Source organism: Pontitalea aquivivens (assembly GCF_046507575.1).
GTDB lineage: Bacteria > Pseudomonadota > Alphaproteobacteria > Rhodobacterales > Rhodobacteraceae > Pontitalea > Pontitalea aquivivens.
In genome coordinates this window covers 114,859-169,689 of record NZ_JBKFEY010000005.1, presented here as the reverse complement: position 1 = coordinate 169,689, position 54,831 = coordinate 114,859, and the positions used below count along the sequence as shown (strand labels likewise).

The following is a 54,831-nucleotide window of genomic DNA, read 5'->3' as shown; positions in this document are numbered from 1 at the left end:
ACAGAATCGTGCCGGCGGACGCTAATGGGCATATCGGTCGGATTTGCGTTGGCTTCCCTGCGGCAATCCCGTCGAACAAGAGACCATAAGGTCCATATCCGGGGGCATCCCCAAAGGGCAGTGAGATGTTGGGCAGAAAAGCGGTCGGCCGCAATGCGGCTGTGCAGAAATACGATCTTCTGACAATTCTGGGGGTGCATGCCCTGTCCCAGGGAAAGACAGCGCAACGCCAGACGCTGCGGCTGATCTGTCTGATCACCGCGCGCTACAACTGGCAGAGCGATGAACTTTCCGTAGGCCAGGCCGAAATCGCCCGGCTGTGGTCGGTCGATACGCGAACCGTCAAGCGCGAGATGGCAAGCCTGCGCGCCAGCGGCTGGCTGGTGGAAAAGCGCGCGGCGGCGCGCGGGCGGGTCACGCTTTACGGGCTGGGGATGGCGCGGATTCTGGAAGATACCCGCCCGGCCTGGGAAAAGGTCGGCCCCGATCTTGTGGCACGGATGCAGCCCACGCCGGACCCGGCCCCCAATGGCAAGGTCATCCCGTTTCCGCAGCCGACCCTGCCGCCCGCCGATACGACCTGGGGGCAGGTGGCGGCGGTGCTTGCCGCGCAGCACCCGGCCCTTTACCGGGCCTGGTTCGAGGCCCTGCGCCCGCAGGAGGCCGCCCCCGGCCATCTGTCGCTGAAGGCGCCTTCGGGTTTTCACGCGGCCTATGTCGCCACGCATCTGCAGGCGCTGCTGGAAGATGCCGCGCGCCGGGTCTTGCCGGATCTGGAGAAGGTCGAAATCCGCTGACCACGCAAGGGCAGGCGCGCCCTTCGGGGGGACGTGGAACCGATCATTCCAGCGCCGGGTGGCCCGTGCCGGGGCACAGCGACAGATCCGATCCGGTCCTGCCCGGCACCTGGCGGGCCAGATCGCGCAGGGCGCTGCGCAGCCCCTCTTCCAGAACGGGGTGGTAGAAGGGCATCGCCAGCATTCCGGCCACGGTCAGCTGACGTTCGATCGCCAGCGCCAGCAGATGCGCCAGATGTTCGGCGGCGGGCACGCACATTTCCGCGCCCAGGATGCGGCCGCTGTTGCGGTCGGCATAGATGCGCATCAGGCCCGCGGCGGTTTCGGCGGTGCGGGCGCGGGGCTGCTTGGAAAAATCAGCCTCGGCGATGGCGCGGCGGTCTTCGCGGATTTCGGCAAAGGCCTGGCCGACGCGGGCGACCTGGGGGCTGGCAAAGACGATGCCCAGGGGCGTGCGGCGGCAATGGGCCTGCGGGGTTTCGGCCAGCGCGTTGCGCCCGGCGATATGGCCTTCGTCCGCCGCCTCGTGCATCAGCGCGCGGTAGCCATTGGCATCGCCCGCCAGATAGACCGGCAGATCGCCGATCTGCAGGGTGTCGGGATCAAAGGGCGGCATGCCGCGCCGGTCCAGCGGCAGGCCCAGCGTTTCCAGCCCCAGATCGTCGATATTGGGCCGCCGCCCGATCGCGGCCAGCACGGCATCGGCGGTAAAGCCGGTGTCGCCCGATGTGACGCGGATCGCGCCGTCATCGGTGGTGGCCAGTTCGGCGCCCGCGCCCAGATGGACGGGAAATTCCTGCCCGATCAGGGCCAGGAAGGTATCGCGCACCGCCGGGTCGGAAATGCCCGCGACCGTGTCGGCGGCGTCAAAGCCCGCGACGCTTGGCCCCAGCCGCGCCAGGGCCTGTGCCATTTCCACCCCGATCGCGCCCATGCCCACCACGGCGATGCGGCGGGGCAGGTCCCGGCATTCGAACAGGGTGTCGGTGGTCAGGATACGGTCGCCAAAGGCACGCCAGGGGGCGGGCAGGATCGGCCGGCTGCCCGGCGCCAGGATGATCGCGCGGGCCGAAATCTGTCGTCCGTTCACGGCCACCCGGTTCGGGCCCAGCAGGCGCGCGCGCCCGGAAATCGCGCGTGCGCCCAGCCGGTCTGGCGTGGCGGCGGGGCCGGCGGTGAAGCCGTCGCGCAGGCGGCGCACGCGGGCCAGCACCGCGGGAATGTCGATGGCCAGCGACCCGGCCCCGGAAATGCCGAAGGCCGCGAAATCATGGCGGCGGTGAAAGGCGTTCGCGGCCTCGATCAGCGCCTTGGACGGCATGCAGCCCACCGCCGCGCAGGTGGTGCCCCAGTGGCCATCGTTGATCAGCAGCACGTTGCGGGTCTTGCGCTGCACCTCGGCCAGGGCGGTCAGGCCGGCGGTGCCCGATCCGATGATGACGATGTCGGCCTGTTCGGTCATGGCGGGTGCTCTGGTCTGTTGATGGGGCAGGCGTATCAGAGCCGATCCGGGCGGGCTTGTCGAGGCGGCGGGTGGCGGGGTCTTTCGCTGGCGGCGGAATCGCGCGACAAGACGGGAAGGCGACGGGGGCGATGATGCAGCGTGAACAGATCCTGATCCTGACCGTTCTGGGGGTGACGCTGGCGTTGTTCCTGTGGGGGCGGCTGCGTCATGATGCGGTGGCGCTGGGGGCGCTTCTGGCCTGCGTGATCCTTGGGCTGGTGCCGGGGCAGGGGGCCTTTGCGGGATTTGGCCATCCGGCGGTGATCACGGTGGCGGGCGTTCTGGTGCTGAGCCAGGCGCTGCAATCCTCGGGTGCGGTCGACCTGCTGGCGCGCGCGGTGCTGCCCGAAAGGGGCGGGCGGACGATCGGGTTTGCGGTGCTGCTGGGGCTGGGGGCGGCGTTGTCGGGGTTCATGAACAATGTGGGTGCGATGGCGTTGCTGATGCCGGTGGCGGTGCGCTTTGCGGCCAGCCACGATCTGGCGCCGGGGCAGGTGCTGATGCCGCTGGCCTTTGGCACGATCCTGGGGGGGATGACCACGCTGGTGGGCACGCCGCCGAACCTGATCGTGGCGGGGTTCCGCGCCGAGGCGGGGCCGGGCGCATTCGGGATGTTCGATTTCACCCCGGTGGGGCTTGCCGTGGCGCTGGCGGGGCTGGTGTTCGTGGTCACGCTGGGCTGGCGGCTGGTGCCGGTGCGTGAAACGACCGATACCGAAGGCTTTGAGACCGGCGCCTACATGACCGAGGCGCGGGTGCCCGAGGCCAGCCGTGCCGCCGGCATGACGCTGCGCGCGGTCGAGGATGTGCTGGGTGCGGATGCGCAGGTGATCGGGTTGATCCGCAATGAGGTGCGCATCACCGCCCCGCATGGTGCGCGCAAGCTGAAGGCGGGCGACATTCTGGTGCTGGAGGCCGAGGCCGCCAGGCTGGGCAAGGCGCTGGCGGAATTGGGGCTGGAGCTGGAGGAGCGGGGGTCGAGTTCCGATGACGGCGAGGGGCCGCAGACCGCCGAGGCGGGGCCGATTGCGTTGCGCGAACTGGTGGTGCGACCGACCTCGGCGCTGATCGGGCGGTCGGCCAGCGATCTGCGGTTGCGCACGCGCCACGGGCTGAATCTGCTGGCGGTGGCGCGCGACGGCCAGCGCACGCGCGGGCGGCTGCGCAGCCTGCGGCTGCGGTCGGGGGATCTGTTGCTGATGCAGGGCCCGGAAGAGGCGATCGCGGGCTTTGCCGAGGAACATGGCTGTGTGCCGCTGGCGCTGCGGGAATTGCGGCTGCCGGAACGGGGCAAGGCGGTGCGGGCGGCGCTGGTGATGCTGGCCGCGGTGGCGGCTGTGGCGTTCGGGCTGATCCCGGCGGCGCCGGCCTTTGCGCTGGGGGGGCTGGCGGCGGTGGCGCTGAAGGTGCTGCCCGGGCGCGAGGTCTATGGCGCGATCGACTGGCCGGTGGTGGTGTTGCTGGCCGCGCTGATCCCGGTGGCCGATGCGATGCAGACGACGGGTGTGGCCGCGCTGATCGCCGAAGGCCTGGTGCGGGGCGTGGCGCAGGGGCATGCGGTTCCGGCGCTGGCGCTGGTTCTGGTGGTGACGATGTTCCTGTCGGATGTGATGAACAATGCCGCCACCGCCGCAGTCATGAGCCCGATCGCGCTTGGCATCGCCGCGGCGCTTGGCGTCAGCGCCGACAGTTTCCTGATGGCGGTGGCGATCGGGGCGTCCTGCGCGTTTCTGACGCCGATCGGGCATCAGAACAACACGCTGATCCTGGGGCCGGGGGGCTTTCGCTTTGGCGATTACTGGCGGCTGGGGCTGGTGCTGGAGGTGTTGGTGGTGGCGGTCAGCCTGCCGCTGCTGCTGATCGTCTGGCCGCTTTAGCCCGTGGGCAGAAGTGCTGCCAGCACCAGCCAGCCGCCCAGTTCCGCGACCTGTTGCGCCGCGCCCAGCACATCGCCGGTCTGCCCGCCAAGGCGCGCCAGCGCCAGCCGCCCAAGGCCCGCGGCCAGCAGCGCCATCACCGGCAGGGCGAACAGGGCCTGCGGCACGGCGGGCAGCGCGATCAGCGCCAGCAGGGCCCCGGCCAGGACCTGACCGCCGCCGCCGCCCCGCGCGGCATGACCCAGCCCGTCGGTGCGGGCGGCGGGAAGGGCGGCCAGCAGCGCGGCGGGGGCCACCCGGCTGGCCATCGCCAGCACGATCAGCGCCGCCGCCGCCAGCCGCGGGTCATCGCCCGCCAGTGCCGCCAGCGCCTGCCAGCGCAGCCCGACCGACACGATCAGCGCCAGCACGCCATAGCTGCCGATGCGCGAATCGCGCATGATTTCCAGCCGGCGCGCGCGGTCGCGCCCGCCCCAAAGGCCATCGGCCAGATCGGCCAGCCCGTCTTCGTGCAGCGCGCCGGTGGCCAGAACCTGCCCAAGGATCGCAAGCCCCGCGGCCAGCGTGGGCGGCAGGCCAAGCGACAGGGCCGCGCCCAGCAGGCCCGCCCCGATCAGGCCGATCGCCGCGCCCGCCAGCGGAAAGGCCCACAGGCTGGCCCCGATCGGCGGGGCGGGGTCCGCCAGCCGCCCGGCGGGCAGGCGCGTCAGCAGCATCAGCGCCAGCCTTGCCTGCGCCAGCCGGGTCCGGGCCGCCCCCGCGCCGGTCATGTGTCGCTGATCCCGGCTTCGCCAAAGGTGGCCATGCCGTTGTGACATTCCAGCGCCGCGCGCAGGATGCCAAGCGCCAGCGCCGCGCCGGATCCTTCACCCAGGCGCATGTCGAATTCCAGCACCGGGGTCTTGCCAAGCGCGGCGATCAGCCGCCGGTGACCCGGTTCGGCCGAGGCATGGCCGACAAGGCAATGATCCAGCAGCCGGGGATCGGCGGCATGCAGCGTGGCGGCGGCGGCGGTGCAGATGAAGCCATCCAGGATCACCGGAATGCGCGCGGCGCGCGCGGCCAGCACCGCGCCGCAGATCGCGGCCTGTTCGCGCCCGCCAAGGGCGGCCAGCGTCCCCATCGCGGACAGGCCGGTGTGGCGCGCCAGGCCCTTGTCGATCGCGGCGATCTTGCGGGCGATGCCTTCGGCGTCGGACCCGGTGCCGGGGCCGACCCAGCCGGCGGGCGCACCGCCGAACAGCGCACAGGCCAGGGCCGCGGCGATGGTGGAATTGCCGATGCCCATTTCCCCCAGGATCAGGACGTCGGCGGCGGGGTCCACGGCGGCGGCGCCGCGGTTCATGGCCGCCAGCGTCTCGGCCGCGGTCATGGCGGGGGCGGTGGTGAAATCGGCGGTGGGGCGGTCAAGATCCAGCGCGATCACGCCCAGATCGGCGCCGTTCGCGCGGCACAGCTGGTTGATCGCGGCGCCGCCGGCCTGGAAATTGGCGACCATCTGCGCGGTCACCTCTTGCGGGTAGGGGTTGACGCCCTGGGCGCAGATGCCGTGGTTGCCGGCAAAGACCAGCGCCTGCGCGCGCGCGATGACGGGCTGCGCGGTGGCGCGCCAGGCGGCCATGAACAGGGCCAGATCCTCAAGCCGGCCCAGCGATCCGGGTGGCTTGGTCAGGTTGTTCTGGCGCGCAAGGGCGGCGGCGCGGGCGGGTTCATCCGCCGTGGGCAGGGTTTCGGCAAGGCCGGCGATCGCGGCAAGCGAGGAGATATGCATCATTTCACCTTCAGTGGCAGGCCCGCGACGGCAAGGGTGACCTCATCCGCCGCCGCGGCGACCCATTGGTTCAGATAGCCCGCCGCATCGCGGAAGTCGCGGGCCAGGCGGTTGTCGGGGACGATGCCCAGGCCGACCTCATTGGTGACAAAGACCACGGGCGATTTCTGCCGGGGCAGGGCGGCCAGCAGCGCCTGCGCCGCCGCGCGCCAGTCATGCCCGCCCAGCATCAGGTTGGTCAGCCACAGCGTCAGGCAATCGACCAGCCGTGGCCGGCCATCGGTGGCCGCCAGCGCGCCGACCAGATCCAGCGGTTCGGCATGGGTCGTCCAGTCGGCCCCGCGCCGGGCCTGATGGGTGGCGATGCGATCGGCCATTTCGCTGTCAAAGGCCTGCGCGGTCGCGATATAGGCCGCGGGGCGGCCCAGCGACAGGGTGCGCGCCTCGGCCAGGGTGCTTTTGCCGGATCGGGCGCCGCCGGTGATCAGGATGATGCGTGTCATCGTGCCTCTTGTTCCTTGCGCGCTGACAAAGCAGAAATGGCGCCGACACGGAAGGAGAAATGCGACGATGCGGGCAGGGGGGGCGAGCGAACTGATGCTGATCCGCCATGCGCCGGCGCTTGATGGCAGGCGGCTGGCGGGGCGGCGCGACGTGGCGGCCGATCTGTCGGGCGCGGCGGCGCTGGCGGGGGTGCGCGCGGCGGTGGGGGATGTGGCGGTGGTGGCCAGCCCCGCGCTGCGCTGTCGCCAGACCGCGGGCGCGCTGTGGCCCGGTATGGCGCCGCAACTGGACCCGCGCCTGTGGGAACAGGATTTCGGCAGCTGGGAGGGGATGGCCTATGCCGATCTGCCCGATCTGGGCGATCTGACGGCGCAGGCCCTGGCCGCGCATCGCCCGCCGGGGGGCGAAAGTTTTGCCGATCTGTGCGCCCGCGTGGCGCCGGCGCTGGACGCCGCGGTGGCCCTGGGTGGCCGGGTCGCGGTGGTGGCCCATGCGGGCGTGGTGCGCGCGGCGCTGGCGCGGGCCACGGGTGCGGTGCCCGGGGCGCTGGCGTTCCAGGTGGCGCCGCTGTCGCTGACGCGCATTCTGGCGCTGCCCGGTGGTGCCTGGGCGGTGGCCGAGGTCAACCGGGTCTTTGCATGACGGGGGGGCAACGGGTTGCGGGGCATTTCGGGGAATGGATGCAGGGGCGGCTGGGGCCGGCGGGTCCGGTCGTCCTGATCACGATGCCGGCGCCGGATCTGGGCGTTCTGGCGTGGCACCGGCCGGGCGTGGGGCTGGCGCTGCATGGCGCGGGGATCAGCCCGGCGCGGGCGCGGGTCTTTCTGGCGCGGCTGGGCCTGTCGCTGCGCGGGCGCGTGGTGATGCGGGCGCGGGTGGCGCCGGGTCTGGGCACGGGGGTGTCCACCGCCAGCCTTGTGGCGCTGGCGCGGCTGGCGGGCTGGAACGGGCCGGCGGGGGTTCTGGCGCGGGCCTGCGTCGGGGCCGAGGGCGCGTCGGACCCGCTGATGTTTGCCGCGCCCGAGCGGCAGCTTTGGGCGTCGCGCGACGGGCGGATCGTGGCGGCGCTGCCCGCGCTGCCGCGCCATGAGGTGCTGGGCGGGTTCTGGGGCGGGCCGGTGCGGACCCGGGCCGCGGATCAGGCCTTTCCCGACATCAGTGACCTTGTGGCGCGCTGGCAGGGCACGCGCGATCTGGCCGGGTTTGCGGCGCTGGCCAGCGAAAGTGCCGCGCGCAGCCTTGCCATGCGCGGGCCTTTGGGCGATCCGGTGGCGGGGCTTGCGGTGCGGCTGGGGGCGCTTGGCTGGATGCGGGCGCATACCGGGGCGGCGCGGGGCCTGATCTTTGCGCCCGGCACCGTGCCGCCGGGGGCGGGGGCGGCGCTGCGGGCGGCGGGGTTGCGCGGGCTGATCCGGTTTCGGGGGGGGATGGGATGAGTTTTGCCGCGATGATGCTGGTGGCCATGGGCCTGGATCTGCTGCTGGGCTGGCCTGCCGCGCTTTATGCGCGCATCGGGCATCCGGTGACCTGGATCGGCGCGCTGATCGGTGTGCTGGACCGGCGCTGGAATGTTGCGGGCAGGTGGCGGCGGGGGCGCGGGGTGGCGGCGGCCGGGGTGGCCATCGGCCTTGCCGCGCTGGCGGGGCTGGTGGCGCAGGCCGCGCTGCCCGCGGGCTGGCCGGGGATTGTCATCGGCGGGGTTCTGGCCTGGCCGCTGGTGGCGCTGCGTTCGATGCACGATCATGTGGCGGCGGTGGCGCGGCCCCTGGCGGCGGGCGATCTGCAAGCCGCGCGGGGGGCGGTCGCGATGATCGTGGGGCGTGATCCGGCGCAGCTGGATCACGCGGGGGTCGCGCGCGCCGCCCTGGAAAGCCTGGCCGAGAACAGTTCCGACGGGATCGTGGCGCCGCTGTTCTGGGGCGTGGTGGCGGGCCTGCCGGGGATTGCGGCCTACAAGGCGATCAACACGCTGGATTCGATGATTGGTCACCGCACCCCCCGGCATGAGGCGTTTGGCTGGGCCTCGGCCCGGATCGACGATGGCGCGAACCTGATCCCGGCGCGGCTGACCGGGGTGATCTTTGCCGCGGTCTCGGGCCGGTCGCGGGGGGCGCTGGCGGTGATGGGCCGCGATGCGCGGGCGCACCGGTCGCCCAATGCCGGCTGGCCCGAGGCGGCGATGGCGGGCGCGCTGGGGGTGCGGCTGTCGGGGCCGCGGATCTATGGCGACCGGGTGGCGGATGAACCCTGGCTGAACGGGGCCTGCCCGGACCCCACGCCCGCCGATCTGTGCCGGGGGCTTGCGCTTTACGTCCGCGCGATGTTGGCTTTGGCGGCGCTGATCGGGGCGCTGGCCTGGATGGGGATGTGATGCGCGATCACGGCGGCAATATTGACTGGGCAAAGGCGCGCTATGGCGGGGCGGATTGGGTCGATCTGTCCACCGGGATCAACCGCTGTCCCTGGCCGGTGCCGGACCTGCCGCGCGCGGCCTGGACCGACCTGCCCACCGCTTCGGCCAAGGCCGCGCTGATGGCCGCCGCCCGCGCGGCCTTTGGCACGGATGCGCCGGGGCTGGCGCTGGCGGGTGCGCAGGCGGCCATTCAGATGCTGCCGCGGCTGGGCCCGGTGGGGCGCGCCCGGGTGCTGGCGCCAACCTATAACGAACATGCCGCCAATCTGCGCGCCGCCGGATGGCAGGTGCAGGAGGTGGCGCGCCTGGCCGATCTGGCAGGCGCGGATCTGGCGGTGGTGGTCAACCCCAACAATCCCGATGGCCGCCGCCATGCGCCCGACGCGCTGCGCGCGCTGGCCGGGCAGGTGGGGCGGCTGGTGGTCGATGAAAGCTTTGCCGATGCCGACCCCGACCTTTCGCTGATCGCGGCGGCGGGTGGGGTGCCGGGGCTGGTCGTGCTGCGGTCCTTCGGCAAGTTCTGGGGGCTGGCGGGCCTGCGGCTGGGCTTTGCCTTTGCCGAGGCGGACACCGTGGCCCGGCTGGAGGAGATGGCCGGGCCTTGGCCGGTCTGTGGCGCCGCGCTGGAAATCGGCCGCCTGGCGCTGGCCGATGATGCCTGGCGTAGGGCCACCATCGCCCGGCTGGCGCAAGAGGCGGTGCAGATCGATGCGCTGGCCGCAACCGCAGGCTGGGCGCTGGTCGGGGGGACGGCGCTGTTTCGCACCTATGACACGCCCGATGCCGCCGCGGCGCAGGACCGGCTGGCGCGCCACCGGATCTGGAGCCGGATCTTTCCCTATTCGCCCCGCTGGATCAGGCTTGGCCTGCCCGGAAGCACGGCGGAATGGGACCGGCTGGCCCGCGCGCTGGCCACGCCATGATCTTCGGTCCCGAAGACCGCGAGACGCTGCGCGCCATCCTGCGCTGGCGGCGCGATGTGCGCCATTTCCGCCCCGATCCGGTGCCCGCGCCGGTTCTGCACGGGCTTGTCGCGGCGATGGATGCCGCGCCTTCGGTGGGCAATGCGCGGCCCTGGCGGGTGATCCGGGTGCGCGATTGCGCGCTGCGCGCGGCCGTGCGGGCCGAATTCGCGCGCTGCAACGCCGCGGCGGCGCAGGGCTATGCCGGCGCACGGCGCGACAGCTATGCCGCGCTGAAGCTGGCGGGGCTGGACGCCGCGCCCGAACAGCTGGCGGTCTTTACCGTCACCGATCCGGCGGCGGGCCATGGCCTTGGCCGCGCCACCATGCCCGAAACGCTGCGCCAGTCCACTGCGATGGCGATCCACAGCCTGTGGCTGGCCGCGCGGGTGGAAAACCTTGGGCTGGGGATGGTGTCGATCCTGGACCCGCGCCGGATCGAGGCTATCTTTGCCGTGCCGCCGGATTGGGAATTCGCGGCCTATCTGTGCCTGGGCTATCCGGAATTCACCGATGACACGCCGCTGCTGCATCGCGCGGGCTGGCAGGAAAACCTGCCCAGCTGGTGGCAGGACCGCTAACGCGCCAAGGCCAGAAGGCCCGGCACATCCAGATGCGCCTCAAGATGATCGGCCAGCGCCTCCAGCGTCTGGTCGACCACCGCGGCATGCGATTGCCCCGATGCCTGCGCCCCCCACTGCGCAAGACAGGCCGCGCGAAAGGCATCGGCGGCGAAAAGCCCGTGCAGATAGCTGCCCGTGACGCGGCCACAGGCCGAGATTGCGCCTTCGGGCTGGCCATCGATCCAGGCGAAGGGGCGCGCGCGATCCGGGCCAGCGGTCGCGCCGATATGGATCTCATAGCCCTCGACCGCCAGCCCGGTCGCGGCATGGCGCGCATGGGTGCGGGTCAGCCGCTTGTCGGGCGTCATCACGGTTGTCACGTCCAGAAGCCCCAGGCCCGGGGTCTCACCGGGCGGGCCCTCGATCCCGTCGGGGTCGGCGACGGACTGGCCCAGCATCTGATAGCCGCCGCAGATGCCCAGCACATGCCCGCCGCGCCGGTAATGCGCGATCAGGTCGATGTCCCAGCCCTGGGCACGCAGGAAATCCAGATCGGCGCGGGTCGATTTGGTGCCGGGCAGGATCACCAGCCGCGCATCCGCCGGGATCGGCTGGCCGGGGCGGACCATCACCAGCGACACCCCGGGTTCGGCGGCCAGCGGGTCGAGATCGTCGAAATTGGCGATGCGCGACAGGGTCAGGCAGGCGATCTTGACGCCCCCCGTCGCGGGGCCCGGGGACAGATCCAGCGCATCCTCGGCCGGCAGGCGGTGGGCGGCGGGAAACCAGGGCAGCACGCCAAAGCCGCGCCAGCCGGTGCGCGCCTGGATCAGGTGGTAGCCATCGTCGAACAGTCGCGGATCGCCGCGAAACTTGTTGATCAGGAACCCCGCGACCATCGCCGCATCGGCCGGGTCCAACACCGCCTGGGTGCCGATCATCTGCGCGATCACGCCGCCGCGGTCGATGTCGCCGGCCAGCACCACCGGCAGATCGGCGGCGCGGGCAAAGCCCATGTTGGCAATATCGCCCGCCCGCAAGTTCACCTCGGCCGGCGAGCCCGCACCCTCGACCAGCACCAGATCATAGGCCGCCGAAAGCCTGCGGAAACTGTCCAGCACCGCGCACATCAGTTGCGGTTTCAGCCGGGCATAGTCGCGCGCGCGCACGGTGGTCAGCCGCTTGCCCTGCACCACGACCTGCGAACCGACCTCGCTTTCGGGCTTCAGCAGGATCGGGTTCATGTCGGTCACCGGATCAAGCCCGCAGGCCAGCGCCTGCAACGCCTGCGCGCGCCCGATTTCGCCCCCATCGGCGGTGACGGCGGCATTGTTGGACATGTTCTGCGGCTTGAACGGCGCCACGGCGATCCCGCGCCGCCGCGCCGCCCGGCACAGTCCGGCGACCAGCATGGACTTGCCCACGTTCGACCCGGTGCCCTGGATCATCAGTGCGGTCATCGCATCCCCCCGACGTGGCAAGCTCGTTGCCTGCGGAAGCCTCCGGCGGAGGTATTTGGGGGCAAGATGAAAGCGGCAAGCGCGCATGGGCGCCGCGCCTCGGGCCGGTGATCCGGGGGAGACGCGGCGCTTTCACCTTGCGCGGTCATCGGGACCTCTCCCTGTACCGCAGCGGCAGGTTGGCCGAACATCATTAAGAAATTCCTGCTTTCATCTTGCCGGAAATACCTCGGGGGTCCGGGGGCGGCGCCCCCGGCGCGGGGATCAGAATTCCACCCCCGGCTGGCCCTTGATGCCGGACCGGAACGGGTGCTTGATCAGGGTCATCTCGGTGACCAGATCGGCGGCCTCGATCAGGCCCTCGGCGGCGTTGCGCCCGGTCAGGACGACATGGGTCAGCGGGGGCTTTTCGTGTTGCAGGAAATCCAGCACCTCGGCCAGGTCGAGATAATCGTAGCGCAGGGCGATGTTGATTTCATCCAGCAGCACCATGCGGATGTCGGGATTGCGGATCAGTTCCCTGGCCTTTTCCCAGCCGGCGCGGGCGGCGGCGATGTCGCGGTCGCGGTCCTGGGTTTCCCAGGTAAAGCCTTCGCCCATCGCGTGGAACTGGCACAGATCGCCGAAATGTTCGGTCAGCAGGCGGCGTTCGCCGGTATCCCAGGCGCCTTTGATGAATTGCACCACCGCGCAGGGCATGCCATGGGCGATGCAGCGCAGAATCATCCCGAACCCGGATGAGGATTTGCCCTTGCCCGCCCCGGTATGGACGATGATCAGCCCTTTTTCGCCCGACTTGGTGGCCATGATCTTGTCGCGCGCGGCCTTTTTTTTGGCCATTTTCGCGGCGTGGCGGCCGGCATCGGGGCTGTCGGGTCCGGGGGGGCTGTCGCTTTCGGCGGTCATTGCGGCGGTCCTCGTTCTTGACAAATGAGAGCGGCTCGCCCACTCAGGGGCCGAGCGCTGGTTCCTGTTTATGACAGGCGAAGAGGGAATGCGACAGGGTTTGCGGGCAAACCCGAAGCGCAGCCGCCCCCGCGACCGTGACCGGAAAGGTCGCCCGATGCCACTGGCCCGATCGGCCGGGAAGGCGGGCGTCCGTTGGGGAAACCCTGGATCCGCAAGCCGGGAGACCTGCCAGCGCGGGATGTTTACGGGCGGACGGGGTGTTCCGCGACCGGAGGGCAAAAGCGCGCCGCGGGCCGCCTTTGTCCCTGGCGCCGCCCTTCTGGCCCAGCAAGGAGGGGCCATGGCCGCCACGCTATACGTCTGCCAGACCTGCCGCGCCGCGGCCGGGGACGCGCCGGCTTCGGGTGCGGACGATGGGCTGCGCCCGGGCGCGCGGCTGGTTGCGGCGCTGCTGTCCGCGCCTGTGCCCGAGAGTGTGGACATCCGCCCGGTCGAATGCCTGTCGGCCTGTTCGCAGGGCTGTTCGGTCGCGCTGAGCGCGCCGGGCAAGTGGTCCTATGTCTATGGGCGGCTGTCCGAGGCCGATGCCGCGGCCATCCTGGAGGGTGCCGCACGTTATGCCGCAAGTGCCGACGGGCTTGTGCCCTGGCGCGAACGGCCCGAGATCTTTCGCAAGCAGAGCCTTGCCCGAATCCCCCCGCAGGAGTGAGCCATGTCCGATCTGACCAAAATCCCCGTCACCGTCATCACCGGCTTTCTGGGCGCGGGCAAGACCACGCTGATCCGGCATCTGATGGCCAATCCGCAGGGGCGCAGGCTGGCCGTTCTGGTCAATGAATTCGGCACCGTCGGGGTGGATGGCGAAATCCTGCGCCAATGCGCAGATGAGAACTGTCCCGACGAAAATATCGTCGAGCTGGCCAATGGCTGCATCTGCTGCACCGTGGCCGATGATTTCATCCCTACGATCGAGGCGCTGATGGCGCGTCCGGTGCGGCCCGACCACATCCTGATCGAAACCTCGGGGCTGGCGCTGCCCAAGCCGCTGCTGAAGGCTTTCGACTGGCCTGCGATCCGGTCGCGGATCACGGTGGACGGGGTGATCGCGCTGGCCGATGCCGAGGCGGTGGCGGCGGGGCGCTTTGCCCCCGATGTCGGTGCGGTTGAGGCGCAGCGCGCCGCCGATGAAAGCCTGGATCATGAAACGCCGCTGTCCGAGGTGTTCGAGGATCAGATCGCCTGTGCCGATATCGTGCTGTTGTCCAAGGCCGATCTGGCGGGTGAGGCGGGGCTTGCCGCCGCGCGCGCGGTGATCGAGGCCGAGGCGCCGCGCGCGCTGCCGATCCTGCCGCTGAGCGAAGGGGTGATCGACCCGCGGCTGATCCTGGGGCTGGGGGCCGCGGCCGAGGATGACCTGGCCGCGCGGCCCAGCCATCATGACGGCGCGGATGACCATGAACATGACGATTTCGACACGGTGGTGATCGACCTGCCCGAGGTGGCCGATCCGGCCGCGCTGGTGGCCGCGATCGAGCGGCTGGCGCGGAACCAGAAGATCCTGCGCGTCAAGGGCCATGTGGCGGTGGCAGGCAAGCCGATGCGGATGCTGGTGCAGGCGGTGGGCGAACGGGTGCGTTATCAGTTCGACCGCCCCTGGGGCGCCGATCCGCGCCGATCCGCGCTGGTGGTGATCGCGGAACATCACGATGTGGATGAGGCCGCGATCCGCGCGGTGCTGATGGAAGGTGTTGCCGGCTGATGCATGTCGTCTTCCGCGAAAGCCACGGGCTGGAGGAAACCGAGGTTCCGACCGATCTGGGGCAGCGGCCCGCGGATCTGGTGGTTCTGTCGTTTTCCGACAGTGACCTGGGCGCTTTCGCGGCCGGATGGCGGCGGGCGGGGGGGGCGCTGCCATCCCTGCGGCTGGCCAATCTGGTGGCGCTGCGGCATCCGGTTTCCGTCGATACCTATGTGGAAAACACGCTGTCGGGGGCCCGGGGCATCCTGATCCGGCTGATCGGCGGCGAGGCCTATTGGCCCTATGGGCTGGCCAGTGTGCAGGATCTGGCGCGGCGCAAGGGAATTGCGCTGGCCGTGCTGCCTGCGGACGGGCGGGCGGATGCGCGGCTGGATCAGATCTCGACGCTGCCGGTCTCGGCGTTGCGGCGGCTGAAGGACCTGTGCGATGCGGGGGGTGCTGTCGCAGCGCAGGCCGCGTTGGCGCAGCTGGCGCTGGCCTCGGGTCTTTATGCGGGGCCGGTGCCGGGGGACAAAAGCATGCCTGCGATGGGGTTTCATGACCCTGATGCGGGCGTCCTGGCTGCGCCGCCGCCATCGGGGGCGCCGCTGGCGCTGGTCAGCTTTTACCGGTCCTATCTGACGGCGGCGGATCTGGCGCCGGTCGATGCGCTGATCGCGGGGCTGCGTGCGCGGGGCTTTGCGGCCTGTGGGGTCTTTGCGCCGTCGCTGAAGGCCGCAGGCTTTGGCGAATGGCTGGAAACCGCGCTGGACGGGCGGGCGCCCGCGCTGGTGATCAATGCCACGGCCTTTTCCGCGCAGGGGGCCGATGGCGCGACGCCCTTTGACCGTTTTGCCTGCCCGGTGTTTCAGGTGGCCCTGTCTTCGGCACGGCGGCGCGATTGGGCGGGGGCGGAACGCGGCCTGTCGCCTGCCGATCTGGCGATGCATGTCGTCCTGCCCGAGGTGGACGGGCGGCTGTTTGCGGGGGTCGTGTCCTTCAAGGCGCCCGAACCGCGCGACCCCGATCTGGAATACGCGCGGTTTTCGCATCGCGCCGATGCGGGGCGGATCGCGGCGGTGCTGGACCGGGCCCTGGCCTGGCACCGGCTGGCGGTGACGCCCGCGGCGGATCGGCGGCTGGCGCTGGTGCTGTCGACCTATCCGGGCCGGCCCTGGCAGATGGCCCATGCGGTGGGGCTGGATGCGCTGGCCTCGGCCCGGGGGCTGCTGGATCAGCTGGCCGATGAGGGCCATGCGGTGGCCCCCGGCCCGGACCCCGGGGCGCTGGATACGGCGCGCATCAGCTGGCCGCTGGCCGATTATCTGGCCGCGCTGGACCGTCTTCCCGCATCGCTGCGGGCGGATCTGGCGGCGGCCTGGGGTGCGCCCGGCGATGACCCGGCCTGCCGCGATGGCGCCTTCCACTTTGCCGCGATCCGGCGCGGGGGGGTCTTGCTGGCGCTGCAGCCCGAACGCGATGCGCCCGGCGAACGCGATGAGGCCTATCACGATCTGGGCCGGGTGCCGCGCCATTCCTATGTGGCCTTTTACCTGTGGCTGCGCGCCCAGGGCATGGACGCGCTGGTCCACATGGGCGCGCATGGCACGCTGGAATGGCTGCCGGGCAAGGCGGTGGCGCTGTCCGATACCTGCTGGCCCGAGGTGTTGACCGGGCCGGTGCCGGTGATCTATCCCTTCATCGTCAATGACCCCGGCGAGGCCGCGCAGGCCAAGCGCCGGATCGGGGCGGTGACGCTGGGCCATCTGCCCCCGCCGATGGTGGCCGCAACGGTGCCCGACGGGATGGTGCGGCTGGAACGGCTGCTGGATGAATATTCCACCGCCGACGGGCTGGACCCGGCCCGGCGCGACCGGCTGATCGCCGATATCCGCGACGAGGCGCGCGCCAGCGGCGTCGAAGACGATCTGGGCATCCCCGCCGCCGCCAGCGCCGCCGAGGCGATCACCCGGATCGACCGCTTTGTCTGCGACATCAAGGAAAGCCAGTTCGGCGACGGTCTGCATGTGCTGGGGCAGGGGGCCTGCGGGGCGGCTGAACGGGCGGGGCTTTCGGCGGCGCTGGCGGGGCGGCGGGTCGCGCCGGGGCCTTCGGGCAGCCCGGCGCGGGGGCGGTCGGATGTGATGCCCACGGGGCGCAACCTGTTTTCGGTCGATCCGCGCGCGGTGCCCAGCCGCGCGGCCCATGCGCAGGGCGTGAAGCTGGCCGAAGAACTGTTGCGCCGGCATCTGCAGGATCATGGCGACTGGCCCCGGGGGATGGTCGTCGATCTGTGGGGCAGTGCCACGATGCGCACCGCGGGCGAGGAATTCGCCATGGCGTTGCATCTGGCCGGGCTGAAGCCGGTCTGGGATGAGGGTGCGGCGCGGGTGTCGGGCGTCGAGGTGGTGCCGCTGGCTTTGCTGGGGCGGCCGCGCATCGATGTGACGCTGCGGGTGTCTGGCCTGTTCCGGGATGTTTTCCCCGGCCTTGCGCAGCTGTTCGAAACCGGGGCGGCGGCGCTGGCCGCGCGGGATGAGGCGGATGAGGACAACCCCTATCTGGCCCGCGCGGCGCGGGTCTTTGGGCCGCAGCCGGGGCAATATGGGCTGGGCCTTGGCGATGTGACCGCCGATTTCACGCCCGCGTCACGCGCGGCGGCGGGTGAGGCGTGGATGGCGGCCTCCAGCTGGGCGATCGCGGCCGATGGCGGGGCGCGGCCCGACCGTGCCGGGCTGGAGGCGCGTTTGCGCCGGGCCGACAGTTTCGTTCACGCGCAGGATCTGCCCGAATCCGATCTGTTGCTGGCGGCGGATTATGCCGCGCATGAGGCGGGCTTTGCCGCGGCGCTGGCGCGGCTGGGGGCATCGGCGCCGGCGCTGTATCATCTGGATGCGACGCAGCCCGACCGCCCGCGCGCCCGCAACCTGACCGAGGAAATCGCGCGTGTGGTGCGCGCGCGCGCCGCGGCCCCCGGCTGGGCCGATGGGATGATGCGTCATGGCTATCGCGGCGCGGCCGAGATTGCGGCGACGCTGGATCATCTGGCGGCCTTTGCGCAGCTGGCCCAGGTGGTGCCCGGCCATCTGTTCGACATGTATCACGACGCGACCCTGGGCCGGGCGGAGATCGTGGATTTCATGGCGCGCGAAAACCCCGCCGCGCTGGCGGCGATGCGCGATCTGTTCCAACGGCTGGCCGCGGCGGGGCTGTGGCAGACGCGGCGCAATTCCATCGCCGCCACGCTGGAGGACGGGGCATGAGCTTTGCCGTGCAGGGTTGGTGCCCCGGCGCGCTGCGGCCGATGGCGTCGGGCGATGGGCTGGTGGTGCGGGTGCGCCCGGTGGGCGGGCGGGTCACGCCTGCGCAGGCGGCGGGGATCGCGGCGGCGGCGCGGGCGCATGGCAACGGGCGGATCGATCTGTCGGGGCGGGCCAATGTGCAGCTGCGCGGGGTCACCCCCGACAGCCACCCGCGGCTGATCGCCGATCTGGCGCGGCTGGGCCTGATCGATGCCGATCCGGCCGCCGAGGCGCGGCGCAACCTGATCGTGACGCCCTTTGCCGACGCCCGTGACGATGCCCTGGCCGCCGCGCTTGGCGCGGCGCTGGCCGGGGCGCCGGTGCTGCCGGGCAAGTTCGGCTTCATGATCGACACCGGCCCTGCGCCGGTGATGGCGGGAACGCCCGCTGATATCCGGCTGGAACGGGATGCGGATGGCGGGCTGATCCTGCGCGCGGCGGGCATGGATCTGGGCGCGCCGGTCAGTGAAAGGTCGGCCCCCGATGCGGCCATCGCGCTGGCGCGCTGGTTCGTGGCGGCGGGCGGGGTGCAGCAGGGGCGGGGCCGGATGGCGGCGTTGATCGCGCGCGGCGCCCGGCCCGAAGCGGCGCTGGCCGGCACCCTGGCGCCCGCGCCCGCAGGCCCGCAGCCGGGGCCGGGGCTGTGCCCGCAAGGCGCGCTTGTGGCTTTTGAATTCGGTCAGATGCAGGCGGAAACCTTTGCCGCCCTTGGCGCGCTGGGGCCCTTGCGGATCACGCCCTGGCGGATGGTGCTGGTCGAGGGGCTGGCCGCCATGCCGCAGCTGGCGGGGCTGATCACCGACCCCGCCGATCCGCTGTTGCGGGTCTATGCCTGCACCGGCGCGCCCGGCTGTCTGCAGGCGGCGGGGCCGGTCCGGCCGCTGGCCCGCACACTGGCGCCCCTTGTGCGCGGGGGCCGGGTGCTGCATGTGGCGGGCTGTGCCAAGGGCTGTGCCTGGCCCGCGCGTGCGGGGCTGACGCTGGTGGCGACGGCGCAAGGATTTGACCTGATCACGAATGGCACCGCCCAGGACAGCCCCGCCCGCCGCGGCCTGACCCCGGCCGACCTGCCCGATTTACCGGAGTTTTCCTGAATGCCCCATGTCTATGAAAAGGACGGCGCGAAGATCTACGAACAGTCCTTCGCCACGATCCGCGCCGAGGCCGATCTGGCCCGGTTCACCCCCGAGGAAGAGGTGGTGGTGGTGCGCATGATCCATGCCGCCGGGATGGTGGGGCTGGAACGCCATGTCCGCTTTACCCCCGGCATGGCCATTGCCGCGCGCGCCGCGCTGGAGGCGGGGGCGCCGGTCCTGTGCGATGCGCGGATGGTGTCCGAGGGGATCACCCGCGCGCGCCTGCCCGCGGGCAATGCGGTGATCTGCACCCTGCACGACCCCGCCGTGCCCGATCTGGCCCGCGCGATGGGTAACACGCGATCCGCCGCGGCGCTGGAACTGTGGCGCCCGCATCTGGCCGGGGCGGTGGTGGCGATCGGCAATGCGCCGACCGCGCTGTTTCACCTGCTGAACATGCTGGAAGACCCCGCCTGCCCGCGCCCTGCCGCGATCATCGGCTGCCCGGTGGGCTTTATCGGGGCGGCGGAATCCAAGGCTGCGCTGATCGCGGCGGCGTCGGTTCCCTGTGTGATCGTTGAGGGGCGTCTGGGCGGATCGGCCATCACGGTGGCCGCCGTCAACGCCCTTGCCAGCCGGAAGGAGTAAGCCATGGGCCGGATCATCTGCGCGGGCCTTGGGCCGGGCGACCCCGATCTGATCGCGGTCCGGGCGGATCGCGCCATTCGCGGGGCGGGCCATGTCGCCTATTTCCGCAAGAAGGGGCGCCAGGGTCAGGCGCGCCGCATCGTGGATGGGATGCTGGCGGCGGATGTGGTGGAATATCCGATGGAATATCCCGTCACCACGGAAATCCCCTTTGACAGCCCCGAATACAACCGCCTGCTGGCTGGGTTCTACGATGACTGGGCGGCGCGGCTGGAAACGCTCGCCCGCGATCACGAGGTGGTGGTGCTGTGCGAGGGGGACCCGTTTTTCTACGGTTCCTTCATGCATCTTTACACGCGGCTTAAGGATCGGGTCGCGATGGATGTGATCCCGGGCATCACCGGCATGACCGGCTGCTGGAATGCCACGGGCACGCCGATCACCTGGGGTGATGATGTGCTGAGTGTGCTTATGGGCACCCTGCCCGAAGCGGATCTGGTGGCGCATATGCGCGGCGCCGATGCGCTGGTGGTGATGAAGACCGGGCGCAACCTGCCCAAGGTGCGCCGCGCGCTGGCGCGGGCCGGGCGGCTGGACGCGGCCTGGCTGGTCGAACGTGGCACGATGCCGGGCCAGCGCATCGCGCGCCTGACCGAGGTCGAGGACCACGACTGCCCCTATTTCGCGATCGTTCTGGTGCATGGCCAGGGCCGGCGCCCCGAACTGGCCGAGGCCGCGGAATGACCGGCTGGATCGCCGTCGCGGGGCTGGGCCCCGGGGATGAGGCGCTGGTTACCCCCGAGGTCAGCGCCGCGCTGGCACAGGCGACCGATGTGGTGGGCTATATCCCCTATGTCGCCCGGATCGCGCCGCGCCCTGGGCTGGTGCTGCACCCGTCCGACAACCGGGTGGAACTGGATCGTGCACGCGCCGCGCTGGCCATGGCGGCGGCGGGGCGGCGGGTGGTGATCGTGTCTTCGGGCGATCCGGGGGTGTTTGCCATGGCCTCGGCCCTGTTCGAGGCGCTGGAGGATTTGCCCGACGCCGCCCATCCCGAGATCCGCATCCTGCCCGGCATCACCGCGATGCTGGCGGCGGCGGCGCGGGCGGGGGCGCCGCTGGGCCATGATTTCTGCGCGATCAACCTGAGCGACAACCTGAAACCCTTTGAGATGGTCGAACACCGGCTGCGCCATGCCGCGCGGGGCGATTTCGCCATGGCATTCTATAACCCCCGGTCCAGGGCGCGCCCGTATCAGTTCGCCCGCGTGCTGGAGCTGCTGCGCGAGGAATGTGGCCCCGACCGGCTGATCATCTTTGCCCGCGCCGTCAGCACCCCCGATGAGGCGCTGCGCGTCGTCACCCTGGCCGAGGCCCGCCCCGAGATGGCCGACATGCGCACCGTGGTGATCGTAGGAAATTCCGCGACCCGGCGGGTCGGGCGCTGGGTCTATACGCCGCGCTCGGGGGCAAGCCCGGCGACGATGCCATGACGGGCCAGCCAGTCCATCACCTGCGCCACGCTGGCGGCGGTTTCCCGCGCCGGCAGGGCGGGCCGGTCGATCAGGATCACGGCCAGGCCAAGGGTGCGGGCGGCGGTCAGCTTGGCCGCGGCGCCCGTGCCACCGGCATTCTTGGCGACGACATGGGTGATGGCATGGGCACGCAGCAGGGCGGTGTCGCCGGCCGCATCAAAGGGGCCGCGGGCGATGACCGCGCGGGCGTCGGGCAGGGGCAGCGGGCCTTCGGGCGGATCGACCAGGCGCAGCAGGTAGTGATGCTGCGGTTTGGCCGCGAAGGGGGCAAGGTTCTGCTTGCCGATCGCCAGAAACACCCGCGCCGGGCTGTCGGGCAGGGCGGCGACAGCGGCGGCGATGTCGGGAACAGCGGTCCAGCGGTCGCCCGGGCCTGCGGTCCAGGGCGTGCGTTCGAGGGCCAGCAGCGGCGTGCCGGTTTCGGCGCAGGCGGCGATGGCATTGCCGCTGATACCCGCGGCGAAGGGATGGGTGGCGTCGATCACATGGCTGATCGCCTGATCGCGCAAAAAGGCCGCCAGCCCCGCCACGCCGCCAAAGCCCCCGACACGGGTGGGCAGCGGTTGCGCGACCGGCGCGCCGGTGCGCCCGGCATAGGAAAAGACCGCAGGCAGGCGCGCGCGGGCCAGTTCGGCGGCCAGGCGGCTGGCCTCGGTCGTGCCGCCCAGAAGAAGGATGCGCGTCATGGCTGATCCGTGGCTGGTGGTGGTGGGTCTGGGCGAAGATGGCCCCGAAGGGCTGTCGGATGCAAGCCGTGCCGCGATTGCCGGGGCCGAGGTGATCTTTGGCGGGCCGCGTCATCTGGCGCTGGTGGGGGCGGGCGCGCGGGGGCGGGCCTGGCCGGTGCCGTTCGACATTGCCCCGGTGCTGGCGCTGCGGGGGCGGCGGGTGGTGGTGCTGGCCTCGGGCGATCCGTTCTGGTTTGGCGCGGGCGGGTCGCTGGCGGCGGCGCTGGCGCCGGGGGAATGGCGCGCGCTGCCCGCGCCGGGGGTGTTTTCGCTGGCCGCCGCGCGGCTGGGCTGGCGGCTGGAAGAGGTGTGGTGCCTGGGCCTGCACGCGGCGCCCTATGCGGGTCTGCGCGGTGTTCTGGGGCGCGGTGCGCGGGTGATTGCCACGCTGCGCGACGGGCAGGCGCCGGGCGCGCTGGCCGATTGGCTGGTGGGGCAGGGCCTTGGCGCGGTGCGGATGGCGGTGCTGGAACGGCTGGGCGGACCGCAGGAACGGGTGCGCGTGACCCGCGCCGATGGCTTCGGCCTGGATGCGATCGCCGCGCCCGTTGCGGTGGCGCTGGACGGGGCGGATCTGGCGCGGGGTGCGGGCCTGCCGCAGGTGCCAGGCCTGGCCGAGGCGGAATTCGCCCATGACGGGCAGATCACCAAGGCCCCGGTGCGCGCGCTGACGCTGGCGGCGCTGGCGCCCCGGCGGGGCGAGTTGCTTTGGGATATTGGCGGCGGGTCGGGCTCGGTCTCGGTGGAATGGTGCCGGGCGGGCGGGCGCGCGGTGACGATCGAGCCGCGCGCCGACCGCCTTGCCAATATCCGCGCCAATATCGCTGCCTTCGGGCTGGTGGCACGGATGAGCGCGGTCGAAGGGCGCGCGCCCGGGGTGCTGGAAGGTCTGCCCGCGCCCGATGCGGTCTTTGTGGGCGGCGGCGGGTCGGCGGCGCTGTTCGCGGCGTTGTGGGATCGGCTGGCCCCGGGCACGCGGCTGGTCGCCAATGGCGTGACGCTGGAAACCGAGGCATTGCTGGCCGGGTTGCAGGCGCGCCATGGCGGCAGCCTGCTGCGGATCGAACTGGCGCAGGCGGATGCGCTTGGCCGGATGCGCGGCTGGGCCCCCCTGCGCCCGGTGGTGCAATGGGCCGTGGTGCGATGAGGGTGGCGGGCATCGGATTTCGCCCTGGCACCCCGGCGGCGGCGCTTTCGCGCGCGCTGGCGGCGGTCGAGGCGCAGGGCGGGGTTGACCATCTGGCCACGATACCGCAACGGGTGGTGGCGCTGGCGGCGGCCTTTCCCGCGCGCCGGGTGGTGGGCGTGCCGGTCGCGGGGGTGCAGACGCCGACGCAATCGGCGCGGGTCCGGGCGCTGTATGCCACCGGATCGGTGGCCGAGGCGGCGGCGCTTGTGGCGGCGGGTCCGGGCGCGCGGCTGGTGGTGGCGCGGCTGGTGGTGGGCGGGGTCACGGTGGCCGTGGCCGAAGCAGAGGCAAGGGGAACAAAGCCATGACGGTGCATTTCATCGGCGCGGGGCCGGGGGCGGCGGATCTGATCACCCTGCGCGGGCGCGACCTGATCGCGGCCTGTCCGGTCTGCCTTTATGCTGGCAGCCTGGTGCCCGCGGCGCTGCTGGCGCATTGCCCGCCCGGGGCGCGGATCGTCAATACCGCGCCGCTGAGCCTGGACCAGATCATCGCGGAAATGGCCCAGGCGCATGCGCAGGGGCAGGATGTGGCGCGGTTGCATTCGGGCGACCTGTCGGTCTGGTCGGCGATGGGCGAACAGCTGCGCCGGTTGCGCGCGCTGAACATTCCCTATGACGTCACGCCGGGGGTGCCGTCTTTTGCCGCCGCCGCCGCGACGCTGGGGGCGGAACTGACCCTGCCGGGGGTGGCGCAATCGGTGGTGCTGACGCGGACCTCGGGCCGGGCCAGCGCCATGCCCGAGGGCGAGACGCTGGCCAATTTCGCCGCGACCGGGGCGGTGCTGGCGATCCATCTGTCGGTGCATGTGCTGGACAAGGTGGTGGCCGATCTGACGCCGCATTACGGCGCGGATTGCCCGGTGGCGGTGGTCTGGCGCGCCAGCTGGCCCGATGAGCGGGTGGTGCGCGCCACGCTGGGCACGCTGGAAACCGCCGTCGGCGCCGAGATGGAGCGCACCGCGCTGATCCTTGTGGGCCGATCCATCGGGGCCGAGGATTTCGACGAAAGCCGGCTTTACGCGGGCGATTACGACCGTCGTTATCGCCCCGTGGGCACGCATCCGCGCTTTCCCGGCACGGGTGAGGCATGAGCGCGCCGATCCCCGGTCTGGTGATTTCGGCCCCGGCCTCGGGCGCGGGCAAGACCACGCTGACGCTGGGCCTTTTGGCGGCGCTGCGGGCGCGGGGGGGGGCGGTGCAGCCCTTCAAATGCGGGCCCGATTACATCGATCCCGGCTTTCATGCGGCGGCGGCGGGGCGGGTCTCGGTCAATCTGGATGGCTGGGCGATGCGTCCGGCGCAGATCGCGGGGCTGGTGGCGGGTGCGGCCAAGGCGCCGACCGATCTGATCGTGGCCGAAGGTTCGATGGGATTGTTCGACGGGGTGGCGCAGCCGGGGGAAACCGGGACCGGGGCCAGCGCCGACATCGCGGCGCTGATGGGCTGGCCGGTGGTTCTGGTGATCGACACGTCCGGGCAGGCGCAGACCGCGGCGGCGGTGGCGCAGGGTCTGGGCCGGTTCCGCGCGGGTGTGCGGGTTGCGGGCGTGGTGCTGAACAAGGTCGCCTCGCCCCGGCATGAGGCGCTGTGCCGCGCGGGCTTTGCCGAGGCCGGGATCGCGGTGCTGGGCGCGTTGCCCCGCGCGGCGGGCATCGAGCTGCCCGAGCGCCATCTGGGCCTGGTGCAGGCCGAGGAGACCGCGGGCCTTGCGGCGATCATGGCCGAGGCGGGGCGGATCGTGGCCGCGCATTGCGATCTGGATGCGTTCATCGCGGTTGCCGCGGCGGGGCCCGCGCGGGCGGATGTGCCTGTTGTACCCCCCGCGCCGCCGCCGGGCATGCGGATCGCACTGGCGCGCGACGCGGCCTTTTCCTTCGTCTATCCGCATCTGATCGCGGGCTGGCGCGCGGCGGGCGCGACGATCCTGCCGTTTTCGCCGCTGGGCGATGAGGCGCCCGATGACAGCGCCGATTGCTGCTGGTTGCCCGGCGGCTACCCCGAACTGCATGGCGGGCGGCTGGCGGCGGCGCATCGGTTCCGCGCAGGGCTGGGGGCCTTTGCGGCGACGCGGCCGGTGCACGGCGAATGCGGCGGCTATATGGCGCTTGGCGCGGGGCTGGTGGATGCGCAGGGGGGGCGCCACCAGATGGCCGGGTTGCTGGGGCTGGAAAGTTCGTTCGCGCGGCGCCGGATGCATCTGGGCTATCGGCTGGCGCGGCTGGTCGCGCCGCTGCCCGGTTTTGCCCCCGGCGCGCGCCTGCGCGGGCATGAGTTTCACTATGCCACCATCACCGCCCAGCCCGATGCGCCCCTGGCCGGGGTTCTGGATGCCACCGGCGCGGCGGTGCCCGAAACCGGGTCGATCCGCGCCCTGCCGGGCGGCGGGCAGGTCAGCGGCACATTCTTTCATCTGATTGCAGAGGCCAGCGCATGAGCGGTTTTGTCTCTTTCGTTTCCTCGGGTCCGGGCGACCCCGAGCTTTTGACGCTGAAGGCCGTGGACCGGCTGGCGCGTGCAGATGTGGTGCTGTTCGACGATCTGTCCTCGGGGCCGGTGCTGGGCCATGCCCGGCCGGGGGCCGATCTGGTCGCGGTGGGCAAGCGGGCGGGGCGGCCCTCGGCGCGGCAGGACCATGTGAACCGGCTGCTGGTGGACCATGCGCAGACCGGCGCGCGGGTGGTGCGGCTGAAATCGGGCGATGCCGGGCTGTTTGGCCGGCTGGAGGAGGAACTGGTGGCGCTGCGGGCGGCGGGCATTGATTATGAGGTGGTGCCGGGCGTGCCGTCGGCCTGCGCGGCGGCGGCGGCGGCGGGGATCCCGCTGACCCGGCGGCTGACGGCGCGGCGGGTGCAGTTCGTGACCGGCGCCGATGTGACCGGCGATCTGCCCGAGTCGCTGAACTGGGCGGCGCTGGCCGATCCGGGGGCGACCACGGTGGTGTTCATGGGCAAGCGCACCTTTCCGCGCCTGGCGCAGGGGTTGATGCAGGCGGGACTGCCTGCCGGAACGCCCGCGCTTCTGGCCGAGGCGGTGGGTCATCCTGAACAGGCGCTGACCCGGACCACGGTGGCGGCGCTGGCCGCCGATCTGGCGGCGGAACGGTCGGAACATCCGGCGCTGATCCTGTATGGCCCGCTGGCGGAGGGATAGATGATCGAGCTGACCCTGATCGGCATCGGCACCGGCAATCCCGACCATGTGACGGGGCAGGCGGTGCGGGCGATGAATGCCGCCGATCTGATCCTGATCCCGCTGAAGGGGGCGGACAAATCCGATCTGGCGGGCCTGCGCCGGGCGATCTGCGCGCAGCATCTGGGCAATCCCGACACGCAGGTGGTGGAATTCGCCCTGCCGGTGCGCGATGCGGCCAACCCGTCCTATCGCGCGGGGGTGGATGACTGGCATGACGCCATCGCCGACGCATGGGAGCGCCAGATGCATGCCGCGCTTGGCGACCGGGGCGGACGGGTGGCGCTGCTGGTCTGGGGGGACCCGTCGCTTTACGATTCCACCCTGCGCATCGCGGACCGGCTGGCGGGGCGGATGGCCCTGCGCACCCGGGTCATCCCCGGTATCACCGCGATTCAGGCGCTGTGCGCGGCCCATGCGATCCCGCTGAACGATATTGGCGCGCCAGTGGCCATCACCACGGGGCGCCAGCTGCGGCAGGGCGGCTGGCCCCCCGGCGCGGATACGGTGGTGGTGATGCTGGACGGGGACTGTGCCTTTCGCGCCCTGCCGCCCGAGGGGATTGACATCTGGTGGGGGGCCTGCGTCGGCATGCCCGAAGAGGTGCTGCGCGCAGGCCCGCTGGCGCAGGTGGCGGACGACATCGTGGCCACCCGCGCCGCGCTGCGTGCGGATCATGGCTGGGTGATGGACATCTATCTGATGCGCCGCCGGATCGGGGCGGGCGGCGCCTAGCCCGGGACGATCCGGCCCCCCGACAGGTGGCATTCGCGCCCCACAAGCCGGGCGCGGAAGCCGGCGTCGTGGCAGACCAGCACGATCGCCTGCGGCAGGGATTGCAGGATCGCCAGCAGGCGCGCCTCATTATCGGGGTCAAGCGCGTTGGTCGGCTCATCCAGGATCAGAACCTCGGGGTCCATCGCCAGAACGGTGGCCAGCGTCACCAGCCGCTTTTCGCCCCCTGACAGGTGGTGGGTGACGCGGTCGCGCAGATGCATCAGCCCCAGCCGGTCCAGCACCGCATCGACGATGGCCAGTGTCTCGGCGCGGCTTTTGCCCATGTTGAGCGGGCCGAAGGCCACATCCTCGCGTACGGTCGGGCAGAACAGCTGATCGTCGGGGTCCTGAAACACCAGACCGGCGCGGCGGCGGACCTCGTGGAAATCGGTTTCGGTGTGGCGGGGGCGGCCGAAAGCGGTGATCTGGCCCGCGGCGGGGCGCAACAGCCCCAGCGCGATGCGCAGCAGGGTGGACTTGCCGCAGCCATTGGGCCCGACCAGCGCCACCCGTTCCCCCGCCGCGATGTGCAGCGAGGCACCGGCCAGCACCGGGGCATGGCCGGGCCAGGCGAAATGGATATCGTGAAGGTCAAGCAATGCGGACAAGGCCAAGTTCCAGAATGGTAAGGGCGGTCAGCAGCGCGGCGAAGGCCAGCGCGAAACACAGATCGGCGCGGCGCAGGCGCATGTCATCCAGCAGCGGCAGATGGCCGGTAAAGCCGCGGCATTTCATCGCCTGCAGGATGCGTTCAGACCGCTCAAACGCGCGGACCAGCAGCATGCCGACCAGATGGCCCAGCGATCGCAGCGTATGCAGATCGGTCCGGGGGCGAAAGCCGCGGGCCTTCATCGCCTGGCGCATCCGGGCCTGTTCGGCGCGCAGCACCTCGATATAGCGCACGGTGAACAGCATCAGATGCACCAGCCCCGCCGGCACCCGCAGCCGCGCCAGCGCATGGCCAAGGGTGACGGGGCCCATCGTGCCCACCAGCACCATCAGCATCAGGATCACGGCATTGGCCGTCAGGGCGATGTCCAGCGCCAGATGCAGGCCCTGTTGGCTGGCCGTGAAACCGCCGGGCAGGGTGGCAAGCGGGGTGCCCGGCGTGGTGAAGGGCAGCAGGATCAGCATGATCAGGATGAAGCCGTCCATCGCCGCCATGCGCCGCAAGGTCGCGCGCGGCGGCAGGCCCGACAGCGCCATCAGCGCCAGCGCCGCCGCCAGCGCCGCGCCAAGGGCGGCAAGGCTGGACAGCGCCGCCGCCAGCAGCGCGAATGCCAGCGCGGCGCCAACGCGCAGCCGCGGGTCCAGCCGGGTCAGCAGCGCGCCTGCGGGGGAAACAGGTGCGGTGGCGGCGGGCGCCGGGGTGGCCGCGGCGGGCAGCACGGGCGCGGGTGAAAAGGTCATGCCCGCCCCCCCGCCAGTTGCCGCCGTGCCGCGAGATAAAAGCCCAGCCCGAACAGCCCCGCGATATAGCCCATGCCCCCCAGGATCATCTGCAGGTCGTTCTTTTCCTTGTAGGCGGCGATTTCCTGACGCAGGGGGCGCAATTCATCGCGCAGCATCGTGGCCAGCGCGTCGCTGTCGGTGCTGGCTGTGACAGCGCCCGTGGTGGACGGCGCGGTCGGATCGGCGGCGGGGGCCTTGCCCAGCAGCCGGGCAATCTCGGGTGCGGCGAGGCGGGCCTCGGCGACGTGACCGGCACCCAGATCGACGGTGAAGACATGCTCGACCGGCTCAACCGGGGTGAAGGTGAACAGGCCGGTGTCATCGGTCAGGGCGGTGCCAAGGGCGCGACCCTCGGGGGTGGTGACCTGCACGGTCTGGCGCAGCGCCATCGCACCGTTGGAAAAGCCGATCTCGCCCTCGACGGCGCGGCCTGCGGGATAGACCGAGGCGATGACCTTGTGTGCCAGCGCGGGCAGGGGGGCAAAGCCGATCAGCAGTGCCACAATCAGGGGTTTCATACGCATCTTGGGCCTCATGATGTAGCAAGGGCGGTGAACAGATCGGGGCGGACGCGCTGCAGCAGGCCGACGGCGGCGGCGGTCAGCAGCCCCTCGATCACCATCACGGGCAGATGCGCCACCAGGACAAGTTTGGCCGCAGGCACGAAGCCCGCCCCGGTCAGCGCCAGCGCCGCGGCGATCACCACGCCGGTCAGCGCCAGCGCCCCCGCACCACCCAGACCGCCCAGAACCGCCGCCCGCGCCGGGCCCGCGCCTGCGATCAGCGGGCGCAGGGCCGCCCCGATCAGCACCGCGGGCAGGGCGATCGCCAGCGTGTTGATGCCCAGCACCGTCACCCCGCCAAAGCCGAAGAACACCGCCTGCAGCACCAGCCCCACGAACAGCGCCGGAAAGGCGGCCCAGCCCAGCACCAGCCCGGCCAGCCCGTTCAGGATGAGATGCACCGAGCTTGGTCCGACCGGCACATGGATCAGCGAGGCGACGAAAAAGCTGGCCGCCAGCACGCCCGCCGCGGGGATGCGGTCCAGCGTCATCGCGCGCAGGCCAAGGGCGATGCCCCCGGCCGAAAGCAGCGCGCCCGCCGCGACGATCGGCCCGGACAATGCGCCATCGACGATATGCACCGCGCTACTCCATGTCCCAGGCGCGGACCCAGATCACCGCGTCCTGGCTAAGCTCTTTGCCCTGATGTTCGCGCACCGGGCCCGCGCCAAGCGCGGCAAAACCCCACCAGCCCGCCCGTGGAATGGCAAAGGTGAACATGCCGTTGGCATCGGCAATCGCGACAAGGCTGCCGCCCGGCATCGGCCCGGCGGTGGGCGGTTTGGCGGCATTGGCGGCCATGTCGGGTTCGGCGGCCATGAACTCGATCTCGATTTCGGCCCCGGCCACCGGCTTGCCTTCGGACAGGACCTGGCCGGTGAAGCTTGACCCGGCGATCAGGTTGTAGGGCTTGTTGAAGGGCAGGATTTCGGTGGCCAGGCCTTGCGGTTCCATCCAGTCGGTCGGCATCTGCGCGCGGTTCAGATAGACCTTTGTCAGTTGCTGGATGAAGATATCCTCGGACGCCTCCAGATAAGGTTCGGGTTCGACAACCAGAACGTAATCGCCCGCGCGGGTGACCGGCACGCTTGCGGCATAGGCGGCGGCGGGGTTCATCGCGCCGGTGAAGTTGATAGGGGACAGCCGGTCCATCAGATCGATCCTTTCGCCGCGATGGACGGCGTAGAAGGCGCGCGGCGCGGCCATGTCCATCACCTGGCCGTTTTCGAACGGATGCCAGAAGATCAGGCGCAGCGGCACATCGCCGGGCGTCTCAATCAGCGGTGTTGCGGGATGGATCAGCTGGAAATGGGCCTGCGCGGGCAGCGGCAGGGCGGCGGGAAGGGTTGCGGCCACGGCGGCCAGCAGGACGGGTTTCAACGACATCTGTTCCTCTCGGATGCGCCACCGGGGTGGCACCATGGAAAGGACAACTGGGGTCAGGACCAGGACCGGATCATCCGGTCTTTGGAAGACGCACACCCCGGCGTCCGGTGACAGCGGCACAGGGCAAGCGCCCTGTTTCGCATCACCGGCAGGTCTCCTGGCTCGCGGGTCTTCGTTCGGCCGACCTTCCCGGGGCCGGGGCCCCAGTGGTGTTTTCGGCGTCACTCTCCGCTCACAGTTGCGGGGGCAGCTGCGGGTTCGGCGCCTGATGGCTACACCTCACCGCATTCCCTATTGCTCCGACAGCCGGTGTTTGGTGGCTGCAGGACCGATGACGGTGCCATATCGCGCCATGCGGGCGTGCTTGTCAACGCACATGATCGCGGCGGGGTGGGGAATGCGGGCGGGTGAAGTTGAATTTCATGCATGATCTTGCTGCGGATTATGAATTTGCCGCCAGTAGCCGAATGACTTAAACAGCGCCACGCGCCCTGAACCCGGAGTCCGCCATGCACAGCCTGACCCTTCCCCGATCGGCCGCCTTCGCGCGACTGGAAGCCCTTGCGCGGGACCGTATCCTGATTCTGGACGGGGCGATGGGAACGCAGATTCAGGCGCTTGGCCTGAGCGAAGAGGATTACGCGGGCCAATGCGGCGGCGGCTGCGCGCATCATTCCGACCATCCGCAAAAGGGCAACAACGATCTGCTGGTGCTGACGCAGCCGCAGGCGATCGAGGAGATCCATTTCCGCTATGCCATGGCCGGGGCGGATATTGTCGAGACCAACACCTTTTCCGCCACCACCATCGCCCAGGCCGATTACGGCATGGAGGCGGCGGTGCATGACCTGAACGAGGCCGGCGCGCGGCTGGCGCGTCAGGCGATGGACCGCGCCGCCGCGGCGGATGGGCGCCCGCGCTTTGTGGCCGGGGCCGTGGGGCCGACGAACCGGACCGCCTCGCTGTCGCCCGATGTGAACGACCCGGGTTATCGCGCGGTCAGCTTTGACGATCTGCGCCGGGCCTATGGCCAGCAGGTCCGCGGCCTGATCGCGGGCGGTGCCGATATCATCCTGATCGAGACGATCTTTGACACGCTGAACGCCAAGGCCGCGATCTTTGCCTGTTTCGAGGTCTTTGCCGAGCGGGGCGAGCGGATGCCGATGATGATTTCGGGCACGATCACCGATGCCTCGGGGCGCACGCTGTCGGGGCAGACGCCGACGGCCTTCTGGCATTCGGTGCGCCATGCGCGGCCCTTCACCGTGGGGCTGAACTGTGCGCTGGGGGCGGCGGCGATGCGCCCGCATCTGGCGGAACTGGCGGGTGTGGCCGATACCGCGATCTGTGCCTATCCCAATGCGGGCCTGCCCAATGCCTTTGGCCAGTACGACGAAGGCCCCGAACAGACCGCCGCCCAGGTGGCCGAATTCGCCCGCGAAGGGCTGGTCAATGTGGTCGGCGGCTGCTGTGGCACCACGCCGGACCATATCCGCGCCATTGCCGGGGCGGTGGCCCCCTTTGCCCCCCGCGCCATCCCGCGCGCCGATGATCAGGAGAGTGCCGCATGAGCCGTTATCTGCGCCTGTCGGGGCTGGAGCCCTTTACCCTGACGCCCGATATTCCCTTTGTGAATGTGGGCGAACGGACCAATGTTACCGGGTCAGCCCGGTTCCGAAAGCTGATCACCAACCGCGATTACGCCGCCGCGCTGGAAGTGGCGCGCGATCAGGTGGAAAACGGCGCCCAGATCATCGACATCAACATGGACGAGGGTCTGATCGATTCCAGGGCCGTGATGGTCGAGTTCCTGAACCTGCTGGCGGCCGAACCCGATATCGCCCGCGTGCCGGTGATGATCGACAGTTCCAAATGGGAGGTGATCGAGGCCGGCCTGAAATGCGTGCAGGGCAAGCCGGTGGTGAATTCGATCAGCCTGAAAGAGGGCGAGGAGCAGTTCCGCCATCAGGCGGGGCTGTGCCTGGCCTATGGCGCGGCTGTGGTGGTCATGGCGTTCGACGAACAGGGTCAGGCCGATACCTTCAAGCGCAAGACGGAAATCTGTGCCCGGGCCTATCGTATTCTGGTGGATGAAATCGGCTTCCCGCCCGAGGATATCATCTTCGACCCCAATGTCTTTGCCGTGGCGACGGGCATCGAGGAACACAACAACTATGGCGTCGATTTCATCGAGGCCACGCGCTGGATCCGGGCCAACCTGCCGCATGCGCATGTTTCAGGCGGGGTGTCGAACCTGTCGTTTTCCTTCCGCGGCAACGAACCCGTGCGCGAGGCGATGCATGCCGTGTTCCTGTATCACGCCATTCAGGCGGGGATGGACATGGGCATTGTCAATGCGGGCCAGCTGGCGGTCTATGACCAGATCGACCCGGCGCTGCGCGAGGCCTGCGAGGATGTGGTGCTGAACCGGCGCCCCGATGCGACCGAGCGGCTGCTGGACATCGCCGAACGTTTCCGCGGCGGCGCGAAAGAGGAAAAGGTCCGCGATCTGGCCTGGCGCGACTGGCCGGTGGAAAAGCGGCTGGAACATGCGCTGGTCAATGGCATTACCGAATTCATCGAAGCCGATACCGAGGCCGCGCGCCTGGCGGCGGCCCAGCCGCTTGACGTGATCGAAGGCCCGCTGATGGCGGGGATGAACGTGGTGGGCGATCTGTTCGGCGCGGGCAAGATGTTCCTGCCGCAGGTGGTGAAATCGGCACGGGTGATGAAACAGGCGGTTGCCGTGTTGCTGCCGTATATGGACGCGCAGAAACAGGGCGGGCGCGAGGCGGCCGGCAAGGTGCTGATGGCCACGGTCAAGGGCGATGTGCATGACATCGGCAAGAACATCGTCGGTGTCGTTCTGGCCTGCAACAACTATGAAATCATCGATCTGGGCGTGATGGTGCCGCCGCAGAGGATTTTGCAGGTGGCGTGTGACGAAGGGGTGGATGTGATCGGCCTGTCGGGCCTGATCACGCCCAGCCTGGACGAGATGGTCCACCTGGCCGCTGAAATGGCGCGTGAGGGGTTCGATATTCCGCTGCTGATCGGCGGGGCGACGACATCGCGGGTGCATACGGCGGTCAAGATCGCGCCGCGCTATGACGGGCCGGTGGTGCATGTGCTGGATGCCAGCCGCGCGGTGGGTGTGGTCAGCCAGCTGCTGAGCCAGACCCAGAAGACGGCCTTTATCGAGACGACCCGGGCCGAGCAGCTGCAGCTGGCCGAACGCCATTTGCGCGACGAGGCCGCCAAGATGCGTCTGCCACTGGCGGCCGCGCGGGCCAATGCGCTGCAGATCGACTGGTCAGGCTATGAGGTGGCTGCCCCGCGCGTGCTGGGCACGCAGGTGATCGACGATTGGGATCTGGCCGAAATCGCCCGCTATATCGACTGGACCCCCTTCTTCCAGACGTGGGAGCTGAAGGGTGTCTATCCGCGCATCCTGGACGATGCCGCGCAGGGTGAGGCCGCGCGCGCCCTGTTTGCCGATGCGCAGGCGATGTTGGCGCGGATCATCGCCGAACGCTGGTTCAACCCGCGCGCGGTGGTGGGCTTCTGGCCCGCGCAGGCGGTGGGCGATGACATCCGGCTTTACACGGATGAGGCGCGCGACACGGTTCTGGAAACGCTGCACACGCTGCGCCAGCAGACATCCAAGCGGCCGGGTCGGCCGAATGTGGCGCTGGCCGATTTCGTGGCACCCGAAGGCGGCCCGCGCGATTATGTTGGCGGCTTCGTGGTCACCGCCGGCCCCGAGGAACAGGCGCTGGCCGAACGGTTTGAGCGCGCGCATGACAATTATTCCGCGATCCTGGTGAAGGCGCTTGCGGATCGCTTTGCCGAAGCCATGGCGGAAATGCTGCACGAACGCGTCCGGCGCGAGATCTGGGGCTATGCCCCGGATGAGGCCTTCGACCCCGCAGAACTGATCGCCGAACCTTATCGCGGTATTCGCCCCGCGCCGGGCTATCCGGCCCAGCCCGATCATACCGAAAAGGTCACGCTGTTCCGCCTTCTGGACGCCGAGGCCGCCACCGGGGTGCAGCTGACCGAAAGCATGGCGATGTGGCCGGGGTCGTCGGTCTCGGGCCTTTATATCGGCCATCCCGACGCCTATTATTTCGGCGTCGCCAAGGTCGAACGCGACCAGGCCGAGGATTATGCCCGCCGCAAGGGGATGTCCTTGGCCGAGGTGGAACGCTGGCTGGCGCCGGTGCTGAACTATCAGCCGCAGGCCGCGCGCGCCGGGACGGCGGCCTGAGCCGCCCCGGCGGGGGTCATTTCAGCGGCGAGAAGGCGGCAGGCAGCAGGAACACGCTTTCCTGATGTTCCAGATAGGGCAGGATCTTGGGGACAAAGGCCTGCCATTCGGGATCGGCGCCCAGCTTGGCGCGCTGTGTGGTTCTGTGGGCGTAATCGTCATAGGCCCAGATGAAGGTGACCGCGTTCAGCACGCCACTGTCGCTGACCCAGCAGCCGATAAGCTGGGCGTAGCGGGTGATGATGCCAAGACCTTCGCTTTCGTAGATCCTGAGAAATTCCGGCGCCTTGCCGGCGCTGACGCGGTAGGTGCGCTTTTCGTAGATCATGTGCTCTTCCTGAATCGGGTCCGCTGTGCCTTGCACGATGCTGGCACGCCACGGGGACTGTAGCGCCGGTTTCAAAAAGTCGTCAACTGACGAAAAAATAATTTCCTTCCGGTCCGCGTGGCGTTGGTGTGTAATAGGTGGTCAAGACGCCCTCTGGTTGGGCGGCAAGTCAGGGATGCGAGTGCGGTGCGGGCCAAATCGACAGCGTTGCGAGAAGCAAGTGAAGGGCGTGGGGCCAAGGCCCGTGCAGCGAAACCCGGGGCGCGCATGCCTTATGGTGAGCGGCGGGCGCAGATCCTGGAGGTTGCGTCGGAGTTCTTTTCCGAAAACGGACTGACCGCGCAGACCCGCCAGCTTGCCGAGCAGTGCGGGATTTCCCAGCGCCTTCTCTACCGCTTTTTCCCGACCAAGGAAGACCTTGTCGCCGAAGTCTATCGGCAAGAGATTCTGGGCGCCTTCAAGGCCGTTTGGTTCGCCGAGTTGCAGGACCGGACGCGGTCGGTGGAAGATCGTCTGATCCGGTTCTATCTGGATTACACGCAGACAACGCTTACCCGCAAGTGGTTGAGATTCTTCATGTATGCCTCACTTGCCGAGGCGAATATGGCGCCGGATTACATCTCGTCGATAATCACGCAACTGCTGGAAGTCATCATGCGGGAGGTCGCGTTCGAAAAGTCGTTGGACCTTCCCGAGGACCGGGCCGTGCTGCACGAAATGGGCTGGACCCTGCACGGCGCGATTTCGCATTACGCCATCCGCCGCCACCTGTACCAAAGCAGCAATGTGCTGAGCGAGGACAGGGTTGTGGCGCTGCACATCCGGACCTTCCTGGCGGGGTTTGAGGCGATGCTGGGCGAATATCGGGCGCATCTGGGCTGACACGGCCTGCGGCTGACGCCGGCATTTCCCCGTGCCCGACGCTGTCGGGCGCGGGCATCTGGCGTTTCTTCCGATGATGTTTTCCGGGTCAGTATTGCCCCCTGCTTTTCACCATAAGTCGTCAGTTGACGACTTAGTGATTCGTATTTAACGTCACGTCACCAGAAGTCCGACAACAACAGGGCGCGCGCATGTCCGGGGCTTTGCCGGCAGCGCGTGGTTCGCAAGGCGAACACATAAAGAAAGGAACGGAAAATGTTCAAAGGCGTGAAGGCCGGCCTTGGTCGGCGTGATTTCCTGAAAACCTCGGCAGGGGCTGCCGGGGCGCTGATGCTTCCGGGGGTCTTGCGGGGGGCGCGGGCGCAAGCTGGCGCGACGCTGAACCTGCATACCTGGTCGGCGGCGGTCGATACCGTGCAAAGCCATCTGAACGCGTTCACGAAGGAAACCGGCATCGCGGTCAATTATGGCAACTCGCCCTGGGCCCAGTACCGCGAGGGCATGGTGGCCAAGTTCGTGGGCGGCGCGCCGCTGGATTCGATGTGGGTGTCCGATTCCTGGCTGCCCGAATGGGCCGAGGCGGGCTGGATCGCGCCGATCGACGAATTCGACAGCCTGATGCAATACAACGCCGATGCGGACCAGTTCAGCACCGACTCGATGGTGTATAACGGTCGTCAATACGGGCTGACCTATTACACCGATTACATGGCTTTCCTGTATGATGAAGAGAAGCTGAAGCAAGCCGGGTTCGATGCGCCGCCGGCCAGCTGGGACGAAGTCGTCGAACAATCGCTGGTGATGAAGGAAAAGGGCATTTCGGAATTTCCGATGATGCTGGCCATGGCGCAGGAAAGCTGGTTGATCGAGTTCATCTCGACCCTGGTCTTTTCGCATGGGGGGCGGCTGACGGATGAGAATGGCGATGCCATCATGCAAGACCCCAAGGCAGGCGCGGTCGAGGCGCTGCAGTGGGTCATGGATGCGGTGCAGAAGCACAAGATCATCTCTCCGGCCTGTGTGGAAACCGGCGAATTGTCGGGGCTGAAGGCGTTTGCCTCGGGCAATCACGCATTTGCCATGGTGGCGAAATACCGGCTGCGGATGATGAACGACCCCGAACAGTCGCAGATCGCGGGCCGTGTGCGCCAGGCGCTGATGCCCATGGGCAAGAACGGGTCCCATGCGACGGTGGGCTGGATGCGCTTTCATGGCATGTCCGCGCAGGCCGCGCAGGACAAGGCCCGCGCCGAGAACACCGCGAAACTGATCGAATGGTTCGGCGGCAAGGCCAATGGCGCCTATACCTTCCAGAAGCTGCTGTTCCTGGATATCGGCGCGGGCTTTGGCGTGAAGCCCCTGTTCGATGATCCCGACGTCCGCGCATCCTATGATTCCTATGGCGATGTCTCGATGATCCAGGCGCAGCAGGCGCTGGCGCAGAAAAAGGATGTGATCACCCCCTGGTTCGGCGAGTGGAATGAGACCAACGGCTCGGCCTGGCAATCCGCGATCCTTGGCAATTCCGATGCGGCCGCGGCGATCGGCAAATCCGCCGCGCTGTGGAATGAACTGAAGGAAAGCTACTAGGCGCCTTGGGCCGGGGCGGGCGCAGGTGACCGCGCGCGCCCCGGCCATCCCGGGGCAAGACGGCAACTGGCAGTGCGGGGGAACCTGATTTGGCCGAAGTATCGATACGGGCGACGCGCCCCTGGTGGCGCATGGGCTATGAGGAACGCAGCGCCGCGCTGTTCCTGGCGCCGGTGATGACGGTCCTGATGGCCGTTGCGGTCTTTCCGATCGCCTATTCGTTCTACCTGAGCTTTTTCAGCGTCAAGCTGACCCGGCCCAACCGCACACCTTTTGTGTGGCTGGACAATTATACCGACCTTTTCACCAATGAGATGTTCTGGACCTCGGTCAGCCGCACCGTGGTGTTCAGCCTGGTGTCGGTCAGTGCGATTGCCGTGATTGCGCTGCTGATCGCGCTGCTTCTGAACCAGGATTTCCGCGGCCGGCGCATCCTGTCCACGATCATCCTTGTGCCCTGGGCCATTCCCTATGTGGCCAATGCGCTGATGTGGAAATGGATCTATGATTCGGGCTATGGGGCGCTGAACGGGCTGCTGTATCAGCTGGATTTCATTGACAAATACATGGTCTGGCTGGGCGACCAGGACAAGACGATCTTCCTGATCGCCAATGCCTTCGTCTGGAAAGAGGTGCCGTTGGCCGCGATCCTGCTTCTGGTGTCGCTGAAGTCGATCCCGGCCGATCATTACCATGCCGCGCGTGTCGATGGGGCCAGTGTCTGGCAGCGGTTCATCCATGTGACGCTGCCCGCGATGAAACCCGGGTTCATGCTGGTGATGATCTATGAAACGATGATGGCGATCCGGCATTTCGACCTGTTCTTTGTTCTGACCGAGGGCGGGCCGGGCGATGCGTCGCATGTGCTGTCCTGGCACATCTATGTCGAAACCTTCCGCAACCTGTCGTTTGGAAGCGGTGCCGCGATGTCCTACATCCTGGCGATCGCGACCTTCGCGCTGTCCTACGTCTTCATTCGCACCCTTGGCCGGAGGATCTGACGATGACCCATGTTTCCGCCCCCTCCGCCGTCAGGGCCGCCGATACCACCGATTACCGGCGCCGCCGGCAGGTCGCGCGCATCGGGCAGCGCGTGGTGATCGCCCTGGCATCGCTGGTGCTGGCGATCTATGTGCTGGCGCCGGTTTCCTGGCTTGTCTCATCGTCCTTCCAGACCGAAGCCGAGATCGTTTCGGTTCCGCCGCACTGGATACCGGATGAACCGACCCTGCGAAACTTTTCGGCCATCTTCACCGCGGGCGAGCAGAAAGAGATTACCTATGAAACCCGGTCCGGGGTTGATCCGGCTGCGGGCGGGTTCATTCCGTCCACGGCCAGGAACCTTTTGCCCTCGATGGCCAACAGCCTGATCGTGGCCACGCTGGTGGTGATCCTGAACCTGCTGGTGGGTGTGCCGGCAGCCTATGCCATCGCCAAGATCCGGTTCTGGGCGCGCGAGGCATCGGTCTATTTCATCCTGATCACGCGGGTCATCCCCGATATCGCCCTTGTGGTGCCGTTCTTCCTTGTGATCCGCAAGCTGGGGCTGCTGGACAGCCTGACCTCGCTGGTCATCACCTATCTGGCGGTGACCGTCCCCTTCACGGTGTTCATCATGGTGCAATATTTCGAGGGACTTCCTGATGAACTGGACAAGGCGGCGCGGGTCGATGGCTGTTCGCGGCTGCAGGCGCTGATCCGCGTGTTCCTGCCGCTGTCGATGCCCTCGCTGGTGGCGGTGGTGCTGTTCACCTTCCTGACAAGCTGGAACGAGTTCCTGCTGGCGCTGATGTTCACCCAGACCGAGGCCTCGCAGACGCTGCCGATCCTGCTGGCGTCGTTCACCTCGGATTTCACGATCAGCTTTTCCTTCATCAACGCCGCGGGCGTGCTGGCCATCGTGCCGCCGGTGATCGTGGCGATCGTCTTCGAACGTTACATCGTGTCCGGTCTGACCGCCGGCGCAGTCAAAGGCTAGAAAGGACCCCGCCGTGGCCCGTATCCGCTTTGCCAATGTGAACAAGAAATATGCCAACGGGTTCCACGCGGTGCGTGACCTGAACCTTGATATCCGCGACCGGGAATTCATCGTGCTTCTGGGGCCGTCGGGGTGTGGCAAGTCCACCACCCTGAACATGATCGCGGGCCTTGAAGAGGTGACCGAGGGGGACCTGACCTTTGACGATCAGGTCGTGAACTACATGCCGCCGCACAAGCGGGATGTGGCGATGGTGTTCCAAAGCTATGCGCTTTATCCGCACAAATCGGTCTATGACAACATCGCCTTCGGCCTGCAGATGCGAAAGACGCCGAAGGATGAAATCGACCGCCGCGTGCGCAGTGCGGCGCAAAAGCTGGAAATCGCGCATCTGCTTGATCGCCGTCCCTCGCAATTGTCGGGCGGGCAGCGCCAGCGTGTCGCGCTTGGCCGGGCGATGGTGCGCGAACCGTCGGTCTTTCTGATGGATGAACCGCTGTCGAACCTTGATGCGGCGTTGCGCATTTCGATGCGCGCCGAGATCAAGGAATTGCACCGCGCGATGCAGACCACCTTTGTCTATGTGACCCATGATCAGGCCGAGGCGCTGACGCTTGCCGACCGGATCGTGGTGATGAAGGATGGTGTGGTCCAGCAGATCGGCACGCCGGACGACATCTACGAAAAGCCCGCGAATACCTTTGTCGCCTCATTCCTGGGCAATCCGCCGATCAACTACATCGACGGCCAGCTGGAGCTTTCCGAGGATGACAGCATGGTGTTTCGCCGCGGTGATCTTGCGCTGTGCCTGCCGCCGCAGATCGCGGCCCGGTTGTCCGGGCAGGGCGGGCGCGGCGTGCGGCTTGGCATTCGCGCCGAGGATGTGGATGAAAGCGGCGTGATGGAGCCGGGCAAGACCATTGCCGGGGTGGTGAATTCGGTGCTGCCGGTCGGGTCGGATCAGTTTCTGGGGATGCAGCTGGGGGATGCGGAACTGTTCTTCCGCGTCGGCAAGGATCTGCGCCATGCCGAGGGCGAGGCCGTCGTTCTTGCGGTCGACGTGAACCGCCTGCACCTGTTCGACCGGGATACCGGCGCCTCGCTCATCTGGTAGGGCGGGGGCCATGAAACCTTGCGCCTTCACCTATCACCGGCCCGGAACCGTTCCCGATGCACTTGCGCTTTTGCAGGCGCATGGGGCCGAGGCGAAGGTTATCGCCGGTGGGCAAAGCCTTGGCCCCATGCTGAACATGCGGCTGGCGCGGCCCGGGCATCTGGTGGATCTGAATGACCTGCTGGAACTGGATTATCTGCGCCCCGAACCCGGCTTGCTGGAGATCGGGGCGATGACGCGCCACCACCGGCTGGCGACCGCGCCCGAGCTGGCCAATGCCCTGCCGCTTGTGGCTACCATGGCGCGGACCATCGGCCATTATGCGATCCGTCAGCGCGGAACCATAGGCGGCAGCCTTGTGCATGCCGATCCGGCGGCGCAATTGCCGCTGGCGGCTGTGGTTCACGATGCCGAAATGGTCCTGCACGGCCGCGACGGAACCCGCCTTGTGCCCGCCCGTGACTTTCTGCAGTCGATCATGACGGTGGACCTCGCGCAGGGGGAAATCCTGACCGCCGTTCGCTTTCCGCTGCCCGAGGCCGGAACGCGGTGGGCCTTTGAGCTGTTCAGCCGCCGGCACGGTGATTTCGCCATTGCCAGCGTCGCCCTGATGATCCGTCTTGGCGGGGATGGGCGGGTTGTGGCGCTGCGGCTTGGGCTGGGCGGCGTCGACAGTGTTCCGATCCGGCTGGGTGAGCTGGAGGAACGTTTGTGCGGCGAAAAACCCGATAGCGGTTTTCGGGACGCGCTGGCGACGGCTGCTGCAGGTGCGATCCGCCCCGAGACCACTGCCCAGCTGCCCGCAGCCTACCGCCGCGATCTTGTGCAGGTGCTTGTTGCGCGCGCGCTGGACAGCGCCCTTGCCCGCGAGGTGACCCCATGACCGCAAGTCCCCCGGACCTGATGATGTTGTCGCTGAGCGTGAATGGCGAAACCCACGAATTTCGGGTGCCCGCGCGCAAGCTTTTGTCCGACGTGCTGCGCGAGGATCTGATGCTGACGGGAACCCATGTCGGGTGCGAACACGGGGTTTGCGGTGCCTGTACGGTGCTTGTCGATGGGCGCCCGACACGATCCTGCCTGACCTTCGCCGCGCAGATGGAGGGGCATGAAATCACCACGATCGAGGCCGTCGGAACACCGGACGCGCTGTCGCCGCTGCAGCAGGCCCTGCATGAAGAGCACGGCCTGCAATGCGGTTTCTGCACATCCGGGATCGTGATGACCTTTGAGGCCTATCTGAAGGAAAATCCCGCGCCTGCCGAGGCCGAGATCCGCGATGTCCTGTCCGGCAATCTGTGCCGCTGCACCGGGTATCAGCCGATCGTGGCGGCCATCGCCAAGGCTGCGGCACGGATGCGGGGCGCGTCATGACCGAGGGGTTCACCCAGATCGGCCGCGCCTTGCCGCGCAAGGAGGATCGGCGCCTGGTCTCTGGCAGGGGGCGGTATCTGGACGACATCGCGCTGCCGGGCGCGCTGCATGTGACCTTTGTTCGTTCGCCCCATGCCCATGCGCGCATCCTGGGCATCAATACGGAAGAGGCCCTGTCGATGCCGGGTGTGGTTGGTGTCTTCACCGGCCACGATCTTGCGCAATGGACCACGCCGCTGCGCCTGGCCCCGCCGATTGAAGGGTTGCTGCCGACCGAAATGACCACTCTGCCGATCGGCAAGGTGCGGTTTCACGGCGATCCGGTGGCCTGTGTCGTTGCCCGCGATCGCTATCTGGCCGAGGATGCGGCCGAGGCCGTCGTGGTGGATTATGAACCGCTGGAGGCGGTGACCGGCATCGCCGCCGCCTTTGCCCCCGGCGCGCCGGTGGTGGATGAGGCCGCCGGCAGCAACATGGTGTCGCGGCAACGTTTTTGCGCGGGCGATCCCGCCGCGCGCCGGGCCGGGGCGCACAAGGTCGTCGAGGCGCGCTTTGGCCTGCAGCGCCACACCCATGTTCCACTGGAAACCCGCGGCTGCGGCGCCGAATGGGATGACGGGCGCGCGCATCTGACGCTTCATATCGGCAATCAGGTGCCGCATCCGCTGCGCGGGCAGCTGGCCGCGCGGCTTGGGCTGTCCGAAAGCCAGGTCACGGTGATCTGTCCCGATGTCGGGGGGGCGTTCGGCCAGAAGATCGCCCTGTACCGCGAAGAACTGACGGTCGCGGCGCTGGCGCGGCATCTGCGCCGCAATCTGCGCTGGCGCGAGGACCGGATGGAAAACCTGATGGCCGCATCGCATGCGCGCGAATATGATTGCCGGACCCGGGCCTCGGTCGGGCCGGATGGCCGGATTCTGGGCCTTGAGCTGGAACTTGACGAGGATTTCGGCGCCTATTGCTTTTTTCCGGCGAATTACATGGCCCGCGTGATCGCCCTGATCCTGACCGGCCCCTATCGGATCACCGATTATGCCTTTGATGTGCGTGTTGCCCTGACCAACAAATGCGGCGCAGGGCCGATGCGGGCGCCGATGGCGATCACCAGCTGGGTCATGGAAGGCACGATGGATGCCATCGCGCGCGATCTGGGCCTGGACCCGCTGCAGGTGCGCCGCACCAATGCCTTGCGCCCGCAGGATTTTCCCTGGCGGATGCCGACGGGCGAGGTACTTGAAGACATCACCCCGCACCAGACGCTGGAGACCGTCGCCGGGGCGGTGGATTATCCGGCATTTCGCGCCCGGCAACGCCGCGCGCGGGCGGATGGGCGGTTTGTGGGGCTTGGCCTGTGCACCGTCGTTGAAAGCACGACCTATGGATCGGCATTCTACAAGTCGGCGGGCATTCCCGGTTCCGGTCACGAGGCGGCCTGGGTTCGGATCGAACCCAGCGGCGCCGTGAATGCCTCGGTCGGGTTGATGGGAACGGGACAGGGCTATGAAAGCCCCCTGTCGCAGGCGGTGGCCGAAGGGCTGGGGGTCAGGGCCGAAGATGTCACCATCCATCTGGGCAATACCGATGTGGCCCCCTATGGCATGGGCAGCCGTGGCGCGCGGGGGGCTACGGCGGGCGGGGGGGCGCTGTATCTGTGCGCGCAAAAGGCGCGCGACCGTGTGCTGGCGATCGCGGCGTCCATTCTGGGCGTGAACTCGGCCAAGGGGCTGCGGCTTCGGGATGGCCGGGTCGAACGGATGCTGGGTGTGGAATGGCAGGATACCGGGGTGACGCTTGGCGATGTCGCGCGGCGGGCCTACCTTGACCCGACCGCGCTGCCCCAGGGGATCGCGCCTGGGCTTGACTTTGCCCTGACCTATGATCCGCCGCCGATGACCTATTCCAACTCGACCCATGCCTGCGAGGTCGAGGTTGACCCCGCCACGGGATCGATCCGGGTGTTGCGCTATGTCCTGGCCGAGGATTGCGGCACTGTCCTGAACCCCATTGTCGTGCGGGGCCAGCAGCAGGGCGCCGTTGCCATGGGCCTGAGTGGCGCGCTGCTGGAACAGGTCGTTTATGACGCGGCAGGACAGAACCTGTCGGCCACGCTGGCCGATTACCTTGTGGCGACCGCCTGCGAGGTGCCCCCGATCGAGATTTTGCACCACAACACCCCCAGCCAGCGCACCCCAGCGGGTATCAAGGGCATGGCGGAAGGCGGCGTGATGGGCGCGATCGGCGCCCTGGCCAATGCCGTCAATGATGCGCTTGCCCCCTTCGCGGTAACGATCGACCGCTTGCCCCTGTCGCCCCAAAGCATCCGCGCCCAGCTGCGCGACAAGACGCCCGAGACCATGGAAAGGACCCAATCGTGACATCTGCGCCAGAAACAAAGTTCAAGGTCGGCTTCATCGGGCTTGGGATCATGGGCGCGCATATGGCGGGGCATGTTCTTGCCGCGGGCCATACGCTCAACCTGTTCAATCGCACGCGGGCCAAGGCCGATGCCCTGATCGGGCGCGGCGCGATCTGGCACGACAGCCCGGGCGCGGTCGCGGCAGCAAGCGACGTCGTCATTACGATCGTCGGCTATCCGGCCGATGTCGAGGATGTCTGCCTTTCGCCCGGCGGCATCGTTGAACGGGCGCGCCCGGGCACGGTGCTGATCGACATGACCACCTCCAGCCCCGCGCTTGCCGTCAGGATTGCACAGGCGGCCGCGGCGCGCGGTCTTGTGGCGCTGGATGCGCCGGTGTCGGGCGGCGACGTGGGCGCGCGCGATGCGAAACTGGCCATCATGGTGGGCGGCGAGGCGGCGGCCTATCAGCGCGTCTTGCCGATCCTTCAGGTAATGGGTGGCAAGATCGCGCGCCTTGGCGGCCCTGGCGCCGGCCAGCATACCAAGATGGCCAATCAGATCGCCATCGCCTCGACCATGCTGGCGGTCACGGAAAGCATCAGCTACGCCCGGCAGGCGGGTCTTGACCCCGATCAGGTGGTGGATGTGATCGGCACCGGGGCCGCGTCCAGCTTTCTTCTGAACGGTCTGGGGCGGAAAATGATCCGCGAGGATTTCGCGCCCGGGTTCTTTATCCATCACTTTGTCAAGGACATGACCATCGCGCTGGACGAGGCGGGGCGACTGGGGCTGGACCTGCCGGGGCTGTCGCTGGCGCGGTCGCTGTATGAAAGGCTGGTGGCCGACGGTTTCGGCGCCGAAGGCACGCAGGCGCTTTACCGGATCTATAACGCCGTTCACGCGGGGCAGGTCTGATGCGGTTCGAGGGCGATCACCTGATCCCGGCGCCACCGGACACCGTCTGGAAGGGCCTGAACGATCCCGAGGTGCTGCGCCGCGCGATCCCGGGTTGCACGGCCATGGAACAGACGGGTGAAACCGAATTTACCGCAACGGTCGTCGTGCGTGTGGGGCCGGTATCGGCCAGCTTCAAGGGCAAGGTCGCGTTGACCGACCTGGACCCGCCGCGATCCTACAAGATCACCGGGCGCGGGCAGGGGGGGGCCGCGGGCTTTGCCAGGGGCGCCGCGACGATTACCCTGACGCCCGAGGATCAGGCGACGCGCTTGCGCTATGTCGCCGAGGTCGAGGTTGGTGGCAAGCTGGCGGCCGTGGGCGGGCGCCTGATCCAGAGCGTCGCGCGCAAGAATGCCGAGGATTTCTTTACCGCGTTCTCGGATGTCGTGACCGGCGTGGCGGATCGTCCCCGCGCCGCGCCCGTCCCCGCGCGCCCCGTCGCGCAGGGCGGGTTGGCGCAGGCCGCGGCCGGGCATATTCCGCTGATCGACCGGGTTGCATGGCTGCTTGTCGGGGTGGGGATCGGGCTGGGCCTGGCGTGGATTTTCGGGCATTGATCGGGAGAGGGTCTTGAACATCGCACAAAGCATCCGGGACATGGTTCCCTTGTTGGAAACCTGGCGCCATGCCTTGCATTCCCGCCCCGAAACCGCCTTTCAGGAACATGCGACGGCTGCCCTGATCGCGCGTGAACTGCGCATGATGGGCCTGGAGGTGCATGAAGGCATCGCCGGAACGGGCGTTGTCGGCATCTTGCGCAACGGCGCGGGCGGGTCGGTCGGCCTGCGGGCGGATATCGATGCGCTCGACATCGCCGAAACGACCGGGCTGGACTATGCCTCGACCATCCCCGGCAAGATGCATGCCTGCGGCCATGATGGCCATACCGCGATGCTGCTGGGTGCGGCCCGGGCCATGGTGGAGGCACCCCCGGGGCCGGGCACCGTCGTCTTTATCTTTCAACCCGCTGAGGAGAACGAGGGCGGCGCGCGCGTCATGGTCGATGCGGGCCTGTTCGACCGCTTTCCCGTCGACCGTGTCTTTGCCATGCACAACTGGCCGGGGCTGGATGTCGGGCGGATCGCGGTCCGCCCCGGACCGATGATGGCCGCCTTCGACACATTCGAACTGACGCTGACGGGCAAGGGGTCCCATGGCGCGATGCCGCATCAGGGGATCGACCCGATCACGGTGGCCGCGCAGGTGCAGATGGCCTGGCAGACGATTGTCAGCCGCGTGATTGATCCGACGGATTCCGCCGTGATCTCGGTCACGCAGGTCCATGCGGGGCATACGCTGAACGTCATTCCGGCCGAGGTTATCCTGCGCGGGACCGTCCGCTCGCTTCGGCCGCAGACGCGCGATCTGCTGCAATCGGAAATGGCCCATCGCGCCGGCTGCGTGGCCGAGGCCTTTCACGCGACCGCCGAACTGACCTATCAGCGCCGCTATCCTGCGGTTGAGAATGACCCGATCGCAGCCGAAATCGCCCGGCAGGCCGCCACCGCGGTGCTGGGCCCGACCGCGGTCGAGACGGCACTGCCCCCCAGCATGGCCAGCGAGGATTTTGCCTTCATGTTGCAGAAGGTGCCCGGCGCCTATCTGTGGATCGGCAATGGCAGCGCCGAGGGCGGGCGCAACCTGCACAGCCCGAACTATGATTTCAACGATGCGATCCTGCCGATCGGGGTTCAGGTTCTGGTCGAGGCGGCCCGGCGCAGCCTGCGGGGTGCGGATGGCTGAACCGGCGCGGGCGCGCTAGCGGGCCCCCGTATCCCTGAATGCATGGGTAATACCGCCGAAAAAGGCCCGCACGGTTCGTTCCACGGTGGCGCCGATATCGTCTGGAACCTTCGTGGCATAGACATATTTGCGCAGCGCCGTATAGAAAACGCCGCCATGCAGGCCCCAGAACAGCTCTTCCTCGGCCTGCGAAGGGGGGGCGGGGGGCAGGTCCAGGTCATGGCGCATCTCGGCGACGGCGGGGCGAATGATTTCGTCGCGGATGATGGACAGGTAACGTTCGGGCAAGCCATAGGATTTCAACCCCGACGAAATGAAGATGCGTACCCAGTCATAGTCAAAGACGCAATCGGCATAGTCGCGGTAAAAGCGGATCAGGCGGTCTTCCAGCGGCAGGGTTCGATCCGTGATCAGCGCGCCCCATTCGCGGCGCCAGCGACCCGTGTACAGGTGTTCATAGACACGTTCGATCAGCGCTTCCTTGCTGTCGAAATGGCGGTAGATCACGGCATGCGAAATGCCCAGTCGCTTGGCCAGTTCGCGGGTCTGCCCTTCAAACCCGCATTCCGCAAAGAATCGGACCGCGCCTTCAAGGATCTGCCGTTCGCGGTCGTCCCAGCGCATGTTCTTTCGGCGCGGTTGCGGCGTCGCGGTGTGATCTTCCATCGGGGCTGCTCCGGATCTTCGGCGTGACCATACCGCGACCGGCATAAGTGACCAAGTGGTTATTTTTTTCTTGCGCGGAATCAGTGGCTCTGCCACTTGTAACCAGATGGTTACAAATCGGGCGCGGGCCGCGCCGGATATGGATGTGACCCCTTGTGCCCGGCCGTGCCGCCGGGCCGCGCGACAGGAGGACTGCATGGAACTGACCGGCGAACATCGGCTGAACCAGCCGCCCGAAGTTGTCTGGGCGGCGCTGTTTGACAGCGCGACCCTGGCGGTCGCCATCCCGGGCTGTGAACAGCTGGAACAGACCGCCGAGAATGCCTTTGCCGCGACCGTAAAGATCAAGATCGGCCCTGTTGCGGCGCGCTTCAAGGGCGATGTGGAACTGTCCGAAATGGTGCCGCCGATGTCCTGCCTGCTTTCCGGCAAGGGGTCCGGCGGGGTTGCGGGCTTTGCGCGCGGCTCGGCCCAGGTCGTTCTGACGGCGATCGAGGAGGGCACATTGCTGACCTATACCGCCGATGCGGCGCTTGGCGGCAAGCTGGCATCGCTGGGCAGCCGGCTGATCCAGTCCACGGCGAACAGATTGGCGAATGACTTCTTCACCACATTCAGTCAGGTTCTGAACGGAGAGATCGTGCAAACCGACTGACCTGCATCCGGAACAGGGGGGCGATGCGTCTTGGCACAGAACGCTGAAGAACAGGCAGGGACGCGGCAGGCGGCCTGCGTGCCGCAGGTTCGCCCCTTTCGGTTGACCGACCGCCCGCGCGAGATATTGGACTTCGCCCTGCAGGCGGCGGCGTCGGGCACGGGGTGCGCCTTTGTCACGCTGGTCGGGATCGTCGGCGGCGCTGCGCGCGCGCTGGGGGCCAACATGGCGGTACGGGGCGACGGCGGCTTTTGCGGCTTTGTCTCGGGCGGTTGCGTCGAGGCGGCGGTGGCGGCCGAAGCCGTGGCGGCGCTGGCGGCGGGCAGGGACCGGCAGGTCCGCTTCGGCAAGGGGTCACCCTTCTTCGATATTGTCCTGCCCTGCGGCGGGGGGCTGGGGCTGGCCATCCACGTCCTGCGCGATCCGGCGCCGATTGCTGCGGTTCTGGAAAGCCTTTCGGCGCGCGTGCCGGCGCGGCTGATTTATGATCCTGCCCGCGAAACCCTGCAGATGGCGCGCGGCGCCGGTGTCACCGGCTTGGCTGACGGGGTCTTTTGCACCAGTTACCGGCCGGATCTGCGCCTGTTCCTGATCGGGCAGGGTCTGGAAGCCCAGGCCTTCGCGCGCCTTGCGCAGGCCGCAGGGCTGGAGATCGTGCAAGGCCCCGGCGATGACCTTGCTGCCATCCCCGATGCCCATAGCGCGGTGGTGGTCCTGCGCCATGATGTGGAAAACGAAATCGGCCTGCTGCGGCGCGCACTGCAAAGCGATGCGTTCTACATCGGCTGCCTTGGCGGGCGGGCGACCCATGCCCGGCGCACGGCGCTGTTGCGCGCGGCGGGTGTGACCGAGGACCAGATTGCGCGGATTCACGCGCCGATCGGGCTTTTCGGGCCGGCGCGCGATGCGGCCGCAATCGCGACCTCGGTTCTGGCCGAAGTGTTGATGCAGCGCGACAAGCTGGCGTTGCTGGCGGATCGCGCGGCCGGGGGTGCGGCGCAGCATGGGCGATGAAACGGGGTTCAGGCAGGACGCAAGCGGCATCGCGGCGATCGTGCTGGGCGCGGGATTCGGCACGCGCTTTGGCGCGGGGGACAAACTTGCGCAAGGGCTTGATGGCCGGGCGGTCGCACATCATGTGTTGCGGGTGATCGACCCGTTTCGTTGGGGCGCGCGGGTTCTTGTGTGCCGCGACGGTGCCGGATGGGCCGGGGCCTTTGCAGACCGCGGGTTTCAGATTCGTATCAATGATCAGGCCGAACGGGGCATGCTGGGGTCACTGCATCTGGGCGCGGCGGTGGCGGCGGGCTGTGCCCGTGTCGCGGTCTTTCTGGCCGACATGCCGCGGATCGATCCGCGGCATGTGGCCCGGCTGGTGCAACTGTCCGATGCCGCCCCCGACCGCATCGTCGCGTCCGCCGCTGGCGCCTATCGCGGGCCGCCCGCGATCATTCCCACGGATCGGTTGAAGGCCCTGCCGCATAGCGGCGAGGGCGGGGCGCGGTCATTGCTGCGCGATGCGCTGATCGTGCAGGCCGACGCCGCTACGCTGGCCGATGTCGATACCGCCGACGATCTTGCCGCCCTGCATCGCCAGGCCGGGGTTTAATCCAGACCGAATGCCGAAAGAAAGCGGGTTACGGCGGCCTCGATCGCGGGGCGATCCTCGATGGGCGTGGGCACCTGATAGACGAAGCGGCGAATGCCGATGTAGACGATCCCGCCGTGCAGGTTCCAGATGTCCTCCATGTCCGGCAAGGCGTGGCCCGGCGCGGCGGCAGCGATTTCCTCGCGCATGGGCCCCAGCAGCAGACGGCTGAGATGGGCCAGATAGCGCCGGTTCAGTTCGGCCCCCGCCAGCCCGGAAAACATGAATATGCGCATCCATTCATAGGTGAAGATGGCCTGGGTGTAGCTTTCGTAGAAGGCGACGATCCGGTCCCTGATCGGGCGGCTGCGATCGGTCAGCAACAGCGGAAGTTCGGGCGACAGGCGGTCGATATAGACATGTTCATAGACCGCTTCCAGCAGGTCAGCCTTGGTCGTGAAGTACTTGAATATCAACGATTGCGTGACGCCAAGCCGGCGTGACAGGTCGCGTGTCGTCCCTTCCAGTCCGACCTGTGCGAAAAAGGCGACGGCACCCGCCACGATCTGCGCGCGGCGGTCATCCGGGGCCATGCGGCGCCGGTCGGGTGAAGGCGGGGTCGGGTCACTGTTCACGGCACTATCCTCTAGCTGCGTTCTCGGCCGGTGCAAGCCGGTGCATGCGTGGCGATGAAAATTTTACTTGCTTTGAGACGATTCCTTATAGATCAATTGCTCAATAAGGCGGGACAGAAGAGGTCACCGCCCAAGGGAGGGTCACGATGAAGGCAACCATGGCCGGATATGTCCGGGCCAGAGATCTGTCCCATGCTGTCGCTTTGCTGGCCGCCTCGGGCGGCGAGGCGCGGCCGATTGCCGGGGGGCAAAGTCTGGTGGCGGCGATGAACCTGGGTCTGACGGGGGAACTGCAGCTGGTCGACATCACCGGCGTTGACGCGTTGCGCGGCATTCGCCGCGACGGCGACCGGCTGGTCATCGGCGCGCTGACAACCCATGCGCAGCTGGGTGCCGACCCGCTGGTCCGGGCCCATGTGCCCCTTTTGCACAAGGCGGTGCCGCTGATCGCCCATGCCGCCATTCGCGCCCGGGGTACCATCGGCGGGTCGCTGGCGCATTGCGATCCGGCGGCCGAACTGCCCGCCTGTGCGCTGGCCCTGGGCGCAAGGATCGAGGCCACGGGCCCCGGTGGCAGCCGCTGGATCGACGCCGAGGATTTCTTTCTGGACACCTTTGAGACCGCGCTGGAACCCGATGAGGTTCTGTGTGCCATTTCGGTTCCGGTGGCCGCGGCGGACGAGGTGCAGATGATCGCGGAACTGGCGCGGCGATCGGGTGACTATGCGCTTGCCGGTCTTGCGCTGGTGCGCCGGGCAGATGGGCATCGGCTGGCCTGTTTCGGGGCGGATTCGCGCCCGGTTCTGGCGCGCGGCGCGATGGCGGCGCTGGATGCGGGCGATGTTGAGGCCGCCGTCGCCGCCCTTGGCGCCGAACTTGATCCGCCCGGCGACACCCAGGCAAGCGCCGCCTATCGGCGCCATATCGCGGGCGTCCTGCTGCGCCGGACCGTCATTCAGATGAAGGAGGCCACCGATGGCTGAGGATTTCGCAACCGAAATCGACCTGCGCTTTACCCTGAACGGTGAGGCCGCCCGGGCCCGGGTGCCGGCGGCGCAACACATGATCGACGTGCTGCGGCTTGAATTCGGCATGACCGGCGCGCATGCGGGCTGTGAACACGGGGTCTGTGGTGCCTGCACGATCCGGGTGAACGGCCAGATCGTGCGCGGCTGCCTGACCCTTGCCGCGCAGGCGCAGGACGCCGAGATCTGGACGGTCGAGGGTCTGTCGGACGCAGGCACCATCGCCGATCTGCAGGCCGCCTTCGTCGAACGCAACGCCCTGCAATGCGGGTTCTGCACGCCGGGCATGCTGGCCACCGCAGCCGACCTGCTGGATCGCGGCGGCATTCCCAGCCGGGCCGAGATCCGCGAACATATTTCGGGCAATTACTGCCGCTGCACCGGATATGAGGCCATTGTGGATGCCATCGAAACCGTCGCCCGGGCGCGCGCAGCGCAGGAGACTGTGGCATGACGATCGATTTCGGCAATCCGGACCGCCCGAACAGCTATATCGGCAAGACCGTGCCGCGACCGAATGCCGGGCGCCTGGTGCAGGGGCGCGGGCGCTATGTCGATGACATCGTCCTGCCGCGCATGGTGCATGTGGCATTCGTGCGCAGCCCCCATGCCCATGCCCGCATCACCGGCATCGACCACAGTGCCGCGACTGGCATCGAGGGGGTGCGCCGGGTCTTTGCCGGCCCCGATCTGGCCAAGGTCTGTACCCCGTGGGTGGCGGTTCTGGCGCATTTGAAGGGGCTTAAATCCGCGCCCCAGCATCCGCTGGCGATGGACCGGGCCACCTGGGTGGGCGAACCCATCGTCGCCGTGGTCGCCGACAGCCGCGCCGCCGCCGAGGCCGGGGCCGCGGTGGTCGAGGTGGACTATGATCCCCTTCCCGTGGTTACCGACATGATGACCGCGCTTGACCCCGAAACGCCGGTGATCCACCCTGATTTGGGCGACAACCTGGCCTTTCGCCGTTTGCATGAGGCCGGCGATGTCGAGACGGCGATGGCGGCCGCGCACAAGGTCGTCACCCAGCGGTTCAAGACCGGCCGACACACCGGCGTCACACCCGAGCCGCGTTCGATCCTGGTGGACTGGAACCCCGCCGAGGGGCAGATGACGGCCTATCACGCGACCCAGGCGCCGCACATGATGCAGACGGTTCTGGCCCAGCATCTTGGCCTGGCCGAGGGCGCGGTGCGGGTGATCTGCCCCGATGTCGGCGGCAGCTATGGCATCAAGGTCCATGTCTATCCCGATGAGGTCGCCACGGCGGCCATTGCCAGGATCATGGGCCGCCCGGTCAAGTTCATCGCCGACCGGCTGGAAAGCTTTACCACTGACATCCATGCCCGCGACCACGAGATCGAGGCGCGGATTGCCGTGGATGCCGACGGTCGCATCCTGGCCTTCGACATCGACGACTGGACGGCGATCGGCCCCTATTCGGTCTATCCGCGGACATCGGCGATCGAGGGTAACCAGGTCGTCAACCTCTGTGGCGGGCCCTATGACTTCGCGCATTACCGCGCGCGCACCTCGGTCGTGTTCCAGAACAAGACGCCGACCTGCCAGTACCGCGCCGTGGGCCACCCGATTGCCGCGGCTGTGACCGAAGGCATGGTCGATCTGGCGGCCGAGGCGCTGGGGATGGACCCTGTGGAAATCCGGCGCCGCAACCTGATCGCGGATGACGCCTATCCCTACACGGCGCCGACGAACATGCGTTTTGAAGGCCTGTCGCACCATGCTTCATTGAACAAGCTGGTCGCGATGATGGATTATGACGGCCTGCGCCGGGATCAGGCCGAGGCGCGCGCCCGCGGCATCCATCGCGGCATCGGCATTGCCAGCTTTATCGAGCTGACGAACCCCAGCCCGTTCATGTATGGCATCGGCGGGGCGCGCATCTCGGCGCAGGATGGGGCGACGGTGCGGATGGACCCGGACGGATCGGTCGTGATCCTGTCGGGGGTGACCGAACAGGGCCAGGGAACCGAGGCGATGTTGGCGCAGGTCGTGGCCGAAGGCGTCGGCGTGCCGGTCGAACGGGTCCGTGTCATCACCGGCGATACCCAGATCACGCCCTATGGCGGTGGCACCTGGGCCAGTCGGGGGGCGGGTATTGGCGGCGAGGCGGCCTTGCAGGCGGGGCTGGCGCTGAAATCCTCGATCCTTGATGTCGCCGCCGCCATGCTGCAGGCCGCGCCTGGCACCCTGGATGTCGTGGCGGGCGAAGTGGTGGACCGTGCCACCGGCGAGCCGCGCATGGCGCTGTCGGAACTGGGCCGGATCGTCTATTTCCGCGGCGATACCCTGCCAAAGGGCCTGCCGCGGGAACTGGTGCAGACGCGCCATTTCATCACGATGGACTATCCCTTCGCCTTTACCAATGGGGTGCAGGCCTCGTATGTCGAGGTCGACCCGGAAACCGGCTTCGTCAAGCTGCTGAAGCATTGGTGCGTCGAGGATTGCGGGCGGGTGATCAACCCGCAACTGGTCGACGAACAGATCAGGGGCGGGATCGTGCAGGGCCTTGGGGGCGCACTGTATGAAGAATGTGTCTATGACGAGGAAGGCCAGATGCTGAACGCCAGCATGGCCGATTATCTAGTGCCGATGGCGGCCGAGATGCCGGACATGATCATTGGCCATGTGGAAACGCCCACGAAGGAATCGTTGCTGGGGGCGAAAGGCGCAGGAGAAGCGGGTACCGCCGGCGCGCCGGCCGCCGTCATGAATGCGATCAACGATGCGATCCGCCCCTTGGGTAGGCGTATCACCCAGATGCCGATGACGCCCGAGCGCATCCTGCGCGCCCTCGGTCGGCTGCAAGACTAACCGACATCACGTATCCAGGGAGGAATACAGATGCAGATCAAGCACTTGTTTACGACCGGCGCGGTTGCGCTGGCGCTTGCGGGGGCCGCGCATGCGCAACAGACCATCACCGTCAACATCGGGTCCAGCCACCCCGAGGCCAATATCTGGGTCTACGCCATGAAGAATGGCTTCCAGCCCGAGGTGGACCGTATTCTGGCCGAGACCGGCGAATACAAGGTCAACTGGGTCGAGGCCTATGGTGGCACACTTTACAAGTTCACCGACACCCGCGCGGCGGTGCGTGACGGGATCGTCGATGTCGGCATGGTCGGGACGGTCTGGGAAGGGGCGACGATGCCGCTTCAGAATGTGACCTATTTCACGCCCTTCGCGACCGATGACCACAAGTTGCTGATCGAGATTTTCGATGAACTGACCGAAACCCTGCCCGAACTGCGTGACAGCTGGGCGGATCAGAACATGGTGCATCTGTCTTCGTTGATCACCG

Annotated in this window: 55 protein-coding genes and 2 riboswitches (1 of these 57 only partly in view); of the genes, 40 read left to right on the top strand and 15 right to left on the bottom strand. The window is 68.4% G+C overall.

All coding sequences use genetic code 11. The features are described 5' to 3' along the window. Positions 1-125: 125 nt before the first annotated feature. The gene (locus ACK8OU_RS09270; RefSeq protein WP_410303095.1) at positions 126-797 is read left to right on the top strand and encodes a hypothetical protein; all 672 of its coding nucleotides are present in this window, start codon (positions 126-128) and stop codon (positions 795-797) included. A 43-nt stretch (positions 798-840) separates the two neighbouring features. Here the strand turns inward: ACK8OU_RS09270 and ACK8OU_RS09265 are convergent, their stop codons facing one another. Continuing rightward, positions 841-2,259 (bottom strand): dihydrolipoyl dehydrogenase, encoded by a 1,419-nt coding sequence (locus ACK8OU_RS09265; protein ID WP_410303094.1) that lies wholly within the window; start codon positions 2,257-2,259, stop codon positions 841-843. 5 nt (positions 2,260-2,264) lie between these two features. Between ACK8OU_RS09265 and ACK8OU_RS09260 the strand changes: the two genes are divergently transcribed. Further along, positions 2,265-4,178, top strand: a complete 1,914-nt coding sequence (locus ACK8OU_RS09260; protein ID WP_410303093.1) for an SLC13 family permease — start codon at positions 2,265-2,267, stop codon at positions 4,176-4,178. Here the strand turns inward: ACK8OU_RS09260 and ACK8OU_RS09255 are convergent. From ACK8OU_RS09255 to cobU, 3 genes are read right to left on the bottom strand one after another with little or no spacing between them, the layout of a single operon-like run. After that, positions 4,175-4,948, bottom strand: coding sequence for an adenosylcobinamide-GDP ribazoletransferase (locus ACK8OU_RS09255; protein WP_410303092.1), 774 nt, complete (start codon positions 4,946-4,948; stop codon positions 4,175-4,177). The two genes, ACK8OU_RS09260 and ACK8OU_RS09255, sit on opposite strands and share 4 nt — an antisense overlap. Further along, positions 4,945-5,952: a nicotinate-nucleotide--dimethylbenzimidazole phosphoribosyltransferase gene (cobT, locus tag ACK8OU_RS09250; RefSeq protein WP_410303091.1), complete on the bottom strand. Its 1,008-nt coding sequence runs from the start codon at positions 5,950-5,952 to the stop codon at positions 4,945-4,947. Before cobT ends, ACK8OU_RS09255 begins: the two co-directional genes overlap by 4 nt. Then, positions 5,949-6,452 (bottom strand): bifunctional adenosylcobinamide kinase/adenosylcobinamide-phosphate guanylyltransferase, encoded by a 504-nt coding sequence (gene cobU / locus ACK8OU_RS09245; RefSeq protein ID WP_410303090.1) that lies wholly within the window; start codon positions 6,450-6,452, stop codon positions 5,949-5,951. Before cobU ends, cobT begins: the two co-directional genes overlap by 4 nt. Before the next feature lie 94 nt (positions 6,453-6,546). On the opposite strand from cobU, the gene ACK8OU_RS09240 reads away from it, so the two are divergent. Genes ACK8OU_RS09240 through bluB form a run of 5 tightly spaced genes read left to right on the top strand, consistent with a single transcriptional unit; the run spans position 6,547 to position 10,409 of the window. Beyond that, complete coding sequence (locus ACK8OU_RS09240) at positions 6,547-7,095, top strand: histidine phosphatase family protein (protein WP_410303089.1); 549 nt, start codon at positions 6,547-6,549, stop codon at positions 7,093-7,095. Next, positions 7,092-7,889: a propanediol utilization protein gene (locus ACK8OU_RS09235; protein ID WP_410303088.1), complete on the top strand. Its 798-nt coding sequence runs from the start codon at positions 7,092-7,094 to the stop codon at positions 7,887-7,889. The genes ACK8OU_RS09240 and ACK8OU_RS09235 overlap by 4 nt, the downstream gene beginning before the upstream one ends. Further along, positions 7,886-8,824, top strand: coding sequence for an adenosylcobinamide-phosphate synthase CbiB (gene cbiB, locus ACK8OU_RS09230; protein ID WP_410303087.1), 939 nt, complete (start codon positions 7,886-7,888; stop codon positions 8,822-8,824). The genes ACK8OU_RS09235 and cbiB overlap by 4 nt, the downstream gene beginning before the upstream one ends. After that, positions 8,824-9,789, top strand: a complete 966-nt coding sequence (cobD, locus tag ACK8OU_RS09225) for a threonine-phosphate decarboxylase CobD (RefSeq protein WP_410303086.1) — start codon at positions 8,824-8,826, stop codon at positions 9,787-9,789. Before cbiB ends, cobD begins: the two co-directional genes overlap by 1 nt. Next, complete coding sequence (gene bluB, locus ACK8OU_RS09220) at positions 9,786-10,409, top strand: 5,6-dimethylbenzimidazole synthase (protein WP_410303085.1); 624 nt, start codon at positions 9,786-9,788, stop codon at positions 10,407-10,409. Before cobD ends, bluB begins: the two co-directional genes overlap by 4 nt. On the opposite strand, the gene ACK8OU_RS09215 is transcribed toward bluB, so the two are convergent. Together ACK8OU_RS09215 and cobO are read right to left on the bottom strand one after the other, a co-directional pair. Further along, the gene (locus ACK8OU_RS09215; RefSeq protein WP_410303084.1) at positions 10,406-11,851 is read right to left on the bottom strand and encodes a cobyric acid synthase; all 1,446 of its coding nucleotides are present in this window, start codon (positions 11,849-11,851) and stop codon (positions 10,406-10,408) included. The two genes, bluB and ACK8OU_RS09215, sit on opposite strands and share 4 nt — an antisense overlap. A 264-nt stretch (positions 11,852-12,115) precedes the next feature. Next, the gene (gene cobO, locus ACK8OU_RS09210; RefSeq protein WP_410303083.1) at positions 12,116-12,757 is read right to left on the bottom strand and encodes a cob(I)yrinic acid a,c-diamide adenosyltransferase; all 642 of its coding nucleotides are present in this window, start codon (positions 12,755-12,757) and stop codon (positions 12,116-12,118) included. Between the two features lie 41 nt (positions 12,758-12,798). Next, positions 12,799-13,007: riboswitch (cobalamin riboswitch) on the top strand. Positions 13,008-13,100: 93 nt separating this feature from the next. On the opposite strand from cobO, the gene ACK8OU_RS09205 reads away from it, so the two are divergent. Genes ACK8OU_RS09205 through cobJ form a run of 7 tightly spaced genes read left to right on the top strand, consistent with a single transcriptional unit; the run spans position 13,101 to position 21,017 of the window. After that, a complete protein-coding gene (locus ACK8OU_RS09205; protein ID WP_410303082.1) occupies positions 13,101-13,469 on the top strand; it encodes a DUF1636 family protein in 369 nt (122 codons plus the stop codon). Positions 13,470-13,472: 3 nt separating this feature from the next. Continuing rightward, entirely contained in the window at positions 13,473-14,519 is a 1,047-nt protein-coding gene (gene cobW / locus ACK8OU_RS09200) for a cobalamin biosynthesis protein CobW (protein WP_410303081.1), read from the top strand. After that, complete coding sequence (gene cobN / locus ACK8OU_RS09195; RefSeq protein WP_410303080.1) at positions 14,519-17,761, top strand: cobaltochelatase subunit CobN; 3,243 nt, start codon at positions 14,519-14,521, stop codon at positions 17,759-17,761. The genes cobW and cobN overlap by 1 nt, the downstream gene beginning before the upstream one ends. Continuing rightward, a complete protein-coding gene (gene cobG / locus ACK8OU_RS09190) occupies positions 17,758-18,894 on the top strand; it encodes a precorrin-3B synthase (RefSeq protein ID WP_410303079.1) in 1,137 nt (378 codons plus the stop codon). Before cobN ends, cobG begins: the two co-directional genes overlap by 4 nt. Next, a complete protein-coding gene (locus ACK8OU_RS09185; RefSeq protein ID WP_410303078.1) occupies positions 18,895-19,524 on the top strand; it encodes a precorrin-8X methylmutase in 630 nt (209 codons plus the stop codon). Positions 19,525-19,527: 3 nt separating this feature from the next. Continuing rightward, the gene (locus ACK8OU_RS09180) at positions 19,528-20,268 is read left to right on the top strand and encodes a precorrin-2 C(20)-methyltransferase (RefSeq protein ID WP_410303077.1); all 741 of its coding nucleotides are present in this window, start codon (positions 19,528-19,530) and stop codon (positions 20,266-20,268) included. After that, on the top strand, positions 20,265-21,017 hold the full coding sequence (gene cobJ, locus ACK8OU_RS09175; RefSeq protein WP_410303076.1) for a precorrin-3B C(17)-methyltransferase: 753 nt from the start codon (positions 20,265-20,267) through the stop codon (positions 21,015-21,017). The genes ACK8OU_RS09180 and cobJ overlap by 4 nt, the downstream gene beginning before the upstream one ends. On the opposite strand, the gene ACK8OU_RS09170 is transcribed toward cobJ, so the two are convergent. Continuing rightward, positions 20,975-21,745 (bottom strand): cobalt-precorrin-6A reductase, encoded by a 771-nt coding sequence (locus ACK8OU_RS09170; RefSeq protein ID WP_410303075.1) that lies wholly within the window; start codon positions 21,743-21,745, stop codon positions 20,975-20,977. The genes cobJ and ACK8OU_RS09170 overlap by 43 nt on opposite strands. On the opposite strand from ACK8OU_RS09170, the gene cbiE reads away from it, so the two are divergent. From cbiE to cobF, 6 genes are read left to right on the top strand one after another with little or no spacing between them, the layout of a single operon-like run. Beyond that, a complete protein-coding gene (cbiE, locus tag ACK8OU_RS09165; RefSeq protein ID WP_410303074.1) occupies positions 21,744-22,934 on the top strand; it encodes a precorrin-6y C5,15-methyltransferase (decarboxylating) subunit CbiE in 1,191 nt (396 codons plus the stop codon). The genes ACK8OU_RS09170 and cbiE overlap by 2 nt on opposite strands. Next, the gene (locus ACK8OU_RS09160) at positions 22,931-23,284 is read left to right on the top strand and encodes a cobalamin biosynthesis protein (protein WP_410303073.1); all 354 of its coding nucleotides are present in this window, start codon (positions 22,931-22,933) and stop codon (positions 23,282-23,284) included. The genes cbiE and ACK8OU_RS09160 overlap by 4 nt, the downstream gene beginning before the upstream one ends. Then, positions 23,281-24,069, top strand: a complete 789-nt coding sequence (gene cobM, locus ACK8OU_RS09155) for a precorrin-4 C(11)-methyltransferase (protein ID WP_410303072.1) — start codon at positions 23,281-23,283, stop codon at positions 24,067-24,069. The genes ACK8OU_RS09160 and cobM overlap by 4 nt, the downstream gene beginning before the upstream one ends. Beyond that, a complete protein-coding gene (locus ACK8OU_RS09150) occupies positions 24,066-25,412 on the top strand; it encodes a cobyrinate a,c-diamide synthase (protein WP_410303071.1) in 1,347 nt (448 codons plus the stop codon). Before cobM ends, ACK8OU_RS09150 begins: the two co-directional genes overlap by 4 nt. Next, a complete protein-coding gene (cobA, locus tag ACK8OU_RS09145; RefSeq protein ID WP_410303070.1) occupies positions 25,409-26,128 on the top strand; it encodes a uroporphyrinogen-III C-methyltransferase in 720 nt (239 codons plus the stop codon). The genes ACK8OU_RS09150 and cobA overlap by 4 nt, the downstream gene beginning before the upstream one ends. Further along, entirely contained in the window at positions 26,129-26,902 is a 774-nt protein-coding gene (gene cobF, locus ACK8OU_RS09140; protein WP_410303069.1) for a precorrin-6A synthase (deacetylating), read from the top strand. It abuts the gene before it with no gap. Here cobF and ACK8OU_RS09135 read toward each other — a convergent pair. From ACK8OU_RS09135 to ACK8OU_RS09115, 5 genes are read right to left on the bottom strand one after another with little or no spacing between them, the layout of a single operon-like run. Continuing rightward, the gene (locus ACK8OU_RS09135) at positions 26,899-27,552 is read right to left on the bottom strand and encodes an energy-coupling factor ABC transporter ATP-binding protein (protein WP_410303068.1); all 654 of its coding nucleotides are present in this window, start codon (positions 27,550-27,552) and stop codon (positions 26,899-26,901) included. The two genes, cobF and ACK8OU_RS09135, sit on opposite strands and share 4 nt — an antisense overlap. Continuing rightward, complete coding sequence (cbiQ, locus tag ACK8OU_RS09130; protein ID WP_410303067.1) at positions 27,536-28,354, bottom strand: cobalt ECF transporter T component CbiQ; 819 nt, start codon at positions 28,352-28,354, stop codon at positions 27,536-27,538. Before cbiQ ends, ACK8OU_RS09135 begins: the two co-directional genes overlap by 17 nt. Beyond that, the gene (locus tag ACK8OU_RS09125) at positions 28,351-28,920 is read right to left on the bottom strand and encodes a cobalt ABC transporter permease (protein ID WP_410303066.1); all 570 of its coding nucleotides are present in this window, start codon (positions 28,918-28,920) and stop codon (positions 28,351-28,353) included. Before ACK8OU_RS09125 ends, cbiQ begins: the two co-directional genes overlap by 4 nt. A gap of 8 nt (positions 28,921-28,928) precedes the next feature. After that, entirely contained in the window at positions 28,929-29,540 is a 612-nt protein-coding gene (gene cbiM / locus ACK8OU_RS09120; RefSeq protein ID WP_410303065.1) for a cobalt transporter CbiM, read from the bottom strand. Positions 29,541-29,544: 4 nt separating this feature from the next. Continuing rightward, positions 29,545-30,345, bottom strand: coding sequence for a DUF4198 domain-containing protein (locus ACK8OU_RS09115; RefSeq protein WP_410303064.1), 801 nt, complete (start codon positions 30,343-30,345; stop codon positions 29,545-29,547). A gap of 130 nt (positions 30,346-30,475) precedes the next feature. Beyond that, positions 30,476-30,693, bottom strand: a riboswitch (cobalamin riboswitch). Positions 30,694-30,854: 161 nt separating this feature from the next. Here ACK8OU_RS09115 and ACK8OU_RS09110 point away from each other — a divergent pair. Continuing rightward, entirely contained in the window at positions 30,855-31,916 is a 1,062-nt protein-coding gene (locus tag ACK8OU_RS09110) for a homocysteine S-methyltransferase family protein (protein ID WP_410303063.1), read from the top strand. Beyond that, positions 31,913-34,615: a methionine synthase gene (gene metH, locus ACK8OU_RS09105; RefSeq protein WP_410303062.1), complete on the top strand. Its 2,703-nt coding sequence runs from the start codon at positions 31,913-31,915 to the stop codon at positions 34,613-34,615. Before ACK8OU_RS09110 ends, metH begins: the two co-directional genes overlap by 4 nt. 16 nt (positions 34,616-34,631) lie before the next feature. Here the strand turns inward: metH and ACK8OU_RS09100 are convergent, their stop codons facing one another. Beyond that, the gene (locus tag ACK8OU_RS09100; protein WP_410303061.1) at positions 34,632-34,943 is read right to left on the bottom strand and encodes an NIPSNAP family protein; all 312 of its coding nucleotides are present in this window, start codon (positions 34,941-34,943) and stop codon (positions 34,632-34,634) included. Positions 34,944-35,210: 267 nt separating this feature from the next. On the opposite strand from ACK8OU_RS09100, the gene ACK8OU_RS09095 reads away from it, so the two are divergent. From ACK8OU_RS09095 to ACK8OU_RS09045, 11 genes are all read left to right on the top strand, one after another. Further along, positions 35,211-35,825, top strand: coding sequence for a TetR/AcrR family transcriptional regulator (locus ACK8OU_RS09095; RefSeq protein WP_410303060.1), 615 nt, complete (start codon positions 35,211-35,213; stop codon positions 35,823-35,825). Between the two features lie 255 nt (positions 35,826-36,080). Beyond that, complete coding sequence (locus ACK8OU_RS09090) at positions 36,081-37,415, top strand: substrate-binding domain-containing protein (protein WP_410303059.1); 1,335 nt, start codon at positions 36,081-36,083, stop codon at positions 37,413-37,415. Between the two features lie 89 nt (positions 37,416-37,504). Beyond that, positions 37,505-38,416 (top strand): carbohydrate ABC transporter permease, encoded by a 912-nt coding sequence (locus ACK8OU_RS09085; RefSeq protein WP_410303058.1) that lies wholly within the window; start codon positions 37,505-37,507, stop codon positions 38,414-38,416. A gap of 2 nt (positions 38,417-38,418) precedes the next feature. Further along, entirely contained in the window at positions 38,419-39,393 is a 975-nt protein-coding gene (locus tag ACK8OU_RS09080; RefSeq protein ID WP_410303057.1) for a carbohydrate ABC transporter permease, read from the top strand. 13 nt (positions 39,394-39,406) lie between these two features. Continuing rightward, positions 39,407-40,507, top strand: coding sequence for an ABC transporter ATP-binding protein (locus ACK8OU_RS09075; RefSeq protein ID WP_410303056.1), 1,101 nt, complete (start codon positions 39,407-39,409; stop codon positions 40,505-40,507). 10 nt (positions 40,508-40,517) lie between these two features. Continuing rightward, on the top strand, positions 40,518-41,390 hold the full coding sequence (locus ACK8OU_RS09070) for an FAD binding domain-containing protein (RefSeq protein WP_410303055.1): 873 nt from the start codon (positions 40,518-40,520) through the stop codon (positions 41,388-41,390). Continuing rightward, entirely contained in the window at positions 41,387-41,881 is a 495-nt protein-coding gene (locus tag ACK8OU_RS09065; RefSeq protein ID WP_410303054.1) for a (2Fe-2S)-binding protein, read from the top strand. Before ACK8OU_RS09070 ends, ACK8OU_RS09065 begins: the two co-directional genes overlap by 4 nt. Further along, positions 41,878-44,256: a xanthine dehydrogenase family protein molybdopterin-binding subunit gene (locus tag ACK8OU_RS09060; protein WP_410303053.1), complete on the top strand. Its 2,379-nt coding sequence runs from the start codon at positions 41,878-41,880 to the stop codon at positions 44,254-44,256. Before ACK8OU_RS09065 ends, ACK8OU_RS09060 begins: the two co-directional genes overlap by 4 nt. Further along, entirely contained in the window at positions 44,253-45,155 is a 903-nt protein-coding gene (locus ACK8OU_RS09055) for an NAD(P)-dependent oxidoreductase (protein WP_410303052.1), read from the top strand. Before ACK8OU_RS09060 ends, ACK8OU_RS09055 begins: the two co-directional genes overlap by 4 nt. After that, the gene (locus ACK8OU_RS09050; RefSeq protein ID WP_410303051.1) at positions 45,155-45,754 is read left to right on the top strand and encodes a CoxG family protein; all 600 of its coding nucleotides are present in this window, start codon (positions 45,155-45,157) and stop codon (positions 45,752-45,754) included. Before ACK8OU_RS09055 ends, ACK8OU_RS09050 begins: the two co-directional genes overlap by 1 nt. A 13-nt stretch (positions 45,755-45,767) precedes the next feature. Beyond that, a complete protein-coding gene (locus tag ACK8OU_RS09045) occupies positions 45,768-46,940 on the top strand; it encodes a M20 aminoacylase family protein (RefSeq protein WP_410303050.1) in 1,173 nt (390 codons plus the stop codon). A gap of 15 nt (positions 46,941-46,955) precedes the next feature. Here ACK8OU_RS09045 and ACK8OU_RS09040 read toward each other — a convergent pair whose 3' ends face one another. After that, positions 46,956-47,606: a TetR/AcrR family transcriptional regulator gene (locus ACK8OU_RS09040; RefSeq protein ID WP_410303049.1), complete on the bottom strand. Its 651-nt coding sequence runs from the start codon at positions 47,604-47,606 to the stop codon at positions 46,956-46,958. A 196-nt stretch (positions 47,607-47,802) separates the two neighbouring features. Between ACK8OU_RS09040 and ACK8OU_RS09035 the strand changes: the two genes are divergently transcribed. Genes ACK8OU_RS09035 through ACK8OU_RS09025 form a run of 3 tightly spaced genes read left to right on the top strand, consistent with a single transcriptional unit; the run spans position 47,803 to position 49,870 of the window. Then, on the top strand, positions 47,803-48,261 hold the full coding sequence (locus ACK8OU_RS09035; protein ID WP_410303048.1) for a CoxG family protein: 459 nt from the start codon (positions 47,803-47,805) through the stop codon (positions 48,259-48,261). 30 nt (positions 48,262-48,291) lie between these two features. Further along, entirely contained in the window at positions 48,292-49,275 is a 984-nt protein-coding gene (locus tag ACK8OU_RS09030; RefSeq protein WP_410303047.1) for an XdhC family protein, read from the top strand. Next, a complete protein-coding gene (locus tag ACK8OU_RS09025) occupies positions 49,265-49,870 on the top strand; it encodes a nucleotidyltransferase family protein (RefSeq protein WP_410303046.1) in 606 nt (201 codons plus the stop codon). Before ACK8OU_RS09030 ends, ACK8OU_RS09025 begins: the two co-directional genes overlap by 11 nt. Here the strand turns inward: ACK8OU_RS09025 and ACK8OU_RS09020 are convergent. Then, the gene (locus ACK8OU_RS09020) at positions 49,867-50,484 is read right to left on the bottom strand and encodes a TetR/AcrR family transcriptional regulator (RefSeq protein ID WP_410303045.1); all 618 of its coding nucleotides are present in this window, start codon (positions 50,482-50,484) and stop codon (positions 49,867-49,869) included. The genes ACK8OU_RS09025 and ACK8OU_RS09020 overlap by 4 nt on opposite strands. 146 nt (positions 50,485-50,630) lie before the next feature. On the opposite strand from ACK8OU_RS09020, the gene ACK8OU_RS09015 reads away from it, so the two are divergent. The 4 genes in view from ACK8OU_RS09015 to ACK8OU_RS09000 are tightly spaced (at most 30 nt apart) and all read left to right on the top strand, a layout consistent with a single transcriptional unit that may run on beyond the window. After that, on the top strand, positions 50,631-51,467 hold the full coding sequence (locus ACK8OU_RS09015) for an FAD binding domain-containing protein (protein ID WP_410303044.1): 837 nt from the start codon (positions 50,631-50,633) through the stop codon (positions 51,465-51,467). Continuing rightward, positions 51,460-51,963, top strand: coding sequence for a (2Fe-2S)-binding protein (locus ACK8OU_RS09010; protein ID WP_410303043.1), 504 nt, complete (start codon positions 51,460-51,462; stop codon positions 51,961-51,963). The genes ACK8OU_RS09015 and ACK8OU_RS09010 overlap by 8 nt, the downstream gene beginning before the upstream one ends. Then, positions 51,960-54,341, top strand: a complete 2,382-nt coding sequence (locus ACK8OU_RS09005; RefSeq protein WP_410303042.1) for a xanthine dehydrogenase family protein molybdopterin-binding subunit — start codon at positions 51,960-51,962, stop codon at positions 54,339-54,341. The genes ACK8OU_RS09010 and ACK8OU_RS09005 overlap by 4 nt, the downstream gene beginning before the upstream one ends. A gap of 30 nt (positions 54,342-54,371) precedes the next feature. Next, a protein-coding gene (locus tag ACK8OU_RS09000; protein WP_410303041.1) for a C4-dicarboxylate TRAP transporter substrate-binding protein crosses the window boundary here: on the top strand, positions 54,372-54,831 show its 5' end (the start). 596 nt of this gene lie beyond the right edge of the window; only the first 460 of its 1,056 coding nucleotides appear in the window; its start codon is at positions 54,372-54,374; its stop codon lies beyond the right edge, outside the window.

What these genes read in the sequence shown, in the direction of transcription:
- cobU (WP_410303090.1), bottom strand. Translation starts at nt 6,452, where the DNA reads ATGACACGCATCATCCTGATCACCGGCGGCGCCCGATCCGGCAAAAGC.
- cobA (WP_410303070.1), top strand. Translation starts at nt 25,409, where the DNA reads ATGAGCGGTTTTGTCTCTTTCGTTTCCTCGGGTCCGGGCGACCCCGAG.
- ACK8OU_RS09070 (WP_410303055.1), top strand. Translation starts at nt 40,518, where the DNA reads ATGAAACCTTGCGCCTTCACCTATCACCGGCCCGGAACCGTTCCCGAT.
- ACK8OU_RS09010 (WP_410303043.1), top strand. Translation starts at nt 51,460, where the DNA reads ATGGCTGAGGATTTCGCAACCGAAATCGACCTGCGCTTTACCCTGAAC.
- cobD (WP_410303086.1), top strand. Translation starts at nt 8,824, where the DNA reads ATGCGCGATCACGGCGGCAATATTGACTGGGCAAAGGCGCGCTATGGC.
- ACK8OU_RS09265 (WP_410303094.1), bottom strand. Translation starts at nt 2,259, where the DNA reads ATGACCGAACAGGCCGACATCGTCATCATCGGATCGGGCACCGCCGGC.
- ACK8OU_RS09215 (WP_410303084.1), bottom strand. Translation starts at nt 11,851, where the DNA reads ATGACCGCACTGATGATCCAGGGCACCGGGTCGAACGTGGGCAAGTCC.
- ACK8OU_RS09090 (WP_410303059.1), top strand. Translation starts at nt 36,081, where the DNA reads ATGTTCAAAGGCGTGAAGGCCGGCCTTGGTCGGCGTGATTTCCTGAAA.
- ACK8OU_RS09110 (WP_410303063.1), top strand. Translation starts at nt 30,855, where the DNA reads ATGCACAGCCTGACCCTTCCCCGATCGGCCGCCTTCGCGCGACTGGAA.
- cbiQ (WP_410303067.1), bottom strand. Translation starts at nt 28,354, where the DNA reads ATGACCTTTTCACCCGCGCCCGTGCTGCCCGCCGCGGCCACCCCGGCG.
- ACK8OU_RS09025 (WP_410303046.1), top strand. Translation starts at nt 49,265, where the DNA reads ATGGGCGATGAAACGGGGTTCAGGCAGGACGCAAGCGGCATCGCGGCG.
- ACK8OU_RS09015 (WP_410303044.1), top strand. Translation starts at nt 50,631, where the DNA reads ATGAAGGCAACCATGGCCGGATATGTCCGGGCCAGAGATCTGTCCCAT.
- ACK8OU_RS09040 (WP_410303049.1), bottom strand. Translation starts at nt 47,606, where the DNA reads ATGGAAGATCACACCGCGACGCCGCAACCGCGCCGAAAGAACATGCGC.
- ACK8OU_RS09255 (WP_410303092.1), bottom strand. Translation starts at nt 4,948, where the DNA reads ATGACCGGCGCGGGGGCGGCCCGGACCCGGCTGGCGCAGGCAAGGCTG.
- cobT (WP_410303091.1), bottom strand. Translation starts at nt 5,952, where the DNA reads ATGATGCATATCTCCTCGCTTGCCGCGATCGCCGGCCTTGCCGAAACC.
- ACK8OU_RS09170 (WP_410303075.1), bottom strand. Translation starts at nt 21,745, where the DNA reads ATGACGCGCATCCTTCTTCTGGGCGGCACGACCGAGGCCAGCCGCCTG.
- cobF (WP_410303069.1), top strand. Translation starts at nt 26,129, where the DNA reads ATGATCGAGCTGACCCTGATCGGCATCGGCACCGGCAATCCCGACCAT.
- cobO (WP_410303083.1), bottom strand. Translation starts at nt 12,757, where the DNA reads ATGACCGCCGAAAGCGACAGCCCCCCCGGACCCGACAGCCCCGATGCC.
- cobJ (WP_410303076.1), top strand. Translation starts at nt 20,265, where the DNA reads ATGACCGGCTGGATCGCCGTCGCGGGGCTGGGCCCCGGGGATGAGGCG.
- cbiB (WP_410303087.1), top strand. Translation starts at nt 7,886, where the DNA reads ATGAGTTTTGCCGCGATGATGCTGGTGGCCATGGGCCTGGATCTGCTG.
- ACK8OU_RS09095 (WP_410303060.1), top strand. Translation starts at nt 35,211, where the DNA reads ATGCCTTATGGTGAGCGGCGGGCGCAGATCCTGGAGGTTGCGTCGGAG.
- ACK8OU_RS09050 (WP_410303051.1), top strand. Translation starts at nt 45,155, where the DNA reads ATGCGGTTCGAGGGCGATCACCTGATCCCGGCGCCACCGGACACCGTC.
- ACK8OU_RS09160 (WP_410303073.1), top strand. Translation starts at nt 22,931, where the DNA reads ATGAGGGTGGCGGGCATCGGATTTCGCCCTGGCACCCCGGCGGCGGCG.
- ACK8OU_RS09270 (WP_410303095.1), top strand. Translation starts at nt 126, where the DNA reads ATGTTGGGCAGAAAAGCGGTCGGCCGCAATGCGGCTGTGCAGAAATAC.
- ACK8OU_RS09240 (WP_410303089.1), top strand. Translation starts at nt 6,547, where the DNA reads ATGCTGATCCGCCATGCGCCGGCGCTTGATGGCAGGCGGCTGGCGGGG.
- metH (WP_410303062.1), top strand. Translation starts at nt 31,913, where the DNA reads ATGAGCCGTTATCTGCGCCTGTCGGGGCTGGAGCCCTTTACCCTGACG.
- ACK8OU_RS09235 (WP_410303088.1), top strand. Translation starts at nt 7,092, where the DNA reads ATGACGGGGGGGCAACGGGTTGCGGGGCATTTCGGGGAATGGATGCAG.
- cobW (WP_410303081.1), top strand. Translation starts at nt 13,473, where the DNA reads ATGTCCGATCTGACCAAAATCCCCGTCACCGTCATCACCGGCTTTCTG.
- ACK8OU_RS09185 (WP_410303078.1), top strand. Translation starts at nt 18,895, where the DNA reads ATGCCCCATGTCTATGAAAAGGACGGCGCGAAGATCTACGAACAGTCC.
- ACK8OU_RS09080 (WP_410303057.1), top strand. Translation starts at nt 38,419, where the DNA reads ATGACCCATGTTTCCGCCCCCTCCGCCGTCAGGGCCGCCGATACCACC.
- ACK8OU_RS09180 (WP_410303077.1), top strand. Translation starts at nt 19,528, where the DNA reads ATGGGCCGGATCATCTGCGCGGGCCTTGGGCCGGGCGACCCCGATCTG.
- bluB (WP_410303085.1), top strand. Translation starts at nt 9,786, where the DNA reads ATGATCTTCGGTCCCGAAGACCGCGAGACGCTGCGCGCCATCCTGCGC.
- cbiE (WP_410303074.1), top strand. Translation starts at nt 21,744, where the DNA reads ATGGCTGATCCGTGGCTGGTGGTGGTGGGTCTGGGCGAAGATGGCCCC.
- ACK8OU_RS09100 (WP_410303061.1), bottom strand. Translation starts at nt 34,943, where the DNA reads ATGATCTACGAAAAGCGCACCTACCGCGTCAGCGCCGGCAAGGCGCCG.
- ACK8OU_RS09065 (WP_410303054.1), top strand. Translation starts at nt 41,387, where the DNA reads ATGACCGCAAGTCCCCCGGACCTGATGATGTTGTCGCTGAGCGTGAAT.
- ACK8OU_RS09205 (WP_410303082.1), top strand. Translation starts at nt 13,101, where the DNA reads ATGGCCGCCACGCTATACGTCTGCCAGACCTGCCGCGCCGCGGCCGGG.
- ACK8OU_RS09035 (WP_410303048.1), top strand. Translation starts at nt 47,803, where the DNA reads ATGGAACTGACCGGCGAACATCGGCTGAACCAGCCGCCCGAAGTTGTC.
- cobM (WP_410303072.1), top strand. Translation starts at nt 23,281, where the DNA reads ATGACGGTGCATTTCATCGGCGCGGGGCCGGGGGCGGCGGATCTGATC.
- ACK8OU_RS09005 (WP_410303042.1), top strand. Translation starts at nt 51,960, where the DNA reads ATGACGATCGATTTCGGCAATCCGGACCGCCCGAACAGCTATATCGGC.
- ACK8OU_RS09060 (WP_410303053.1), top strand. Translation starts at nt 41,878, where the DNA reads ATGACCGAGGGGTTCACCCAGATCGGCCGCGCCTTGCCGCGCAAGGAG.
- ACK8OU_RS09125 (WP_410303066.1), bottom strand. Translation starts at nt 28,920, where the DNA reads ATGCGTATGAAACCCCTGATTGTGGCACTGCTGATCGGCTTTGCCCCC.
- cobG (WP_410303079.1), top strand. Translation starts at nt 17,758, where the DNA reads ATGAGCTTTGCCGTGCAGGGTTGGTGCCCCGGCGCGCTGCGGCCGATG.
- ACK8OU_RS09150 (WP_410303071.1), top strand. Translation starts at nt 24,066, where the DNA reads ATGAGCGCGCCGATCCCCGGTCTGGTGATTTCGGCCCCGGCCTCGGGC.
- cobN (WP_410303080.1), top strand. Translation starts at nt 14,519, where the DNA reads ATGCATGTCGTCTTCCGCGAAAGCCACGGGCTGGAGGAAACCGAGGTT.
- ACK8OU_RS09115 (WP_410303064.1), bottom strand. Translation starts at nt 30,345, where the DNA reads ATGTCGTTGAAACCCGTCCTGCTGGCCGCCGTGGCCGCAACCCTTCCC.